Origin of the sequence: Micromonospora sp. CPCC 206060, assembly GCF_036906895.1 — a bacterium.
Classification (GTDB): domain Bacteria; phylum Actinomycetota; class Actinomycetes; order Mycobacteriales; family Micromonosporaceae; genus Micromonospora.
In genome coordinates this window covers 1-57,671 of record NZ_JBAKHU010000036.1, presented here as the reverse complement: position 1 = coordinate 57,671, position 57,671 = coordinate 1, and the positions used below count along the sequence as shown (strand labels likewise).

Sequence of the window (57,671 nt, the reverse complement as noted above, 5' to 3'; positions counted from 1 at the left end):
CGCCCGGGCCGACTGCCGGGTCGTCATCACCACCGACGCCCTGCGTACCCTGCTGCCGCCCGGCGTGACCGCGCTGACCGCACCGGCTGACCCGGTCGGTTCTGTCGACCCGGTCGACCTGGTTCCGGCCGACGCCGCCGGTCTGGCCTACGTCATCTACACCTCCGGCTCGACGGGCGAACCCAAGGGGGTCGAGGTCGGACACCACAGCCTCGCCCTGCTGCTGCGGTGGTACCGGGACTTCTTCCAGCTCGGCCCGGGCGGCCGGACGTCGATGCTCTGCAACCTGGGCTTCGACGGTCTCGTGGTGGATGTCTGGGGTGCGCTCTACGCCGGTGCCGCCGTGGCGATACCCGAGCAGTCCGTGGTCACCAGCCCGGAACGGATCGCCGGTTTCCTGGCCGACTACGGGGTCACCCACACCAACATGCCCACCCCGATGCTGGAACGGTTCCTCGGTGCCGGCCAGCGCCCCGGCCGGGTACGCACCGTGGAAACCGGCGGGGATCTGCTCCGTACCTGGCCCGGGCCGGACTTCCCGGCTCCGGTGTTCAACACCTACGGCCCGACCGAGGGCACGGTCCAGGTGACCGCCGGCGGGGATCTGCGTACCGTCGTCGACCGGGAACGGCTGCCCACCCTGGGCCGTCCGCTACCGGACGCCGAGGTGTACCTGGTCGGCCCGGACGGCAGCGTCGTCACCACCCCGGGCGACGAGGGTGAGGTGGTCATCGGTGGTCCGATGCTGGCCCTGGGGTACCGGGGCGACGCCGAGCTGACCGCCCGGGTGTTCCGCGCCGACGGCCCAGGCGGCGGGCGGGTCTACCACACCGGGGACATCTGCCGCTGGACCGAGGACGGCGAGCTGGAGTTCCTCGGCCGCCGCGACCAGCAGATCAAGATCCGGGGGTACCGGGTGGAACTGGGCGAGATAGAACAGCGCATCCTGCGGTACCCCGGGGTCCGGATGGTGGCGGTGGTGCCCGCCGGGGACGGTCGCCTCGCCGCCTGGGCCGAGGGTGACGGGGACCCGGCGGCGATCCTCGCCGATCTCGGCACGGTCCTGCCCGACTACATGGTGCCGGAGCGACTGGTCTTCGTGTCCGGGCTACCGGTGACCAGCAACGGCAAGGTCGACCGCCGGAAGCTGGCGGTGACCACGGCGACCGCGACCACCGCCGGTTGAGACGGGGACCGGATGGACACCGGCACCGGAGCACGGGGGCGCCTGGCCCGTACCGTCGAGGCACTGGGTCTGCCGCACGACCGGCAGGCCCTCCGGTACGGGGTGGGCGCGCTGATCAACGCCGTCGGCACCGGGCTGTTCTACCCGTTCTCCCTGCTCTACTTCCACGACCGGCTCGACATGCCGCTCGGGTTGATCGGCATCGCCCTGAGCATCGCGACAGCGGCCAGCCTGATCGGGGTGGCCGGAGCCGGGCGGTTGGTGGACCGGCTCGGTGCCCGGCCGGTCCTGGTGGCGGCCTCGGTGCTGCGTGGCGGCGCGTACCTCGGTTTCGTCTTCGTCGCGTCGCTCCCCGCCTTCGTGGTCTGCGCCCTCATCGACGCGCTCTGCATGCGGGTCGGCCAGCTCGCCGAACAGGCCGCGATCGCCGAGACGGCGGAGCCCCGCGAGCAGAGCCGTTGGTACGCGCTCTCCCGCACCACGCTCAACGCCGGCATCGGTGGCGGCGCCCTGCTCGCCGGTCTCCTGGTCAGCACCACCGACACCTACCTCCCCCTGCTCATCGGCAACGCGGTCAGCTTCTTCGTGGCCGCGGTCCTCTACGCCGGCCTCCGGTCGCGGACGGTGGTCGGGACCGAGCCACCCGGGCGGCTCACCGGATCGGCTCTCCGGGACCGGCTCTTCCTGCTGGTCGCCGGCGCGAACGCGGTGCTCTGGCTCTGTGCGCTGATGGTCGACATCGGTCTGCCGGTCTTCCTGGTCGAGTTCGCCGATGCCCCGGCCTGGCTGGTCGGCCTAGTCTTCGGCCTGAACACCGCTCTGGTCATCCTGATCGAGCTACCGCTCACCAAGCGCACCAACCACCGGCCCCGGCTGACCGTGGTGGCCTGGGGCGCGTTGTGCCATCTGGTGGCGTTCGCCCTGCTGCTCCCGCTGCTCGCGGTGGAGACCACGCTGCTGGTGACCCTACTGGTGGTCGGTATCGTGGCGTTGACCCTCGGTGAGGTGCTGACCGCGGTGGCCGCCACCGTGGCCATAACCGCCCTGGCACCCGCCGCCCGCCGGGGCGGCTACCTCGCCGTCAGCCACCTGATGATGGGGTTGGCCAGTGCCGGCGCACCGATGCTGATCACCGGCACCCTGGCGGTGTCCCCGCTGCTGACCTGGATCGTGGCGGGCGTGCTCTCGGCGCTGGTGGCGGCGGCGATGTTCGCCGTCTCCCGCCGGGTCCAGCACCGTATCGACACAGCCGGTCCCGGGCCGGCCCAGCCGGCAGACGGGCCGACGCAGCCGGCAGACGGGCCGGGCGCCGCCCCCGCCGTCCCTGACGACGCCCCGGCCCAGGCGGCTCCACGATGACCGGACCGTTGCGGGTGACCACGCTGGACCCGCTCCCGGACCGGGCGGACTGGGACAGGCTGCGGGACGGGGGCAGCTACTACTCCGCCCTTCCCTGGTTACGGTGCAGTTCCCGGATGACCGGTGGCCCGGTGGGCGCGGTAGAGGTCCGGGAGGGTGACCGGGTGGTGGCCGTCGCCCCGTACTGGATCACGACCGGGCGGGAGAATCCGTGGCGTACCCCGACGAAGGTGCTGGCACCGGTCGCCCTGTCCGGCGACCGGTTCCTGATCGCCGGCACCAGCACCGGATACGTGAGCGAGGTGCCGGCCGTCGACGCGGAGTACCGACGCCGGGCCGTCCCGCTGATCATCGACGCGCTGCAAAAGCAGGCCGCTGACCACGGAGTGGACGGCTGCCTGGCGCTCTACGCCCGGACGGAGCTGGTTGAGGAGTACCGCCGGATCCTGCCCGACCGGACACCGGTGCTGCTGGACGCCGAGGCGGTCCAGCCGGTACCGGCCACCTTCGACGCGTACCCGGCCGGGGTGTCCGCTGCGCGGCGTCGCCGGGTCCGGGCCGAGTGGCGGCGGTTCGAGCAGGCCGGGTACGCACTCGGCGTGGAACGGCTCGCGGACTGCCGGGACGAGTTCGTCCCGCTGTACCGGCAGTTGGAACGCCGGCACGGCACCGAACTGGATACCGACGAGCTGCACCGGGTCCTCAGCGAGATGGCGCGGACCTGCGGGGACGCGGATCGGGTCTTCACCGCGCGCCGTGCCGGGCGACTGGTCGCGGCCTGTCTCTGCTATGTCGACGGGCGACAACTGATCGCCCGGATGTTCGCTGTCGACTACTCCGCCACCGCAGACGCGTTCGAGTACTTCGGTGTCACGTACTACCTTCCCATGCGGTACGCCATCGCCCACGGCTACCGGTGGCTGAGCCTCGGCACCGGCACCTTCGGCCCGAAGCTCGCCCGTGGCGCGGTGCTGCATCCGCTCTGGGCGGTGGACCTCAGCCCCACTCCGCTCTGGGCCGGCGGCGCGGCGTCCGCCGAGAACCTGCGCCGGCTCGACGACTACGACGTACGCCCGACGCAGTGGGCGGATCCGCCCCGGTGGCAGTCCTGACCGAAGTCGGGACTCGTCGTGGGAGCTTCCCGACCACGGTCACGGGGTCCACCGCACCGCCCAGCCCAGGTCGGTCCGCGCGGGTGGGGCGAGCAGGCGGTCCGGGCCGAAGAGCAGCGCCGCCGCGACCACCTGGCCCAACGCCGTCCGCTCGTGCGCCCGGAGCCGGGCCAGGTGCTCGCCGGTCAGTTCGGGATGGGAGATCCCGTGTACGACGGCACCGGGCAGGACCAGGCCGGCGAGGTACCGTACCCGTGGCTCGTGGTAGTCCGAGGTGACCAGGACCGTCGAGCGGATCCGGTGCCGGGTGGTCACCTCCCGGAGCAGGAGCAGATCCTCATAGGTGTGCCGGCTGTCCAGACAGGCCAGCACCGGCACCCCGAGCAGGTCACGACGGGCAAGATGGTCCCGGCAGTACACCCAGTGCGGTTGTCCGGTCGGGTTGAAGTGCCGGCCGGTGCCTCCGGTCAGCACCAGCGCGGCGCCGGTCCGCCCGGCGAGGACGGCCGCGTGGGTCGTCCGGCCGGCAGCCATGACACTCAGGTTGCCCCGGACATCGTTGGGTGCCCCGAGCACTGCCACCACGTCGGGTCCGGCCGGTACCCCGGGCTGCCCGGGAGGGGTCCCCTGGTGGAGTGCGGCCGTGGCGACCGGGTTCAGATCGGCCCAGGCTCCCCCGATGATCCGTACCCGGCCGGACATCACCGCCTGGCTGCCGGTGAGCAGTCCGCCCCGGACCTCCTCGACCGTGGCCGTGTCCAGTTCCAACGTCAGCCCGCCCGCCGCCGGATCGTCGGCGTCCAGCGCTACCTGTGCAGCCGGGTCCAGGGTGGCCGGTCCAGCGTCCGCGCGCACCAGGAAGCGCTGCGACCGACCCGCAGCCGGGTCGACCACGGTCACCCGGACGACGGGTGCCGACTCCACCGCAGTACCTACCGACCCGTCGAGCACATCACTCACCCCTGCAGTACTCACCCCTGAAGTCATACACGCCAACCAGCCGCCCAACCCGTCGATCATGGAGTTATGGTGGGAGATTTTTGGTGATTCAACCCTTACGTGGGGCACCACAACTCCATGATCGGCCCGCGCAGGTCAGGGGTGAAGCAGGGCGGCGACCGTCTGCACGACATGACCGGGCCGGCGGTAGAGATCCCGGTCGGTGAAGTACCGGACCGCCCACCCCTGCGCGGCCAGCCAGTTCATCCGCGTCCGGTCGTGTCGCAGCCGGTCCCGGTCGAGATGGCTGACGCCGTCGTACTCGATGCCGACCCGGCGTTTCCGGTAACCCAGGTCCAGGCGGTACAACGGGATCCCGGCCTCGTCCGGCACCCAGATCTGTGGCTCTGGCACCGGCAGTCCGCCATCGATGAGGACCAGTCGCAGTTGGCTCTCCTGGCGGCACTCCGGCCTCGGATCCGCGATCCGCACCAACTGCCGTGCCTGGCAGACCCCGCGCAACCGGGCGTGCCGGAACGTCTCGGCGGTCAACTCCGCCGGACGGCAGGCGCCGACCCGCAGCGCGAGATCCAGCATTGGCAGGGCCGCCATCCGGGGCAGTAGCCGGGCAAGGTCGACGGCACAGCGCGCCGCCGGGGCGCACGGCACCCCGGCCAGCAGCACCGGGTCGTGCACCGGGAGCACGGACTCGTGCCACGGATCTGCGGCACCACCGTACCGGCCGGCGTGATCACGTGGATCTGGTCGCTCGGGCCCGCATCGAATCCGTGCAGCTCGGCACCGGTGTGGAATCCGGCGACGGTGCCCTCGGGCAACCGCAGGAACATTGCTCTGAGCAGGTCGACGTCGTCGGCCACCGGCCCGTAGACACCCCGGGTCACCCGGTGGAGCTTCCGGGACAGGGTGCTGCGCCGGACCGCCTCCCGGGACCGTCCTCGGGCCAACAGGTCGGCGTAGCGGTACAGATCGTCGGTCATGCCGATCGACGATCGTCACCACGGCGGCTGCCCGCGACACCGTCCGCTCAGCCTGTGGAAATCCGGTCGCCCTGTGGACAAAGCCCTGATCAACCTGGCTTCTGGTATGCCGCAGCCACCCCGCTCGCGTTGATCATGGAGTTGTGGTGCCCCGCATAAGGTTCATAACGCCAGCAATCCCCCACCACAAGTCCATGATCGACGGGGGGTCCGTGTCATTGTTCGCGGATCCCCCACGGTGCGCCGTACGCGGTCAGCAGATCGAGGAAGGGACGCGGCGGCAGCGCCTCCGGGCCGAGCACCCCGACGCCGGACCAGACCCCGGTGGCGAGCAGTTCCAGGGCCACGATCGGGTTGACCGCGGTCTGCCAGACCACCGCCTGGTGGCCGTACTCGCGCATCGACCACTCGTTGTCGACCACGTGGTAGAGGTACACCTCGCGGGGCCGGCCGTCGGTGCCGGTTCCGGTGACGAGCGTGCCGGCGCAGGTCTTGCCGCGCATCCGGTCGCCGAGGGTGGCCGGGTCGGGCAGGGCGGCGGCGACCACGTCACGCGGGGAGACGGTGACGCCCCGGACCTGTACCGAGTCGACCGCGTCGAGGCCGAGTTTGTGCAGGGTCTTGAGCACCTCGATGAACTCGTCGCCGAGGCCGTACTTGAAGGTGACCCGCTTCGCCGGAACCCAGCGCGGGATGAGCAGCACCTCCTCGTGTTCCACGTTGACGCACTCGACCGGGCCGATGCCCGCCGGGAAGTCGAAGACCTCCGGCTCGCTGAACGGTTCGGTGGTGTACCAGCCCCGGTCGGCCTCCCAGATCACCGGCGGGTTCAGGCACTCCTCGATGGTGGTCCAGATGGAGAACGAGGGTGCGAAGTCGTACCCGTCGACGGTCAGGTTGGCGCCGTCGCGTACCCCGATCTCGTCGATCGACGAGAAGAGTTCGTCGGCGGCGTACCGGGCGAAGATGTCGGAGAGTCCCGGTTCGACGCCGATGCCGACCAGGGCGAGCCGGCCGGCCCCGGTCCAGGCGGCGGCGGCGGCGAACTGCTCGTCGCCGAGCTTGACGCCGGTCTCGGAGTAGGGCCGGGTCGGGTGCGGGCGGGACAGCGACATGGCCATGTCGAGGTAGTCGGCCCCGGCGGCCAGCGCACCGTCGAAGATCGGCATGACGAACCGGGGATCGACCGCGTTGAGCACATGGGTGATCCGGTGGGCGCGGCAGAGGGCGGTGACCGCGTCGGCGGCGGAGGCGTCGAGTTGTGCGGGGATGAAGCGGTCGCCGTGGCCGGCCACCGCACGGCGGGCGCGGTCGAGGTCGTAGTCGGCGACCACCATGGTGTCGAAGAAGGCGCGGCGGGCGGCGATGGCGACAGCGGCCGAGCCGACCCCGCCCGCGCCGACGAGCAGGATGCGCATCAGGAATCAAACCCCAAACCGAGACGGTCGAGCGTACGGAGCCAGATGTTGCGCTGCCCGGCGTGCGCGTCGGCGCGGGCCAGGGACCAACGGGTCAGGTTGATGCCGGCGGCCCGGATCGGCTCCGGCGGGAACGGCAGCGGTGTCGACCGGACCAGGTCGAGTCCGGTCAGCGGGGTGGGTTCGCCGGTGAGCAGGTCGAGCATCACCCGGGCGGCGAACCGGGTGGTGCCGACGCCGAGCCCGGTGAAGCCCGCCGCGTAGGCCAGCCGCCCGTCGTGGGCGGTGCCGAAGAACGGGCAGAACCGGGTGCAGGTGTCGACCACCCCACCCCAACGGTGGGTGAATCGTACGTCGGTGAGCTGCGGGAACGTGGTGAAGAAATGTTCGGCGAGGGCGGTGAAGGTGGCCTGCCGCTGCTCCAGTGCCGGGGTCATCCGGTTGCCGAAGTGGTAGACCGCGTCGTACCCGCCGAAGAGGATCCGGCCGTCGGTGGTGATCCGGTAGTAGTGGAACTGGTTGCCGGTGTCGGCGAGCCCCTGCCGGTGGTGCCAGCCGATCTCCGCCCGCTGGGCGGCGGTCAGCGGCTCGGTCATCAGCGCGTAGTCGTAGACCGGTACGACGAAGTGCCGCAGCCGGCGCAGCAGGGGCGGGAAGGCATTGGTGGCGAGGACGACCCGGCGGGCGTCGATAGTCCCCGGGGCGCCGTCCCGACCGCCGGTGGTGGCCGCCCGCAGGCCGGGGCCGTGCCGGTGCAGGCCGGTGACCCGGGTGTGTTCGTGGACGCGTACCCCGAGCTGCTGGGCGGCCCGGCGTAGGCCCCAGGCCAGCCGGGCCGGGTCGAGCATCGCCACCCGGTCCCGGTCCCACATGCCGGCCAGGTAGGTCGGCGAGTTGACCTCGGCGCGCACCTGGTCGGTGTCGAGCAGGGTCACGTCGTGGCCGTACTCGCGGGCCAGGGCGGCGTCGGCGACCAGCCCGTCGACCTGGTACGGCTCGACCGCCACGGCCAGCTCACCGGTGCGTTCGAAGTCGCAGTCGATGCCGTACCGGTCGATGGTGTCCGCGATGGCGGTGAGGTTGTCCCGGCCGAGTCGTTCCAGTTCGGCGATCTCCCCGGGGAACCGGTCGACCCCGTTGGCCAGGCCGTGGGTGAGGGAGGCGGCGCAGAATCCGCCGTTGCGTCCGGAGGCGGCCCAGCCGCAGGTGCCCGCCTCGACCAGCAGGACGTCCCGGTGCGGGTCGTCCTGTTTGGCGAGCAGGGCGGCCCAGAGGCCGGTGTAGCCGCCACCGATGATCAGCAGGTCGGTGGAGGTGGTGCCGGTGAGCGGGGGCAGCGGGTCGGGACGCTCGGGGCGGTCGAGCCAGTACGGGCGGGGTGCGGCGTCGGCGAGTGCGCGGTGGGCGGCCCGGCGGGGATCCGGTCGGGCCGCCCCGGCATGGTCGGATTGGCTCATGGCCGGCCGCCCCGCGGTCGGCGGACCGGGTCGCCCGACGGCCGGCGGACCGAACCGCCCAGCGGTCGGCGGCGGCGGACCGAGCTGGCCAGCACCAGCAGCAGGGCGATCACGAACATCGCCGTGCCGATCACGTTGACCTGGGGCGGGATGCCCCGCTGGTTGGCTCCCCAGACGTACATCGGGAAGGTGACCGTGGTCCCGGAGTTGAAGTTGGTGATGATGAAGTCGTCGAAGGAGAGGGAGAAGGCCAGCAGCGCGGCGGCGACGATGCCGGGGAGCACCAACGGGAGGGTGACCAGCCGGAACGTCTGCCACGGGGTGGCGTAGAGGTCCATCGCGGCCTCCTCCAGGCGCCGGTCCATGCCGGCGAGCCGGGCCTTGACGGTGACCACCACGAACGACACGCAGAACATCACGTGCGCGATGACGATGGTCCAGAAGCCCTGCGGTACCCCGGCGGCGACGAAGAGGGCGAGCAGCGAGGTGCCCATCACCAGTTCGGGGGTGGCCATCGGCAGGAAGATCAGCAGGTTGATCGCGGAGCGGCCCCGGAACCGGTGCCGGACCAGGGCGAACGCCATCAGCGTACCGAGGACGGTGGCGACCACGGTGGCGATGAAACCGATTTGGGCGCTGCGCACCACCGCGTCGCACATGTCGGCGGTGGCGCACGGGTTGCGCCAGTTGTCCAGGGTGAACTCGTTGAAGTCGTAGGACAGCCGGCTGGACGGGCGGTTGAACGACAGCGCGGCCACCACGGCGATCGGCAGGAAAAGGTAGCCGAGGACGAGCAGCGCGACCACCATCACCCAGTGCCGGGCGAGCCAGCGCCACACACCGCGTGTCATCAGCGCCACCTTCCGTTCGCGACTGCGGGGCTCCGCTCCGCTGCACTCCTCGCGCTCACCTAGAGGACCTCCTCGGTGCCGGCCCGGCGCAGGTAGACGAAGACCACCGCGAGTACCGCCGCCATCAGCAGGAAGGACAGCGCCGCGCCCTGCGGGTAGTCCAGGCGGACCAGGAACGCCGAGTCGATGACGTTGCCGATCATGTACTCGTTGGGGGTGCCGAGCAGTTCGGCGTTGATGTAGTCGCCGCTGGCCGGGATGAAGAAGAGCAGCGTGCCGGCGATCAGGCCGGGCATGGACAGCGGCAGGGTGATCCGGCGGAACGCGCTGACCGGGCTGGCGTAGAGGTCGCTGGCGGCCTCCAGCAGCCGGTAGTCCAGCCGTTCCAGGCTGGCGTAGAGCGGCAGCACCAGGAACGGCAGGAAGTTGTAGGTCAGGCCGAGCACCACCGCGACCGGGGTGGCGAGCAGCCGGCCGTCGGCGTCGAGCAGGTGCACGTCCCGCAGCAGCCCGACCAGCCAGCCGTTGTCCGACAGGATGGTCTTCCAGGCCAGGGTGCGCACCAGGAAACTGGTGAACATCGGCGCGATCACGCAGACCAGCAGCAGGTTCTTCCACCGGCCGGCCTTCTGCGCGATGGCGTACGCCAGCGGGTAGCCCATCAGCACCGCGAGCACGGTGGCGATGCCGGCGTAGAGGAACGAGCGGGAGAACTGCGGCCAGTACGCCTGCAACGCGGCCGGGTAGTTGTCCACCGCCCAGGTCATCGCGTACCCGGTGGCGAGCGAGCCGGCCGGGTCGTAGAGGCTCGTCGCGGCGAGCTGCACCAACGGCAGTCCGAAGAAGACCAGCAGCCAGGCCGCGCCGGGCAGCAGGAGCAGGTACGGCAGCAGCGGGTACCGGCCCCGCCGGGGCGGGGCGGGCGGTGCCGGGTTCGCCGGTACCCGGGCGAGCAGGGTCACGTCGGTGCTCCGACCGCAGCGGGCTCGTCGACCAGTCCGGTGGTGCGGTCCGACTCGCCGGGTTCGCGGGGCAGCAGGAAGGCGTGCTCCGCCCGCCAGTGCGCGACGACCTGGGTGCCCACCGGCAGCGGGGTCGAGCCGCCGCTGTTGGCCGCGAAGACGGTCAGTTCGGTGCCCCAGTCGGTACGGATCAGGTACTGGGTGCTGACCCCGGTGTAGGAGGCGTCGGTGACGATCCCGGTGAGGTGCTGGCTGCCGGCGGGTACCGCCTCGACCGAGGCGACCAGGTGCAGTTTCTCGGGGCGTACCCCGAGGTGGACCGGACCCCGGACGGCCCGGGCCCGGTCGGCGGGCACGGTGAACCGGGCGCCGTGCACCTGGACCGGGACGTCACCGGCGCTGGTACCGGCGGCGTCGCCGGCCAGCAGGTTGGACTGGCCGAGGAAGTTGGCCACGAAGGCGGTGGCCGGAAAGTCGTACAGCTCGGCCGGGGCACCGAGCTGCTCGATCCGGCCCGCGTTCATCACCGCCACGGTGTCGGCCATCGTCATGGCCTCCTCCTGGTCGTGCGTGACGTGCACGAAGGTGATGCCGACCTCGGTCTGGATGCGCTTGAGTTCGATCTGCATCTGCCGGCGCAGTTTCAGGTCGAGCGCGCCGAGCGGTTCGTCGAGCAGCAGCACCTGCGGGTGGTTGATCAGGGCCCGGGCCAGCGCGACCCGCTGCTGCTGACCGCCGGAGAGCTGGGCCGGTCGGCGCGGGCCGTACCCGTCGAGCTGCACCAGGGCGAGCATCTGCTCGACCTGGCCGGCGACGTTGCGCAGGCCCCGCCGCCGCAGCCCGAACGCGACGTTCTCGGCGATGTCCAGGTGCGGGAAGAGGGCGTAGCTCTGGAAGACCGTGTTGACCGGCCGCCGGTACGGGCGCAGCCGGGTGATGTCCCGCTCCCCGAGGAACACCTGCCCGCTGGTCGGCTCCTCCAGCCCGGCGATCATGCGCAGAGTGGTGGTCTTGCCGCAGCCGGACGCACCGAGCAGGGCGAAGAACGTCCCCTGCGGCACGGTCAGGCTCAGTTCGTCGACCGCGGTGAAGATGCCGAACCGTTTGGTGACGTCGACCAGTCGCAGGTCGCCGACGGGCTCCTTCTGCGCCATCCGGGTCACGCTCCGATTATCTGCTGGAACTTCGACTCGTACGACCGCTCCTGCTCCTCGGTGAGCGCCATGAACACCTTGGACTTCGACAGCATCGCCTCGTCGGGGAAGATCAGCGGGTTGCCGGCCAGCTCGGGGTCGATCTTCTCCATCTCCGCCTTGGCACCCTGCACCGGGCAGATGTAGTTGACGTACGCGGCGAGCTGCGCGGCCACCTTCGGGTCGAAGTAGTAGTTCATCAGCGCCTCGGCGTGGGCCTTGTGGGTGGCCTTGTTCGGCACCAGCATGTTGTCGGAGTAGAGCATCACGCCGGATTCGGGAGTGACGAACTGGATCTTGTCGTCCTCGGCGGAGAGCTGGATGACGTCACCGGACCAGGCGACGCAGGCGGCGATGTCGCCCTTGGCGAGTTCCGGGGCGTAGTCGTTGCCGGTGAACCGGCGGATCTGGCCCGAGTCGACGGCCCGCTTCAGCTTGGCCAGGGCGTCGTCGAACTGGGCCGCGGTGAAGTTCGACGGGTCGTGCCCGTTCGACTGGAGCAGCAGGCCCATCGTGTCGCGCATCTCACTGAGCGCGGTCACCTTGCCCTTGAGGTCGGGGCGGGTGAGCAGTTCGTCGACGGTACGGATCTCCTTGGTGGCCTTGCCGTTGTAGGCGAGGCCGGCGAGGCCGGACTGCCACGGGATGGCGATCCGGTTCTCCGGGTCGAACGACCGGTTGCGCAGCGACGGCAGCAGGTTGGCCTGCACGTTTGGGATCTTGGCCGGGTCGAGCTTCTGCGCCCAGCCGAGGCGGACCATGCGGGCGGCCATCCAGTCGGTGAGCACCATGATGTCCCGGCCGGTCGCCTGGCAGCCGGCGAGCTGGTTCTGCACCTTGCCGAAGAACTCGTTGTTGTCGTTGATGTCCTCGGTGTAGGTGACCTTGATGCCGGTGCTGCTCTGGAAGGCGTCCAGGGTCGGCCGCTTCGATTCGTCGTTCTCGTCGACGTCCATGTACTGCGGCCAGTTGGAGAAGTTGAGCACCTTCTCCGTGCCGGACAGGTCGTCGCTCACGCAACCGGCCTCGGTCTGCTGCGCGCCCTTGGTGCCGCAACCGGCGAGCACGCCGCCGCCGGCCAGCAGGGCGGCCGAGCTGAGCGCGCCGGAGAGGAGGCCGCGCCGGGAGAGGGGGTGCGACGGCCGGAGGGGAGTACGCATGTGACGGCTCCTCGGGGTCAGCGCCAACGACCGGTGGCGGCGGCGTCGGTGGCGCGGTTGGGGGGCGACGTCGGCGGCACGGATCGACTGAGCCCTGCCTCCGACGGGAGGTCATCGCGATTAGACGACCGATCCTGACATGGCCTGCCCGGCCTTACAAGGGATTCCGTTGCGGAGATAGCCCTGCGCGACGAAATGCGCCAGACTGCCCCCGGGCGCGCATCGGCCCTGGTGGTGACCGGGTCGGCGACGGCGGGCCTTACCCTCAGCATCGACGAACCGGACATGGGGAGCGGACGATGACCAACCGGCAGCAGGAGACCGTCACCAACGGGCGGCGCGTCACCGTCCGCGAAGGTGCCAACCACGCCTTGCTCGACGATGTGGCGAAGCAGATCATCGAGCAGCTCCAGCAGGACGGACGGCGGCCGTACGCCAGCATCGGCAAGGCGGTCGGTCTCTCCGAGGCGGCGGTCCGGCAGCGGGTACAGCGACTGCTCGACGCCGGGGTGATGCAGATCGTCGCGGTGACCGATCCGTTGCAGCTCGGCTTCCCCCGGCAGGCGATGATCGGCCTACGCACCGACGGCGACCTGGAGGCGGTCGCCGACCGCCTGGCGGAACTACCCGAGGTCGACTACGTGGTGATCACGGCCGGCTCGTTCGACCTGCTCACCGAGGTGGTCTGCCGCAACGACGACCACCTGCTGGAGATCCTGCAACGGCTGCGCGGCGTGCCGGGGGTGCTCTCCACGGAGGCGTTCGTCTATCTCAAACTGCGCAAGCAGACGTACACCTGGGGCACCGCGTAACGACCGGTGCCGGCCCGGGCGGCCCCGGACCGGCGTCCGGCAGGACGTCAGAGGGTGAGGACCCGGGTCGGGACGGTCCGCCAGTACACCAGCGGGCCCTGACCGAGCGAGCCGCTGACGTTGTCACCCCAGCACCAGACGGTCGAGTCGGAGCGCACGGCGCAGGTGTGGCCCTGACCAGCACCCAGATCCGCCCAGGTCTGGTCACCGACGACCGGAACCGGGCTGTAGCGGATAGCGGTGGTGCCGTCACCAACCGAACCGGCGAGGTTCGAACCCCAGCACCAGACGGAGGCGTCGGTACGCCGGGCGCAGGTGTGCGCGTAGCCCGGGTCGACGGTCGCCCAGGAACCACCACCGGCCACCGCGGTCGGGCTCCACCGTGCCTCGTAGGTCCCGTCACCCAGCGCCCCGTTGTTGTGGCCCCAGCACCAGAGCGTGCTGTCGGTGCGGACGGCGCAGGTGTGCGCATAGGCCGCCGCCACCTTCGTCCAGCCGAGACCCGCGCCGATCTGCACCGGGGTCAGGCGTTGCTCACCGGTGCCGTCACCGGTCCTCCCCCCGGTACCCCAGCACCAGAGGGTGCCGTCGGTACGCCGCGCACAGGTGTGGCCGCCACCCCCCGTCACCTCGGCCCACGAGGCACCTGCACCGATCTGCACCGGCGTCGGGTGATTGGTCAGCGTGCCGTCCCCGAGCTGCCCGTACCGGTTGTCACCCCAGCACCACAACGACGCATCGCTGCGGATCGCACACGTGTGCATGCTGCCGACCCCCACACCCGTCCACGAGCCGGTTCCCACCCGTACCGGGAACGACCGGCCGGTCTGGGTACCGTCGCCCAGCTGACCCGCCCAGTTGTAGCCCCAGCACCACAGGCTGCCGTCGGTACGGATCCCGCAGGTGTGCCCGCCCTCGCCGGCATGCACACTGCGCCACCGCACACCAGGTTCCACCTGCACCGGGACATACTGCGCATCAATGACCGTATCCCCGATCCCCAACTGTCCATACTGGTTGTCACCCCAGCACCACAGGCTGCCGTCGACCCGGATCACGCAGTTGTAGTGCGATCCGGCGACCAACTGCCGGTACCCGGCGGCCACGCCGGCCCCGCCGCCGGCCACCTCGCCGGCCACCGGTGCGGCCACCGGTGCGGCCAGCCCCACGCCGCCGCCGGCCACCGCTGCGGCCAGCCCCAACCCACCGCCAGCCACCGGTGCGGCCAGCCCGACGCCGCCGCCCACGACCATCACCAGGGTCGCCGCCAGCAACCACCTCAAGCGACGACCCAGCCACCGGCCGCTCCTCGCTGCCATACCTCCCCCTCACCCTTCAATTGAAAGTAGTCAATTATCGACAGACGTCGACACCTTGAGCAACGAAACGATCACCCAGGGCGCCGGACGGGTCGCGACCGGCATCGACCGGCCATCGTCGGGCGCCACGCCACCGGACAGGGGTTGCGGATTCCGTCGCCCAGCTCACAGGTAGCCACCGATTTCGCGGCCATGATTGCCTTTTGGTGCGGTTAACCCTTGCGCGTCTCGGATCAGATGTGCGATAACCGTGGGCAGAGCGGCCGGTGCACACCCCTCGTTGACCGGCCCGTGACCGATGGGGCTGACATGGCCAACGCCACCGACCACCTCTGGATGCACTTCACCCGGATGGCCAGCTACGCCGCCGGCGAGGTGCCGACCATCGTCCGCGGTGAGGGTGCCTACGTGTGGGACGCCCAGGGCCGCCGCTACCTCGACGGGCTGGCCGGACTCTTCGTGGTCAACGCCGGCCACGGCCGCACCGAGCTGGCCGAGGCAGCCGCCAAGCAGGCCGGCGAACTGGCCTACTTCCCGCTCTGGTCGTACGCCCACCCCACCGCCGTGGAGTTGGCCGAGCGGATCGCCACGCTGACCCCCGGCGACCTGAACCGGGTCTTCTTCACCACCGGTGGTTCGGAGGCGGTGGAGGCGGCCTGGAAACTGGCCCGCGCCTACTTCAAGCGGGTCGGCAAGCCGTTGAAGCACAAGGTGGTCAGCCGGTACATCGCGTACCACGGCACCTCGATGGGCGCGCTGTCGATCACCGGCCTGCCCGGCATCAAGACCGACTTCGAACCGCTCGTTCCCGGCGCGATCAAGGTGCCGAACACCAATTTCTACCGGGCCCCCGAGCACGGTGACTCCCCAGAGGCGTTCGGCCGGTGGGCGGCCGACGAGATCGGTCGGGCCATCGAGCGGGAGGGCCCGGACACGGTCGCCGCGGTCTTCCTGGAGCCGGTACAGAACTCCGGCGGTTGCTTCCCGCCCCCGCCGGGCTACTTCGAGCGGGTCCGCGAGATCTGCGACGCGTACGACGTGCTGCTCGTCTCCGACGAGGTGATCTGCTCCTGGGGCCGGCTCGGCGAGTACTTCGGCGCCCAGCGCTACGGGTACCAGCCGGACATCATCACCACCGCCAAGGGCATCACCTCCGGGTACGCCCCGCTCGGCGCGATGATCGCCAGTGACCGGTTGATGGAGCCGTTCCTCACCGAGACCGGCATGTTCGCCCACGGGGTGACCTTCGGCGGGCACCCGGTCTCCTGCGCGGTGGCCCTGGCGAACCTGGAGGTCTTCGCCCGGGAGGACCTGATCGGGCACGTCCGCGCCAACGAGGACACCTTCCGATCGACCCTGGAGAAGCTGCACGACCTGCCGATCGTCGGCGATGTCCGGGGCGACGGCTACTTCTACGGCATCGAGTTGGTCAAGGACAAGACGACCCGGGAGACCTTCAACGAGGCGGAGTCGGAGCGGCTGCTGCGCGGTTTCCTGTCCACCGCGTTGTTCCAGGCCGGTCTCTACTGCCGGGCCGACGACCGGGGCGACCCGGTGGTGCAGCTCGCCCCGCCGCTGATCGCCGAGCAGCAGCAGTTCGACGAGATGGAGCAGATCCTGCGCGCCGTACTGACCGAGGCATGGCAGCGGCTCTGAACGGCCCGGCCCCGGACGGTGCCACCGACGACGGGCCGGGAACACCGGTCCCCGGCGGCACCGGGGCGTCGGCCGTCGCCGGGGACCGGTCGCCGGGCCGGTACCGGCGGCTCTCCCACTGGCTGTCCACAGTCGACGACGATCTGACACCCCGGCCGGCGTTGCCCGGTGACCGGCTCGCCGACGTGGTGATCGTCGGTGCCGGTTACACCGGGCTCTGGACCGCCTACTACCTCGCCGTGGCCGAGCCGTCGCTGCGGATCGTCGTACTGGAGAAGGAGATCGCCGGGTTCGGCGCCTCCGGTCGCAACGGCGGCTGGTGCTCGGCACTGCTGCCGACCTCGGTGCCGGCCCTGGCCCGGCGGCACGGTCGGGACGCGGCGGTCGCCATGCAGCGCGCCATGCACACCACCGTCGCCGAGGTGGGCCGGGTGGTCGCCGCCGAGGGCATCGACTGCGACTGGGCCGCCGGTGGGACGGTGGTGCTGGCCCGCAGCGCCGCCCAGCTACACCGGGCCCGGGCGGCGGTCGCCGAGGCCCGGATGTACGGCTTCGGCCCGGAGGACCTCACCCTGCTGGGCGCCGCCGAGGCGGCCCGGCACTGTGCGGCCACCGGGGTGCTCGGCGGTACGTACACCCCGCACTGTGCGGCGGTGCACCCGGCCAAACTCGTCCGGGGGCTCGCCGCAGCGGTGGCGCGGCGCGGCGTCACGATCCACGAGCAGACCCCGGTGAGCACCATCCGTGCCGGCGCCGCGGTGACCCGCACCGGCACCGTCCGGGCCCCGGTGGTGGTCCGGGCCACCGAGGGGTACACGCCGACGCTGCCCGGCCAGCACCGGGCGCTGGTACCGGTCTACTCGCTGATGCTGGCGACCGAGCCGCTGCCCGAGGCGACCTGGGACCGGATCGGCCTGGCCGAGCGGCAGACGTTCAGCGACCACCGCCACGTGATCATCTACGGTCAACGGACCCGGGACGGACGGCTCGCCTTCGGCGGTCGGGGCGCCCCCTACCACTTCGGCTCCCGGGTGCACCCGTCGTACGACCGGGAGCCCCGGGTCTTCGCCGCGCTGTCCCGCGCCCTGACCGACCTGTTCCCGGTGCTCGGTCCTGAGTTGCCGGTCAGCCACACCTGGGGCGGACCGCTGGGCGTACCCCGGGACTGGTCCGCCTCGGTGGGCCTGGACCGGAGCACCGGCCTGGCCTGGGCGGGCGGCTACGTGGGGGACGGTGTCGACACGTCCACCTCGCCGGTCGCACCCTCGCCGACCTGATCCTGGGTACCCCGGGCGAACTGACCGCGCTGCCCTGGGTCGGCCACCGCTCGCCCCGTTGGGAGCCGGAACCGTTGCGTTGGCTCGGGGTGAACGCCGGGCTGCGGGTGATGACCTCGGCGGACGCGGTGGAGCAGCGTACCGGCCGACCCGCGCGACGCGCGGCGTTCCTCGGTCGCCTACTCGGCCACTGACCCGCACCTCAGCCCGGCCCGCGCGCAACTGCGCGCTGCCGCCCGCGCCACCCCGGGTGGGACGGGTCAGCCCGGGTGGGCAGGGTCAGTGGTTGGGCGGGATGACCCGGAGATGACCACGGCGCCCGGTCTGCTGGCCGGACGACAGGTGCGACTCGTCGTCCGACGGGGGCCGGGGCGCCGGGCGGGCCGCCTCCCGGACCGCCTCGGCGAGCGCCACCAGGTCGTCGGTGGTGGGCGGCGGCGGCTCGAACTCCCCCTCGTGCCGGACGACGTCCCAGCCGCGTGGTGCGGTCAGGCTACGGGCGTGCGGCTCGCAGAGGTCGTAGGTGTGTGGCTCGGCGAAGGCCGCCAACGGGCCGACCACCGCGGTCGACTCGTTATAGACATAGGTCAGCGTGGCGACCGCTTGCCGGGGGCAGCCGTTTCGGGAGCAGCGCCGCGTTGACCTCACGGGCGCAGGGTATCTCCATTACCGGCTCCGCCGCACCGCTTGGCGGTGCGACACGCCCGTAGCCGTGATCACAATTCGGCCGACCCGATCGCCGTGGATCGGCGTACCGAAGGGCGGGCCGACCCGGAGCCTGCCGTCCGGCGTGGCCCGACCGGGGAAAAGCGCAGGCCGAGCGGGTGGGGATACCCTGGGCCTCTTGACATCCTCCCCCGACTAGAGGCGGGGGATGCCCTGGGTCGCCCCAGGGGTTTCCTGCTTCGTCACCGACTGCCCCGTCCGGGAGGAGTCCCGTTGAGGTCTTACACCGGCTCCACAGGCCGTCACCGCCAGCCCGGCGGCCAGAATGTTGCGTGCCGCGTTGACGTCCCGGTCGTGGACGGCACCGCACCGGCACGTCCACGTCCGCACGCTCAACGGCATGCTCTCTGCTATGGCTCCGCAGGTCGCGCACATCTTGGAGGACGGGTACCAGCGGTCGATCACGACCAGGTTCCGGCCGTACCAGGCGCACTTGTACGTCAGCAGATCGCGGAACTGTCGCCAGGCCGCATCGGAGATGGCCCTGGCGAGGCAGTGGTTTCTGACCATGTTGCGGACGGTCAGGTCCTCGATCACGAGCGTTTGGGTCTCACGCACGAGTCGAGTGGTCAGCTTGTGCAGCAGGTCCCGCCGCCGGTCGGCGATGCGGGCATGGATCCGGGCGACGGTCACCCGGGCCTTGGCCCGGTTCGCCGAACCCTTCTCCTTACGAGCCAGCTCCCGCTGGGCGCGGGCGAGGCGGGCGCGATCGGCGCGAACGTGGCGGGGGTTGGTGATCTTCTCCCCGGTGGACAGGGTGAGCAGCGAGTCCAGGCCGGCGTCGATACCGACCGCGGTCCTGCTGGCTGGTGCGGGGGTGATGGTGTCGGCGCAGAGCAGGGACACGAACCAGCGCCCGGCGCTGTCGCGGGACACGGTCACCGTGGACGGGGTCACCCCGTCGGGAAGCGGCCTGGACCAGACGATGTCCAACGGCTCGGCCATCTTCGCCAGCACGAGTTGGCCGCTGCGGTAGCGGAACGCGCTGGAGGTGAACTCCGCCGACGCCCGCGACCGTTTCCTGCTCTTGAAACGCGGGTAGCGGGCACGCTTGTCCCAGAACGCGACGAACGCGGTCTGGAGGTGTCGCAGTGTCTGCTGCAACGGCACCGACGACACCTCGTTGAGGAACGCCAGTTCCTCGGTCTTCTTCCATGCGGTCAGCAGCGCGCTGGTGGCGTGGTAGGTGATCCGTTCCTGCCGCTGCTGCCACGCCTCGATACGAGCGTGCAGGGCCAGGTTGTAGACCTTGCGGACACACCCGAACGTCCGGTTCAGCAGGCCGGCCTGCTCCGGGATCGGGTAGAAGCGGTATTTGTAGGCCCGCTTCACCGCCCTGGTCACCGTGCACAGGCTAGCGAGCCGACCGGTGACGCCTGCGGTGACACGCGGGCAGACGCCGATCCGCCCAGACGGCGGATCGGTCATCCCTGCTCTGCTCCGCAGGAGTTCCGTTTCCTCCCCGGCCTGAAGGCCGGAGTATCCACGGAAGGAATCCGTTGATGACAAGTCCGGAACACCGCCGACCGGCACCGGGGCGCCGTGGGCATCGGGACCGGCACGGCCGCGGTCTGCGCGGTCGGCTGGTTCCGGCCACCGTGCCGCTGGCCCGCACCAAGGCGGAGGTCTTCGACGACCTGGTGCTGGACACGGTGGAGACCCTGGAGCGACGGTTCGCCAAGGAACTGGCCGGGGTCGAGTTCGCCGTGGAGGACGTGCCGCCGGACCTCAACGTCTACGACTCCGATGTACTGGAGGACGGCGAGGTGCCGCTCGCCCGGCTGCTGCCGGGGCGCCCGGGCCGGCAGGAGGTGCCGCCCCGAATCGTGCTGTACCGCCGCCCCCTGGAGTTCCGGGCCATGGACCGCGAGGATCTGGCCGACCTCGTCCACGACGTGATCATCGAGCAGGTGGCCAATCTGCTCGGGGTCGATCCCGACGAACTGGCCTGACATTCCGGCAGACCGGCTCCCGGTATTCCGGCGCGCTCGCCCGTCATGTGGCTACGGCCGGTGGGCGGACCGGAACCGTCAGGAGACGGGAACGCCGTCGACCGACCGGAAACACCGTCGGTAGAGCCGGAAACGGGACCGGGCGGCCCCCACCGCCCTACCCGTGCCCCCGTACGCCACCCGCCCTGTCGGATCACCCCAGCCCGGTCAGGTCTCCTTGATCGGCCCGGTCAGTTCTCGGTGGCCGCCCCGTCAAGGTATCCGAGGTCCCGTCAGGCGACGACCCGCCGCTTCAGCTTGCGCCGCTCCCGCTCCGAGAGCCCACCCCAGATTCCGAACCGTTCGTCGTGACCGAGCGCGTACTCCAGACACTCGGCCTTGACCTCGCAGCGCGAGCAGATCCGCTTCGCCTCGCGGGTCGAGCCGCCCTTCTCGGGGAAGAACGCCTCGGGGTCGGTCTGCGAGCAGAGCGCCCGCTCCTGCCACTCCGGGGCGTTTCCGAGCAGGTCGGCCACCTCAAGTCGGCCGTCCATCAGATGCCTCCTTATCGCGCAGCGGCGTCCGCGCCGCTGCAACCCCCCACGCGGAAGGCGCGTTTTGTCCGTCCGGTGACAATTTGATGTGCTCCGGGCGAACGACCCCATTGAAATTACACGCGTGTAATGCGTGCGTCGTCAAGCCGAACCTGGTAAACGGAGTCACCCTTCCGACGCGCCCGGACGGCCCTTCTGAACCACCCGGCCCCGCAACCTGCCCTATCGATTCAGACCCCACCTGGGTAACGCCCGACCGGCGAGTCGCCTCGGAATTCGGCGTGGCGCGGGTTATGGAAAGACCCCGCACCCGGCACCGGACCTCGCACCATCAAGATCAGAAACCCCGGCCCGGACAGGTTAACCCGATCCCCCGTACCTCGCCCAACGAGCAGACGAACGTCCCTGGCCGGCCACCCGGTTGGACCGCACCGCCACCAACCGGCGACCACGGTCGGGCGGTACGACAGCGGACCCGACTCCGTCGGGTACCCGACAGTGCCGGATCGGCGCGGGTGCCATCAGGCGGGACGGGCCGACCGTCCGCTGTGGAAGCTCCGGGAGAAGGGTCAGCCGACCCGGCGGTAGGCGGTGGTCCGCTGCCGGGCCGGCCGCCCGGCCGCCACCGCGATCCGGCGCAACTGCTCCTCGGTACGCGCCGAACCGTTCGCCGAACCGGCCATCCGCGAGATGGTCTCCTCCATCAGCGTGCCGCCCAGATCGTTGCAGCCACCCTGGAGCATCACCACGGTCCCCTCGTCACCCAGCTTGACCCAGGAGCACTGGATGTTGGCGATCCGGCCGTGCAGCAGCAGCCGGGCCATCGCGTGCACCACCCGGTTCTCCCGCCAGGTCGGACCGGGTCGGGCGATGCCGGCGAGATAGATCGGCGCATTCGTGTGGACGAACGGCAGTGCCACGAACTCGGTGAACCCGCCCGTGGCGTCCTGCACCCCGGCGAGCACCCGGAAATGCGCCAACCACTGTCCCGGATGGTCGACATGGCCGTACATCATCGTCGAGCTGGACCGGATGCCCAGGTCGTGTGCCGTGCTGACCACCTCGACCCAGGCGGCGGTGGGCAGTTTGCCCTTGGTCAGCACCCAGCGCACCTCGTCGTCGAGGATCTCGGCGGCGGTACCGGGAATGGTGTCCAGACCGGCGTCCCGCAACTCGGTCAGCCATTCCCGGACCCCGACACCCGCCTTCGCCGCCGCCGTGACGATCTCCATCGGGGAGAACGCGTGCACGTGCAGCTCCGGCACCCGTCGTTTGATCGCCCGGACCAGCTCCGGATAGACCGACACCGGCAACTTCGGATCGATGCCGCCCTGCATGCAGACCTCGGTCGCACCGGTCCGCCAGGCCTCCTCGGCCCGGTCGGCGACCTGCTCCACCGAGAGCCGGTACGCGTCCGCGTCCCGTTCCCGCTGCGCGAAGGCACAGAACCGGCAGCCGACGTAGCAGACGTTGGAGAAGTTGATGTTGCGGTTGACGACGTACGTCACGTCGTCGCCGACCGTGTCCCGGCGGACGTCGTCGGCCAGCCGGCAGAGTTCCTCCAGCTCGGCGCCGTCCGCGGCGAAGAGCGCCAGCGCCGCCGCCTGGTGCCGGGGATCGAGCAACGCGGCCGGGTCGTCGGCCGCCAGCCGTAACCCGGCACGCAGCTCGGGATCGGCGGAGCCACCCCCGCCGGCCGGGGCGCTGAACCGGGCAGCGGCCGGGCGGTCGATCCGATCGGCCACTGTCGCCCAGTCGCCGTACACGCTGTCGAAGTCGCCCCGCCGGTCGGCGCTACGCCCGTCGGTGTCGATGGTGACGTGCAGGTCCGTCCGGCCACCCGGTACGAACCCGTCCTCCGGTTCCTGCCAGCGCCGGCCCACCGGCCGGGCCGACTCGACCGCCAGCCCGGTGCCCGGGTCGGCGAGCGCCGCGACGTGCCCGGCCAGGCGCGGATCGAGCCACGGCTCACCCCGCTGCACGTACGTCGGGTAGATGGTCAACCGCTCGCGCAGGGTGAAACCGGCTGCGGCGGTACGCCGGGCCAGCTCGTCGAGGTGCGGCCAGGGACGCTCCGGGTTGACATGGTCGGGGGTGACCGGGGAGACCCCGCCCCAGTCGTCGATCCCGGCCCGCAGCAGGAGGTCGAACTCCCCCTCGATGAGGTTCGGCGGCGCCTGGATCCGCACCCCCGGGCCGAGCAGTACCCGGGCCACCGCCACCGTCGCAGCAAGATCGTGCAGCTCGGCGTCGGGCATGCCGCGCATGGCGGTGTCCGGCTTGGCCCGGAAGTTCTGCACGATGACTTCCTGGAGGTGGCCGTACTCCCGGTGCGCCCGACGGATCGCGAAGATCGAATCGACCCGCTCGGCGTACGTCTCACCGATGCCGATCAGGATGCCGGTCGTGAAGGGCACCCCCACCCGGCCGGCGTCGTCGAGTACCCGTAACCGGACCGCCGGCTCCTTGTCCGGGGAACCGTGGTGCGGACCGCCCGGCTCCGACCACAACCGGGTGGCCGTGGTCTCCAGCATCATCCCCATGCTCGGGGCGACCGGCTTGAGCCGTTGCAGCTCCGACCAGCTGAGCACCCCCGGGTTGAGGTGCGGCAGCAGACCGGTCTCCTCCAGCACCGCGACGGCGCAGGCCCGTAGATAGTCCACGGTGGACCCGTAGCCCCGCTCGTCGAGCCAGTTGCGGGCCGCCGGCCAACGCTCCTCCGGCCGGTCACCGAGGGTGAACAGCGCCTCCTTGCAGCCCTGGGCGGCACCGGTGCGGGCAATCGCCAACACCTCGTCGGTGTCGAGGAAGGCGGCCGGCAGCCGGTGCGGCACCGTGGCGAAGGTGCAGTAGTGGCACCGGTCCCGGCAGAGCCGGGTCAACGGGATGAAGACCTTCTTGGAGAAGGTCACCACGCCGGGGCGGCCGGCGTCCCGCAGCCCGTGGTCCCGGATCGCCCCGGCGACCTTGCACAGCTCGTCGAGATCGGCGCCCCGGGCACCGAGCAGCGCCGCGGCCTCGCCGGTGTCCAGGGCCCGACCGTCCGCGGCTCGGCGCAGTGCGCGCCGTACCGCTGCGGCTGTCGGCCCGGATTCGCTGCTCTCGACCATTCCAGCAGTGTAAGGACCGGGACGGAGCGGCCAGCGGGGCTCCACGTGCCGGGGCCGGGCAACCGGTCATCCGCCGCTTCGACGCCGAATGCTCGCAGGGTGTTAAGAAGGGCCCCTTCCTATACCGAAAACGTTAAGAAGGGGCCCTTCCTTACCCCCCAGCTAGTCCTTCGGGGGGTTGATGACCTGGGTACGGTCGCCGCCGTCCTCGGCGGGCCGGGGCACCACCTGGGTACGGTCGCCGCCGTCCTCGGCGGGCCGGGGCACCACCTGGGTACGGTCGCCGCCGTCCTCGGCGGGCCGGGGCACCACCTGGGTACGGTCGCCGCCGTCCTCGGCGGGCCGGGGCACCACCTGGGTACGGTCGCCGCCGTCCTCGGCGGGGCGGGGCACCACCTGGGTCGGCTCGGCCGGCGCCGAACCGGTGCCGGGGGGCGGCCCGAACGGTGGCGCCGGGGTGAACGAGCCGGCCGGGGGCGCGGACTGCGGCGCCGCGCCGGGTGCGGGCGGGGCCGACTGCGGAGCGGGTACGCCGTACGGGGACTGACCCGGGGCGGGCTGGCCGTACGGGGGCTGGCCGTAGCCGGCCGGCGGCGGGTACCCGGGTTGGCCGCCCGGGTAGCCGGGCTGCTGCTGCTGCGGGTAGCCCGGCGGGGGGTAGCCCTGCGGGTAACCCTGCTGGGGGTAGCCGGGCTGCGGGTGGCCGTACACACCGGGCTGGGGCTTCGGCTTGGGCACGTAGTAGAGCGTCCGCCAGATCCGGTAGACCACGAACGCCGCGACCGCGAAGAGCGCCAGGTAGGCGACCCGGGTCAGCATGCTGAGCAGGGCGTCGCCCACCGCTGCCTCGGCGAGCCGGCCGACGGTGGCGACCAGGAAGGTGATGACACCGAAGAATGCGCCGACCGCGTACTCGACGAGCGCGACCAGGGTGATCTGCTTCGCCCGGGGACTGGGCGGCGACACGTGCGTGACGAGCAGCACCGCCAGCAGCGGCAGCACGATCGCCTCGATGCCGACGAAGGAGTAGAACTGGGCACTGGCCCGGCCGGTCCAGCTGCTGTAGTCCGACAGCGGCACGAGCAGCCGGAGCAGGCCGACGAAGAGCAGCAGGGCGTTCGCCCCGACGAGCACCAGGGCCGTGAGGTCACGCAGTGGTCTGGTGATCTCGCTGGCCTGCGGCGTTTCCGGTGGTGTGGGCTCGGGCTGGCTGGTCAAAGAACTCCCCCTGGGGCGAAGGCGGACAGTTGCGACGTGAGCCTAGTCTCCCGGGCCACGAACGCATCCGTCGTGCCGTATACGCGAGGATGGTCGGATGCGCATCGTGGTACTGGCCGGCGGTATCGGCGGCGCCCGGTTCCTGCTCGGCGTCCGGGCGTACGCCCGCGAGGTCGGCGCGGACGTCACCGCCGTGGTGAACGTCGGCGACGATCTGCTCCTGCACGGCCTACGGGTCTGCCCCGACCTGGACAGCGTGATGTACACCCTCGGCGGGGGCGCCGACCCGGAACGCGGCTGGGGCCGGGCCGGGGAGACCTGGACGGTCAAGGAGGAGCTGGCCGCGTACGGCGCCGAGCCCACCTGGTTCGGGCTCGGTGACCGGGACGTCGCCACGCATCTGGTACGCAGCACGATGCTCAACGCCGGCTATCCGCTCTCCGCGGTGACCGAGGCCCTGGCCACCCGCTGGCAGCCCGGCGTGCACCTGCTCCCGGCGACCGACGACCGGCTGGAGACCCACGCGGTGGTCGAGGTCGACGGCGCCCAACGGGCGATCCACTTCCAGGAGTGGTGGATACGCCACCGGGCCGGGCTGCCCACCCACCGGTTCGTCTTCGTCGGCGCCGACGCGGCGAAACCGGCACCCGGGGTGCTCGACGCGCTCGGCTCGGCAGACCTGGTACTGATCGCCCCGAGCAACCCGGTGGTGAGCGTGGCGCCGATCCTGGCGGTGCCGGGGCTGCGGGAGGCGGTGACCGGTACGCCGGCCCCGGTGGTCGGGGTCTCACCGGTGATCGGTGGCGCCCCGGTGCGCGGCATGGCGGACCGCTGCCTCGCGGTGGTGGGCGTGGAGTGCAGCGCGGCCGGCGTGGGCGGGCTGTACGGCGGGCGGTCCGCCGGTGGCCTGCTCGACGGCTGGCTGGTCGACACCACCGACGCCGGGGCCGTGGTCGCGGACGTGACGGTACGGGCGGTACCGCTGTGGATGACGGACCCCGACGCCACCGTGGCGATGGTCCGGGCCGCCGTCGAGGTGGCCGGGTCGACCGGGCGACGGTCGTGACGGGGAGGATGGCATGAGGTTGGAGATCCTGCCGGTGTCCGGCATCGGTGACGTGTCCCCCGGTGACGATCTGGCCGGGCTGATCGGCACGGCCGCACCGTGGCTGCGCGACGGCGACGTGCTGGTGGTCACCAGCAAGATCGTCTCGAAGGCGGAGGGACAGCTCGTCGAGATCCCGGTGGACGGGCCGGAGCGGCTGGCCGCCCGGGAGGAGGTCCTGGCCGCCGAGACCGCGCGACCGGTGGCGGCCCGGGGCGCGACCCGGATCGTGCAGACCCACCACGGCTTCGTGATGGCCGCCGCCGGGATCGACGCGTCGAACGTGAACCGGTCCCGGCTGGTGCTGCTCCCCAAGGACCCGGATGCCTCCGCCCGCTCGCTGCGGGCCGCCCTCGGCGAACGGTACGGAGTGGACGTGGCGGTGATCGTCTCGGACACCATGGGCCGCCCGTGGCGCAACGGGCTGACCGACGTGGCACTCGGGGTCGCCGGGATGGCGCCGATCCGGGATCACCGGGGCGAGGTCGACCCGTACGGCAACGAACTGCACATCACCCAGATGGCGGTGGTGGACGAGCTGGCCGGGGCCGGTGAGCTGGTCAAGGGCAAGTGCGACCAGGTTCCGGTGGCGGTGGTCCGTGGTTACCTCACCGTGCCGGACGAGGAGGACGGGCCGGGCGCGGTCGCCCTGGTGCGGGATCCCGCCCAGGACCTCTTCGCGCTCGGGACAGCCGAGGCGCGGTCCGCCGGCCTGCTGGCCGCCGCGACGCTGGGCGACACGATCGGCCCGGACCCCGCCGATCCGGCCGCAGTCGGCCGGGCGATCGCCGCGGTGCGCGACGCCGTCCGGCCGGACACCGAATTCACCCTGGTCACCGGCGATCGGGTACCCGCCGAACTGGCCGAATCGATCCCCGACTGGCCCACCGGGGCGACCGGTGGGGTGCTCTGCCGGTCCACCGCACCGGCCGGCGACCCGTTCGCCGGGATCCGCCTCGGCACCGACGTGCACCGGCTCAGGGCGGCGCTGGCCGCGCAGGGCGTACCGTCGGTGCTGCTGCCACCGCCGCCCGGCACGGCGGCGGACGCGGTCGTCGCGGTCTGACCCTCCGCCGGCAGCGGCACCGGCGCTGGCGCTGGCCGCCGAGGGTGGTCAACGGTTGAGCATCGCCCGGCCCAGCGGCGTCAGGGTGTGCAGCACGGTGTTCCGTTCCCGTTGGCTGACCAGCAGTCCGGCGTTGCGCAGCACGGTGGTGTGCTGGCTGGCGGCGGCCGGCGAGATCCGCAGCCGGCGGGCCAGCTCGCCGGTGGTGCAGCCGGCGTCGGTGACCTCCAGCACCGCCGCTCTGGTCCGGCCGAGCAGGGCGGCGAGCGCCCGCCGGTCGGGCGTGGCGCGACCGTCGGCGGTGCCCGGGCCGGTCAGCCCACCCAACCGGTCCACCGGATAGACCAGGACCGGGGGCAGCGCCTCGTCGAACAGCGCGACCGGGGTACGGCCGCAGAAGAACGACGGCACCAGCAGCAGTCCCCGGCCGCCCAGGTGCAGTTCCCGCTGCCTCGGGTAGTCGCGCACCTCCAGTACCCCGGACTCCCAGCGCAGCTGTGGCCGCAGGCTGGCGAGCAGCCCTTCGGCACCACCGTCGAGCAGGGCCCGGGCCCGCCGGTTGCGGTCGGCCTCGACGGCGGCCCGGATGTGCGACCGGTACGGGCCGATGGCGATCGACTCGTACCGGCGCATCGAGTCGACGAGCTGGTCCAACGTCTCCCCGTCACCCCGGGCCAGGGCACCCGCCCACGACGGCAGAGCGGTCTCGCCGGCCAGCACGGTGAGGTCACGGTGCAGAGCGGAGACCGGGGTGGCGCGGACCGCCTCCAGTCCGGCGTCGAGGCCGTGCAGTCCCTCGATGGGGGTGAGAAAGTCCGGGAAGTAGCCCCGGGGCCGGTTCAGCGCGAAGAGCAGCCGGAGCTGGTCGAGGCCGACCTCGCGGCGGAGCCGTTGCGAGACGGTACGCTGCCAGCCGGCCATCAGGGGGTAGCGGCCCCGGCCCTGGAGCAGGTGCAGGCTGAGGGCCAGCTCCCAGAGCGGATCCGGGGCGGGGGCCACCCGGGTCCGGGCGATGTCGTCGCCGGAGAAGAGGATTTTCAGCATGGAGCGCTCCCGTGGCGACCGGCAGCGGGGATACCGGCCACTCGTCTGCACTTTACCCGGCGGCAACAGCTCGATTTTTAAGCCGAGACTGAAATACCTCGACGGCCGACAGGGCCGGCGGGCATTCTCGTCATGCCCGAATCGGGCCGGACGCCTGTACGAAACGGGTCCGGCACGCGGCACCGGGATCAGGGAGGATACCGGCGCCCGGGCGGCCACCACGAGGGTCCGCGGCCAGTGTTCCGCGGGGGTCGCCGCCCGGCGTCGGCCCCGGTCAGCGCCGAGCGGTCGTGCTCACCGGGTCCGGCCACACCGGGAAGACGTGCCGGTCCTGCGGTCAGGCGGTCAGGCGGCCCAGAGGGCGATCCGGTGCGCCTCGTCAGTGACGTAGAACCACCGCCCCTGTGACCCGGCCAGACCCTCCACGTGGTGCCAGGGCGCGAGGTCGGCAACCAGCTCGCCGGTGACCAGGTGGACGTCCGGGTCGGCCGGCAACCGGAACCGGACGTGCCGGGAGGTGACCGCCCCGCCGGCCGGATGGTCGTCGAGGAGTACGGAGCCCTTGCTCAGGGCGTCGATCGAGCCGATCACCGCGTCGTACCCGCCGGCACCGTCGGGCGCCAGGGCCCGGAAGCCGGCCAGTTCGCCCGGCGGCGTCACCCCGGTCAGGGCGTACGCGCGCCGCACCGTCGGCCACGTCCGGTCGTCGAACATCCCGGGCAGGCCGGCCACCTCCACCAGGATCGGCTCGCCCTCCCCGGTAACCGGGAACCGCAGCCCGAGCAGCACGGTGCCGGTCGGGGTGAACGCCGCCGCCTCCACGTTCAGCGGCAGGTCACCCTCGGCGAGCCGGCTCACCCAACGCTTCTCCCGGGCGGTTCCCCGGGCCACGGTCTCCACGATGAACCTGCTACGGACCCGGTCGCCGGGCGGCAGTGCGGTCAGCGCGGCGGTGGCCAGCGCGTCGTTGACCGCCCGGTGCAGCCGGAACTGGTTGCGGACCACCTGGACCGGCAGCACCGGGCCGATCGCGTCGTCCTCCCGGAAGCGGGCGACGAACGCCCGCCGGGGGCGCAACGGCCCCGCCTTGGAGCCGAAGTGCGAGCCCACCACATAGACCCAGCCGTCCGCGTAGGCCAGCGCCTCCCCGTCCTCGGTGCGCCCGTTCTCCGGGCCCGCGTCGGCGACCACGTGCTCCGCCACCCAGCTTCCGTCGGTCCGTTCCAGCAGCAGGGCGAGGCAGGACTCGACCGGCCCCTCGTCGAGTACCGTCCAGAATCCGCGCCGGGCGTCCCGAGCGGCGAGCAGTGCTTCCGAACGCACCGGCAGGAGGTCACTGGCCTCGTTGCCGGCCACCAGGAACTCGACCAGTCGGGGTGTCATGCGGCAGAGCGTACGGAGCGGCACCAAATAGAGTGGGCCGGGTGTCCGAAGTCCCACGCTCCGAATCCCCGCAGCTCACCGCCCCGCACACCGGTATCCCGACCGGCGGAGCCCCGCAGTCCGACCCGGGGCACACCGCCGCCCTGCACGCCGACGTCACCGCGCTGCTGACCGGTTGGACACCGACCGGCCCGGCCGCCGCCGACGCCCGGGACCGCACCCTGGCGCTGCTGGCCGCCGGGCCGGTCGCGGTCACCCGGGCCCACCGCCCCGGTCACGTCACCGCCAGCGCGCTGGTCCTCGACCCGGGCGGCGACCGGGTACTGCTCTGCCTGCACGGCAAGTTCCACCGCTGGGTACAGCTCGGCGGGCACTGCGAGCCGGGGGACCGCACGCTGGCCGGTGCCGCTCTGCGCGAGGCGACCGAGGAGTCCGGCATCGAGGGTCTGCGGATCGACCCGGTACCGATCGACGTGGACATCCATCCGGTCGCCTGCCAGGGCGACTCGCTGCACTACGACGTCCGGTTCGCGGTGCTGGCCCCGGCCGGGGCGGTGGAGCGGGTCAGCGCCGAGTCGACGGCCCTCGGCTGGTTCCCGCCGGACGAGCTGCCCGAACCGCTGGCTGGCGGCACCCGGCAGCTCGTCGCCCCGGCCCTGGCCGCGCTCAGACGTAGCCCTCTTCGCCGCGTTCCTTGAGCTCGTCGACGAGCTGCTTGACGTCCTGGGCGCGGTCGCGCGGGCAGACCAGCACCGCGTCCGGGGTGTCCACCACGATCAGGTCGTGTACGCCGACGGTGGCCACCAGCCGCCCCGACTGCGGCACCACCACCAGGCCGCTGCTGTCCCGCAGCAGCACCCCCGGCTTCTCCCCGTCGTCACCGGCACCCAGCACCACGTTGCCGGCAGGGTCGGCCGGGAGCACCTCACCGAGGGTGTGGAAGTCGCCCACGTCGTTCCAGCCGAAGTCGCCGGGGACGGTGGCCACCCGGCCGGCCGCCGCCGCGCCCTCCATCACCGCGTAGTCCACCGAGATCTTCGGCAGGGTCGGCCAGACCGTACCGAGCACGTCGTCCTGCTCCGGTCGCCCCCAGGCTGCGGCGATGGCGGTCACCCCGGCGTGCAGCGCAGGCTGCTGCCGGGCCAGCTCGGCGAGGAAGACGTCCACCCGCCAGACGAACATGCTGGCGTTCCAGAGGTGCCGCCCCGAGCGGAGGTACGTCTCGGCGACCTCGGCGGCCGGCTTCTCCTTGAACTCGGTCACCGGCCGCATCGACCCGTCACCGGCCGGATCGCCGCACTCCAGGTACCCGTAGCCCGTCTCGGCCCGGGTCGGGGTGATGCCGACCGTCATCAGCAGGCCCTGCTCAGCGCCTCGGACCGCCTCCCGGACGGTCTCCGCCCACCGGGCCGGGTCACCGATCAGGTGGTCGGCCGCGAACGAACCCATCACCGCGTCCGGCTCACGCAGGGCGATCACCGCAGCGGCCAGCGCGATGGCCGCGCAGGAGTCCCGGGGCGAGGGCTCCACCAGGATGTTCTCCTCCGGCAGACCGGTGAGCTGACGGGCGACCGCCGCGACGTGCGCGGCCCCGGTCACCACCAGTGTGTGGTCCGGCGTGGTCAGTGGCGCCAGCCGGTCGACCGTCGCCTGGAGCAACGACCGGGCGGTGCCGGTCAACGGGTGGAGGAACTTGGGATGACCGGCACGGGACAGCGGCCACAACCGGGTGCCGCTGCCACCCGCCGGAATCACGGCGAAGAGCATCAGCACATCATGCCCGAACCGGCACGGGACGGACCGTGGTTGCGCGGCCGGCCCGCCGGTCAGTCGACGGACCGACGGTCGCGGGCCCGGGTCCACGCGGCCAGGTGCACCTCGGCGCTGGACTCCCAGGTGAACTCCTTGGCCCGGTCGAAGCCGGCCTTGGCCAGGGCCAACCGGCGCGGCTCGTCGTCGAGGAGCGCGGCCAGGTCGGCGGCGATCTGGTCCGGGTCCTCGCTGGTGTAGGCGACGGCGTCGCCGCCCACCTCGGGCAGGGAGAGCCGGGGCGTGGTGAGCACCGGGGCGGCGCAGGCCATCGCCTCCAGGATCGGCAGGCCGAACCCCTCACCGTAGGAGGGGTAGGCGGCGATCAGCGCACCACCGAGGAACCCGGGCAGGTCGGCGTAGCGCAGGTAGCCGGGGCGGAGCAGCCGCAGGTGGGCGGGGACCTCGGCCACCGCCTTGTCGATGTCGTCGTCGTGCCCCTGCCCACCGGCGACCACCAGGGCAGGCGGGTTGGGCCGGTCGGCCACCGCCCGGGCCCAGCCGCGGATCAGGTTGGGCACGTTCTTGCGCGGCTCCTTGGCACCGAGGAAGGCGAGGTAGCTGCCGTCGCCGAGGCCGAGTCGGGCGCGTACCCGGGCCTTCTCCTCCTCGGTGGGCGCGTGGAACGCCGCCTGGTCGACGCCGTGGTAGGCGACGTCGATCCGGGTCGGATCGGCATCGAGCAGCCGGATCAGCTCGTCCCGCGTGGCCTTGCTCGGCACGATCACCCGGTCGGCGCGGCGCAGCGAGGTCTTGATGGCGCTGCGGAAGAAGGTGCGGCGGGACTTGTCGTAGTGCTCCGGCTCGGTGAAGAAGGTCGCGTCGTGCACCGTCACCGTGACCGGGCAGCCGGCCCGCAGCGGGCAGGTGTAGAAGGGCGAGTGCAGCACGTCCACCGCGAGCTGCTGGGCGAGCATCGGCAGGCCGGTCTGTTCCCAGGCGAGCCGGGCCGGCCGGTGCGCCACCGCCGCCGGGGCGGCGACCACCTCGGCCGCCGGCAGCATCCGCGCGTACCGCTCGGCATCGGTCCGGAGACTGACCACGGCCAGGTCCAGCTCCGAGCCGATGATCCTGCCCAGCGCACCGAGCAGGCCATCGACGTATCTACCGACGCCACCGCGATCGGCGGGGACACTCGTGGCGTCGATGAGCACGCGGGGCGGGCGGCCGGCGGTCACGGGGCAACTCCTCAAATGGCTGGAACTGTGGGGAACAACACTCCGGGCAAGCCTACGCCGAGCCGGGGCGGCAGCGGTGACTGCGACCCGACCGTACGCCGCTTTTCCGCTGTCATCGAGCCGGCCCGGCGGGGCGTATCGTTCCCGCGATGGCCGAGAACATTGCCCGGGTGTTCGCCGACGCGGTCGCGACGGACCCGACCCGACCCCTGCTGACCTGGTACGACGATGCCACCGGCGAGCGGACCGAGCTGTCCGGGGCGACCTGCGCCAACTGGGTCGCCAAGACCGCAAACCTGCTCGTCGACGACGCAGCCGTCGCGCCCGGTGATCCGGTCGGCGTGTTGCTGCCGCCGCACTGGCAGACCGCGGCGGTCCTCCTCGGCTGCTGGTCGGTCGGGGCGGCGGTGGTCCAGGGGCCGACGGTGGTCCAGGGGCCGACGGCGCCCGTCGAGGTGCTCTTCACCGGGGTGGACCGGGTGGGCGAGGCGGCCGACTGGCCGGCCGGCGAGCGGTACGTGCTCGGTCTGGCCCCGCTCGGGCTGCCGCTGCGCGAGGTACCGGCCGGCTTCGTCGACTACATCGCCGAGGTACGTGGGCAGGGCGACCACTTCGGGGCGTACCCGGGCGGCGGGCCGCAGGACGCGGAGCTGCTGGCCCGGGCGGCCCGGCGGGGCGCGGAGCTGGGGATCGGCGCCGGGGACCGGGTGCTCGTCGACGCGGACCGGCACCCCGACCCGGTGGACTGGCTGCTCGCGCCGCTGGTCGTCGGGGCGAGCGTGGTGCTCTGCGGGCGGCCTGACCCGGCCCGGCTGGCGGACCGGGTCACCACCGAAAAGGTCACCGTCTCGCTGACCTGACCGCCCCCCACCCACCTAGCCGTCGATCATGGACTTGTGGTGGGGATCTGATCTGGTTATGCCGCTTTTGCGGGGCACCACAACTCCATGATCGACCGTGGCGGGGGGCGGGGCCGTGACGCGGGGGGCGGGGGCGTGACGGGGGCGGGGCGGGTTGGGCGGGGCGGATCAGTGCACGGCGCGGCCATCGGCGAACCGGGCGAAGGCGGCCAGCGACTCCGGGTTGGCCAGGGCGCCGGTCGCCGCCGCCGACTCCACCGGGGTGCCGGTGAGGATTTTCTTCACCGGTACCTCCAGCTTCTTGGCCGACAGGGTGCGCGGCACCGCCCGCACCTGGTGGATGTCGTCCGGCACGTGCCGGGGCGACAGGGCGGTCCGCAGCTCCCGGCAGATCTTCTTCCGCAGTGCGTCGTCCAGTTCCAGCCCTTCGGCGAGCACCACGAAGAGCAGCAGCTCACCGGCACCGCCCTCGTTGTCCTCCAGGTGGACGACCACCGAGTCGACCACCTCGTCCAGCCCTTCGACCACGGAGTAGAACTCGGCGGTGCCGAGGCGTACCCCGCCCCGGTTGAGGGTGGCGTCGGAGCGGCCGGTGATGACGCAACCGCCCCGGGAGTTGACGGTGATCCAGTCGCCGTGCCGCCACACGCCCGGGTAGACGTCGAAGTACGCCTCCCGGTAGCGGCGGCCGTCCGGGTCGTTCCAGAACCCGACCGGCATGCTCGGCATCGGCTCGGTGATCACCAGCTCGCCAAGCTGGTCGATGACCGGAGTGCCGTCCGCCGAGCGGGCCTCCACCTTCGCCCCCAGCGCCCGGCAGGCGATCTCGCCGGCGTGCACCGGCAGCAGCGGTACGCCGCCGACGAACCCGGTGCAGACGTCGGTCCCGCCGGAGAGCGACTGGAGCTGAAGATGGTCACCGACCGCCTCGTAGACCCAGGTGAAGCCCTCGGCCGGCAGCGGCGCACCGGTCGAGCCGACCCCGCGCAGCGCACTGAGGTCGGCGATCTCCCTCGGCCGCAGCTCGGCCTTGCGGCAGGCCAGCAGGAACGGCGCCGAGGTACCGAAGTAGGTGGTGCCGGTCTCGGCGGCCAGCCGCCAGAGCGCCCCCAGGTCCGGGTGGCCCGGGTTGCCGTCGAACAGCACGATCGCCGCGCCCACCGCCGGGCCGGAGACCAGGAAGTTCCACATCATCCAGCCGGTGGTGGTGAACCAGAAGAACCGGTCGCCGGGGCCGAGGTCGTGGTGCAGGGCGAGCATCTTCAGGTGTTCCAGCAGGATGCCCCCGTGCCCGTGCACGATCGGCTTGGGCAACCCTGTGGTACCGGAGGAGTAGAGCACGTAGAGCGGATGGTCGAAGGGAACCGGATTGAAGGTGAGCGGCTCGTCGGTGTCGGCGGCCAGCTCGGCCCAGCCGAGCGCCCCGTCGGCCGGCGGGGCGGCCGGGTTCAGGTAGCCCAGCTGCACGGTGTGCGTCAGTGAGGGCAGGGCCGCCCGGATCGCCGCCACCTCGGACCGCCGGTCCACCGCCTTTTCGCCGTACCGGTAGCCGTCCACCGCGACCAGTACCGTCGGCTCGATCTGCTGCCAGCGGTCGGTGACGCTGCGGGTGCCGAACTCCGGCGCGCAGGAGGAGAAGATCGCGCCGAGACTGGCCGTGGCCAGCAGCAGAACGAAGGTCTCCGGGATGTTCGGTGCGTACGCGGCGACCCGGTCCCCGGGACCGACACCGAGCCGACGCAGCCCGGCCGCCACCCGACGGACCTGCTCACGCAGCTCGGCGGCGGTAAGGGTGACCGGCCCCCGGGTCTGGCTGTGGGCGATCACCACCGGGTCGTCGTCGGCCAGACCGGGCATCCGCAGCACGTGCTCGGCGTAGTTGAGGGTGGCACCGGGGAACCAGCGGGCGCCCGGCATCGCCCGGTCGGCCAGGGTCGCGGTCGGCGGGGTGTGCGCGATGACCGCGAAGTAGTCCCAGACCGAGCGCCAGAAGGCGTCCAGGTCGGTCACCGACCACTGCCAGAGGCTGTCGTAGTCGGCGAAGTCCAGCCCCCGCTCCGCACGTAGCCAACGCAGATAGTCACCGATCCGGGACATTTCGCATACGTCTGCCGGCGGCGCCCAGAGCACGTCACCCACTGTCATACCCCTCCCCCGGCCGGCACGACGCTGCGCATGGGCCGTGGCGCCATCTTGCCCTACCCCGCAGCGTCATTCTCCGCGCCTGTCACCAGCAACGATGCGTGGCCGACCCACATGCCATGGTCGGTCCGGATGTGGGCGGGCCGGGCGGTCCGGCCGATCGTCGGGCCGGCCACCGGCCGTCGGCCCGCCGACCGTCACCGGCAGCCACCAGTCCAGAGCCCGTCACCGGCAGCCACCGGCCCAGGGACCGTCACCGGCAGCCACCGCCCCAGGGACCGTCACCGGCAGCCACCGGACCGGGTCCGGAGGGACCACGGGTCCGGTAGCCACCGGCGTCGGGGACCGTCAGTGGTGGCCCGCCTCACCGGCCGGCAGCGGCTCGACCCGGTCGGCCAGGTGCTGGCGGACCGAGTGGACGACGGCCGCCGCCCAGACCGCGAGGATCAGCGCGTAACAGCTGTAGCGGACCACGGTGGACGCGTCGATCCAGTCGCTGGCCAGCAGGGTCCGGGAGTTGGTGATGACGATGATCCCGCCGACGGCCGAGCCGAGGACCCGGGGCGGCACCTTCCGGACCAGCCAGGCGGCGATAGGTGCGGCCACCATGCCACCGACCAGCAGGGCACCGACCAGGACCAGGTCGATCTTCTGGGAGCCGAGCGCGACCAGGAAGCCGAGGCTGGCGGCGATGGCCACCAGGAACTCGCTGGTGTCGATCGAACCGATCACCTTGCGCGGCTCCATCCGCCCGCTGGCCAGGATCGCCGGGGTGCCGATCGGCCCCCAGCCACCACCGCCGGTGGCGTCGACGAAGCCGGCGACCAGCCCGAGCGGACCGAGGAACCGCTTGCGCAGCGGCTTGCCGAGGTTTCCCCGGGGCAGCCCGAAGGTGGTGAACCGGGCCAGCAGGTAGATGCCCAGGCTGAGCAGGATCAGCGACATGACGGGGGCCGCGAAGGCGGTGCTCAGGTTGGTGAGGAAGGTCGCCCCGGCGAACGCCCCGATCGCACCTGGCACACCGACCTTGACCACGACCTGCCAGTCGACGTTACCGAATCGCCAATGTGCGGCACCGGAGACCAGTGTCGTACCGATTTCCGCGAGATGAACACTGGCTGACGCCACTGCCGCGTTGGTGTTGATAGCGAGCAGAAGTGTGGTGGATGTCACTCCGTACGCCATCCCCAGACTGCCGTCGACCAATTGAGCACCGAGACCAACCAGAGCAAGCAGAAGAATTTTGGACATTGTTCACCGCCAGTCGAGTAGGAGAGGCATCGACGGCACCAGCCACGCGAACCGTTGCCATCCAGCAATTACGTCCGCGTCGGACATTGGTACAGGTCAGCTGCGATTAACCGATCGCCGACCCGGCTCGCAGGGCACTAAATCCACCAACTCCCGCTTGACGTCCGACAGCGGTCGGCCAGGTCGGACGGGCCGGGGCGGGATCAGTGCAGCGCCGCCAAAGGATGATCATTTCGTACGCCGGCATCCGGTGAACGGATGTGTCCGACGCACCTCAGCACCAGGTCAGAGCCGATCCGACCTGCCGGTTCACGTACGCGGCACCGCGCCGATCGACATACCGGCCCCCACACAACCCTCCCTGCATTCCCTAGAGATTTGATAGGACTAATGCTTTTGCATCGATGAAGGTCATCGATGTACGGCATCGTTCGCGCAGGACACGCCGGCAGGCAAGAGGGTGTCCACATGATGGGATGGCGATCCACCAACTCCGGTACTACGCAGCACTGCCCAGCTCCCTGCTGTCGCCAAGTTGTTAACAATATGACTTGTTACAAGCACGTCATCAGGCGCTCCAATGCCATCGAAAACCACTGGAACGGACACGCCCCCGATGATCGACAGGCGCTTCACCGGCGCAAACTTCACGTCACTGATCGACTTGATGAGATTTAACGGAGTCGTAACTCAGCAAAGCTAACTTAATACGCGCTGCTCAATTGATCGCGGCAAATTACATTCGGCCGTCAGTCGACCCTGACCTCGACCAGCCCGTCGCAACGCGAGACCACCGCGATACGAAGTGGGAGCCCGATGAGACCTGCACCGAACACGCGCGACCTTGTCCTGGCCATCAGCCCCTGCGGCCTCCTGGAGCCCGGTCCCCGCATCGCGGCCGCCGCTCGGCGAGGCGGCGGGCTGGGCATCCTGGATCTGGCCGCAGGAGACGACTGGGCCCTCAGTGCGCTGACCCAGGCTGTCTCCTGGACCCGGGAACCGGTCGGGGTACGTGTCCCCGCCGGTTGCCGGGCCACCCCGGATCAGGTCGACCAGGCTGCCAGCGGCCGGGTCGACCTGGTGGTCCTGCCGGCCGATTCCCCCTGGGACCTCACCGGGGCCGTGACCCGGTACCGGGTACTGGCCGAGGTGACCAGCCTGGACGAGGCGCGGACGGCCACCGCCGCCGGGGTGCACGGCCTGATCGCCCGGGGCATGGAGGCCGGTGGACGGGTCAGCGACCTCAGCTCCTTCGTCCTGCTCCAGCAACTGGTCGCGGACGACGGCCTGGACCTGCCCGTCTGGGTGGCCGGCGGGATCGGCCCGCACACCGCCGGGGCCTGCCTGATCGGTGGTGCCGCCGGGGTGGTCCTGGACAACCAGCTCGCCCTCATGCCCGAATCCGAACTGCCCGACGACGTGCTGTCCCTGTTCCGGCACCTGGACGGCAGCGAGACCGTCCTGGTCGACGGGGAGCGGGGCACCCGGCGCGGCGGCCGGCACGACAGTACGTCCGCACTGCTGCCGATCGGTCAGGACGGCTGGCTCGCGGCGGTGTTCGCCGAGCGCTGGACCGACACCGCCGCAGCGGTACGGGGCATCCGGGACGCCATGCTGGCCGCCGCCGCCGACCGGGACGCCGGCCTCGCGCTCGCCCCCGGTGGCCCGCTCGCCACCACCCTCGGCATCCAGATGCCGGTGGCCCAGGGGCCGATGACCCGGGTCAGCGACGTGGCCGGCTTCGCCGCCGCCGTCGCCGCCGACGGCGGCCTGCCGTTCATCGCCCTCGCCCTGGCCAGCGCGGAACAGTCCCGCCGGATGCTGGAGGAGACCGCCGGCCAGCTCGGCGACCAGCCGTGGGGCGTCGGGGTGCTCGGCTTCGCGCCCGAGGAACTGCGCGCGGCGCAGCTGGACGTGATCCGGGAGATCCGCCCCCGGTACGCGATCATCGCCGGTGGTCGACCGCCGCAGGCGAAGGCCCTGGAGGAGCAGGGCATCAGCACGTTCCTGCACGTCCCGTCGCCCGGCCTGCTGCGGCAGTTCCTGCGGGCCGGCGCCCGGAAGTTCATCTTCGAGGGCGCGGAATGCGGTGGCCACGTCGGACCCCGGGCCAGCTTCCCGCTCTGGGAGGCCCAACTGCTGGTCCTCGACGAGTTCCTCACCGGCCAGCCGGACGAGGCCGCCCGGGTGCAGGTCTTCTTCGCCGGTGGTGTGCACGACGCCCGCTCCGCCGCGATGGTGGCGGCGACGGCCGGGGCGCTGACCCGCCGGGGCGTCCAGATCGGCGTGCTGATGGGCACCGCCTACCTCTTCACCGCCGAGGCCGTCACGCACGGCGCGGTGCAGCCGCTGTTCCAGCAGGCGGCGGTCGAGGCCACCAGCACCTCCCTGCTGGAGACCGCGCCCGGCCACGCGACCCGTTGCCTGCACACCCCGTTCGTCGACGACTTCCACCGGCTGCGGGTCGAGTTGGAGACCGCCGGGGTGGAGAGCCGCGAGGTCTGGGAACAGCTGGAGCTGCTCAACGTCGGCCGGCTCCGGCTGGCCAGTAAGGGGCTGCGGCGCGACGGCGACAACCTCGTCCAGGTGGACGAGGCCACCCAGGCGGCCGAGGGGCTCTTCATGGCCGGTCAGGTGGCCGCCCTGCGGGATCGCACCACCACGGTGGCGGAGCTGCACGCGCAGGTCAGCACCGGTGCACAGGAGCTGCACGCGACGCGTACCGCCGGGTTGACCGTCGAGCTGTTCGACCCGGTCGAGCCGGTCGAGGAGGCGCCCGCGCCGCTGGACATCGCGATCGTCGGGATGGCCTGCATGCTGCCGGGCTCACCCGACCTGGCCAGCTTCTGGCAGACCGTACTCAGCGGTGCGGACGCGGTCACCGAGGTGCCACCCCAGCGCTGGGACGTCGAGCACTACTACGCCCCGGAGGTGGGGCCGGGCCAGACCGGCCGGATCAGTGTCTCCAAGTGGGGCGGCTTCATCGACCCGGTCCCGTTCGACGCGATCCGCTACGGCATCCCGCCGGCCGCGTTGAGCAGCATCGACCCCACCCAGCTGCTGGCCCTGGAGGTCTCCCACCGGGCCCTGGTCGACGCCGGGTACGCCTACGACACCCCCGGTGCGGACCACTCCCGGACCGGTGTCATCTTCGGCGCCGAGGCGGGTAGCGACATGGGCCACGCGCAGACCCTGCGCACCATGCTCCCCGCCTACCTCGGTGAGGTACCCGAGGAGCTGGAGGACCAACTCCCCACCGTCAACGAGGACAGCTTCCCCGGGGTCCTGGCCAACGTCATCGCCGGTCGGGTGGCCAACCGGCTCGACCTGGGCGGGCCGAACTTCACCGTGGACGCCGCCTGCGCCTCGTCGCTGGCCGCGATGGACGCGGCCTGCAAGGAGCTGGCCTCCGGGGACAGCGACCTGATGATCTGCGGCGGTGCCGACCTGCACAACGGCATCAACGACTACCTGATGTTCACCTCCGCGCACGCCCTCTCCCCCACCGGGCGGTGCCGCACCTTCGACAGCACCGGCGACGGCATCGCCCTCGGCGAGGGCGTGGCATGTGTCGTCCTGAAGCGGCTCGCCGACGCCGAACGCGACGGCGACCGGATCTACGCGGTGGTCAAGGGGCTCGGCGGGGCCAGCGACGGGCGGGCCCTCGGGCTCACCGCGCCCCGGCCGGACGGCCAGCGCCGGGCCCTGGACCGGGCCTACCGGCACACCGGCATCTCCCCCCGCCAGGTGGGGCTGGTCGAGGCGCACGGTACCGGCACGGTGGTGGGTGACCGGACGGAGCTGGAGACCCTGACCAGGCTCTTCGTCGAGTCCGGTGCCGAGCCCGGGAGCTGCGCGCTCGGCTCGGTCAAGTCGCAGATCGGGCACACCAAGTGCGCCGCCGGTCTGGCCGGTGTGATCAAGACGGCCCTCGCGTTGTACACCGGGGTCAAGCCGCCCACGATCCACCTGGCGAACCCCAACCCGGCCTGGAGCCCCGAGCGGAGCCCGTTCGCCTTCTACACCGAGGCCCGTCCGTGGACCGCGCCGCCGCAGGAGCGGATCGCCGGGGTGAGCGCGTTCGGTTTTGGCGGCACCAACTTCCACGTGGTGCTCAGCGCGTACGCCGACGTGCCCGAGCCCCGGCACAGCCGGCAGACCTGGCCGGCGGAGCTGTTCTGCTTCCGGGGCATCGACACCGAGGCCGCCCACCAGGCGATCCGGAAGCTCGCCGACGAGCTGCGGACGGGACGGACCGGGTCGCTGGCCGAGCTGGCCGCCACCGTCGCCGCGCAGTCCGCCGGCCGGTCCGGACCGGTCCGGGTGGCGGTCGTTGCCCGTGACCTCGACGAGCTGGCCACCCTGTTGGACCGGGCGCTGACCGGCGGGCACGACCCCGGCAAGGGTCTGGTCCAGCCGGCCGATCCGGCCCAGGCCCCGGCCGGCCAGCTCGCCTTCCTCTTCCCCGGCCAGGGCAGCCAACGCCCCGGGGCGCTCGCCGAGCTGTTCGTGGCCTTCCCCGAGCTGCGGCGGTACCTGGCCCTGGACCGGGACGTGGCGGAGCTGATGTTCCCGCCCGCCGCCTTCGACCAGCAGAACCGCCGCGCGCAGGAGGACCGGGTCCGGGACACCCGGATCGCCCAGCCCGCCCTGGGCATCGGCGGACTCGCGGTCGACCACCTGTTGCGCCGGGTCGGCGTACGCCCCGACACCACCGCCGGGCACAGCTACGGCGAGCTGGTCGGCCTCTGCGTCGCCGGGGCCTTCGACCCGACCACGCTGCTGGACCTCAGCCGGAAGCGGGCCGCCTCGATCCTCGACGCCTGCGGCGACGACCCCGGCACCATGGCCGCGGTCACCGCCACCGCCGACCAGGTGGGCCGGGTACTCGCCGAGGCCGGGCTGTCCAGCGAGGTGGTCCTGGCCAACCAGAACGCCCCCACCCAGGTGGTCATCTCCGGCCCGACCGCCGCCGTGCAGGCGGCCGTGGCGGCGCTCAAGACGGCCGGGCTCTCCGCCCGGGGTCTCTCGGTGGCCTGCGCCTTCCACAGTCCGGTCGTCTCCGGCGGCGTCGACCGGTTCGCCGAGGTCCTGGCGTCCCGGCCGGTCCGTCAGCCGGAACTGCCGGTCTGGTCGAACCTGACGGCCGGCGCCTACACCGGGGGCGCCGACCAGGTCCGCCGCCAACTCGCCGAGCAGATCGGCGCCCCGGTGCGGTTCGTAGAACAGATCGAGGCGATGTACGCCAGTGGGGTCCGGATCTTCGTGGAGACCGGCCCCGGACAGGTGCTCACCAAGCTGGTCCGGTCGGTGCTCGGCGAACGGCCGCACCTGGCGGTGGCCACGGAACGGAGCACCACCGAGGGACTGCGCAGCTTCCTGCTCGCCCTCGCCGAGTTGGCCTGTGCCGGCGTGCCGGTGCAGACCGGCTGGTTGTTCCACGACCGGGTTTCCCCCAGCACCCCCGCCACCGGGTCGGACCACCGTCCGATCTGGACGGTCGACGGTCAACTCGTCCGCGACCGGGACGGTAACTGCCTGCCCGGAGGCATGACCCCTCCGCGACGGATCAAGGAGTTGTCGATGACAGCATCGAACGGGGCCGCCTCGAACGGCGGCCACGACAGCCGGGGCGAGCTGCTCGGCGAGTTCCTCCGCACCACCCGGGAGATGATCGCCTCCCAGCGGGACGTCATGCTCGCCTACTTCGCCGAGGGGCCGGCCGGCCGGCTGGTCTGGCAGCCCGCCGAGGCGTACCCGCCGTTCGCCCTGCCGGCCGGGTCCGCCACGGTCGCGCCGCAGGCCGCACTGGCCGCGCCGACCGTGCTGCCGCCGGCTCCGGTGAGCCCCGCACCGGCCGGACCGGTACCCGTGGCGCCGGTCCCGACGAACGGCGGTCCGGTGGTTCCGGCCAACGGTGGCGCACCGGCGGCAGCGGCTTCGGCCAACGGTGGTGCGGCGGTGCTGACCGCCCCGGCCGCCCCGGCTGCCCCGGTCGCCCCCGCCGGTACGCCCGCCCCGGTCATCCAAGCCGCCATCCTCGCCGTCATCAGCGAACGCACCGGCTACCCCACCGACCTCATCGAACTCGACCTCGACCTCGAAGCCGACCTCAGCATCGACAGCATCAAACGCGCCGAAGTCGCCGGAGAAGTCGCCCTCCGACTCCAACTCCCCATCGAAGGCGACGAAGCCGAACTCGAAGACCTCGTCAAAGCCCGCACCGTCCGCACCATGGTCAACTGGCTCGACATCCGCATCAACACCGGCACCCCGGCGGCAGCGGCCCCGGCCAATGGCGGTACGGCGGTGCTGACCGCCCCGGTCGCCCCCGCCGGTACGCCCGCCCCGGTCATCCAGGCCGCCATCCTCGCCGTCATCAGCGAACGCACCGGCTACCCCACCGACCTCATCGAACTCGACCTCGACCTCGAAGCCGACCTCAGCATCGACAGCATCAAACGCGCCGAAGTCGCCGGAGAAGTCGCCCTCCGACTCCAACTCCCCATCGAAGGCGACGAAGCCGAACTCGAAGACCTCGTCAAAGCCCGCACCGTCCGCACCATGGTCAACTGGCTCGACAACCGGATCAACAACACCGGAGCCGACGGGTCCACCGCCGACGCGGGTACCGCCCCGGCGGCGGTGACCGCCCCGGCCGAGACCCGGGCCGGGATCGCCCCGAAGCGGCTGCTCCCCACCGAACTGCCGGTGAGCGGGGCGGAGACCGCCCCAGCCGGGACGCTGAACGGCACCCGGTTCCTGCTGACCGGTGGTGGACCGGTGCTGGCGCAGCTCGCCGAGCTGCTCGGCGAGCACGGCGCGGCCGGTGCGACCGGCACGATCGGCGCCAGGTCGACCGAGCAGCTCGCCGGGGTCGACGGGGTGATCATGCTCGACGGCCTGGCCGGGGGCACCAAGCCGCTGCTGCCGGGCGCGTTCCCCTTCCTCAAGCAGGCGCTGGCCGGTACGCCGCGCTGGTTGATCGCGGCGGTACCCGCGACCGGCGGGGACCGGGTCGACGGCCTGCGTGGGCTGTTCCGGACCATTGCCCGGGAGTACCCGGAGCTGACCGTCCGGCTGGTCGAGGTGGACGCGGCGGCCGGGCCGGAGCAGGTCGCCCGGCAACTCGTCGACGAACTGCTGACCGGTGGCAGTACCCCGATCGTCGCCCGCCGGGGCGACGACCGGTACCTGCTCGACCTGACCCCGGTCGAGCTGGGCGCGCTGGCCGCCGGCGGTGCCGGACCGGCCGGTGACGGGGTGGCCGAGGCCGACGCCCTCGGGCTGTCCCGGGAGTCGGTGGTGGTGCTGGTCGGCGGGGCCCGGGGGATCACGCCCTGGTTCGCCCGTACCCTCGCCTCGGCCAGCCGGTGCCGGATCGAGCTGGTCGGCCGGACGCCGCTGCCAGAGGGTCCGGAGGAGTCGGACCTGGCCGCCGCCACCGACAAGTCGGCGCTGATCGCGGCGCTGGCCAAGCGGGGCATGCGCTCGCCGGCCAAGATCGAGCGGACCGCGTCGGCGATCCTCGCCGGCCGGGAGGTCGCCGCCACCCTCGCCGAGCTGTCCGAACTCGGCAGCGAGGTGCGCTACCACAGTCTGGACGTCCGGGACACCGAGGCGACCCGGAAGCTGCTCAACGACATCCACCGCACGTACGGCCGGATCGACGGCCTGGTCTATGCGGCCGGGATCATCGAGGACAAGCTGATCGCGGAGAAGGACCCGAAGTCCTTCGCCCGGGTCTTCGACACCAAGGTCGACGGCGCCCGCGCCATGCTGGACGCCCTGGACGAACTGCCCGGCGACCCGCGCTTCGTGGTCCTGTTCGGCAGCATCGCCGCCGCCTACGGCAACCGAGGTCAGGGCGACTACGCGGCGGCCAACGACGCACTCGACTCGATGGGTACCCGCTGGGCGACCCGTACCGGCAACCGCTGCCTGACCGTCCACTGGGGGCCGTGGGCTCCCGCTCCCGGGCACGCCGGGATGGTCACCCCCGAGCTGAGCAAGGAGTACGCCCGCCGGGGCATCGAGCTGATCGACCCCGAGGAGGGTGCGCTCAGCCTGCTCCGCGAGCTGGCCTGGGGCGAGCCGACGGTCACCTCCGTGGTCTACACCGCGTCGGGCTGGTGAACCGATGAGTGCGAGCACCGACAACCGGGAGCTGATAGCCATCGTCGGCATGGCGGCGCTGATGCCCGGCGCCGCCGACCTGGAGAGCTACTGGCGCAACCTGGTCGACGGCCGGGACGCGATCACGGACGTACCGACGAACCGGTGGGACGAGGAGTTCTACGACCCGGAGCTGGCCCACCGACCGGACCGGCTGTACTGCCGGCGGGGCGGCTTCGTGGACGAGCACGCCACCTTCGAACCGCTGAAGTTCGGCATCATGCCGTCGTCGATCGCGGAGATCGAGCCGGACCAGCTCATCGCGTTGGAGGTGGCCGCCAAGGCCATCGACGACGCGGGTGGGCCGGACCGGCTCCCCGCCGGCGACCGGGTCGGCGTGATCATCGGTCGGGGCGGCATCCTCAGCCCCGCCCAGGCCCGGTACGCCCAGCGGGTCCGGATGTCCAGCCAGGTCATCCAGATCCTGCGGGACCTGATGCCGGACCTGACCCCGGAGCAGCTGGACCTGGTCCGGCAGAAGTTCGACGAGCGGCTCGGCCCGCACCAGCCGGAGGGCACCATCGGCCTGGTACCCAACCTGGCCGCCTCCCGGGTGGCCAACCGGCTCAACCTGCGCGGCCCGGCGTACACCATCGACGCCGCCTGCGCGTCCTCGCTGATCGCGGTGGACCAGGGCATCACCGAGCTGGTCAACGGCCGGCTGGACGCGGTACTGGCCGGTGGGGTGCACCACGTGCACGACATCAGCTTCTGGTCGGTGTTCAGCCAGCTCCGGGCGTTGTCCCGGCAGGGGGAGATCCGGCCCTTCGACAGCACCGCCGATGGCCTGCTGATCGGTGAGGGCACCGGGATCGTGGTGCTGAAGCGGTTCCGCGACGCGGTCCGCGACGGCGACCGGGTGTACGCGGTGATCCGGGGCAGCGGGGTGTCCAGCGACGGCCGCTCGGCGAGCATGTTCAACCCGGCGGTCTCCGGTCAGGTGCTGGCGATCGAGCGGGCCTGGGCGATGGCCGGGCTGGACCCGACCGCGCCGGACGCGCTCGGCATGCTGGAGGCGCACGGCACGGGTACCCCGACCGGTGACGCCGCCGAGCTGACCACGGTGGGCCAGGTGTTCGGCCCGTACACCGGTGGGGAACGGCCGGTCATCGGCTCGGTGAAGTCGATGATCGGGCACACCATGCCGGCCGCCGGCATCGCCGGCCTGATCAAGGCGGTCCTCGCCGTGCACCGGGGGGTGCTGCTGCCCACCCTGCACTGCGACAACCCGCGCAAGGAGCTGGCGGGTACCCGGTTCGCGCCGATCGCCACGGCCCGGCCGTGGGAGAGCGACGGTCCGCGCCGGGCCGGGGTGAACGCCTTCGGGTTCGGCGGCATCAACGCCCACGTGATCGTCGAGCAGGTACCGGAGCCGGTCGGCGGTCGCCGGTCGGGCGGCACCACCCCGGCCGCCACGGCCGCGGTGATCGCCGAGCCGGACGAGGTGCTCTGGCTCGCCGCCCCGGACCAGGCCGCGTTGGCCGCCCTGCTGGACCGGGACGACCAGGCGGTACGCGCACTCGGCACCGGGCTGGCCCGGGGTGACCGGGCCGTGGGCCCGGCGGACCGGTGCCGGCTGGGCATCGTCAGCCCGACCGACAAGCTGCTGGCGGTGGCCCGCCGGATCGTGGCCAAGGGTCAGCCGTGGCGGGGCGGCCGGGACATCTGGTTCAGCCCGGACCCGCTGCTGGCCGGCGGCGGCAAGCTCGCGTTCGTCTTTCCCGGTCTGGAGGCGGAGTTCTCCCCGCGTACCGCCGACATCGCCGCCCACTTCGGGCTGCCGGACCGGGAGTGGTCCGCCGCCGACCTGGGCCGGCACGGTGCCGGGCTGATCGAGGTGGGCAAGCTCCTCGACCAGGCGCTACGCCGGGTCCGGATCAACCCGGACGCGGTCGGTGGGCACAGCATCGGCGAGTGGACGGCGGCGGCGACCAGCGGCCAGATCAGCACCGCCGCGATGGACGAGTTCCTGGAGATGTTCAACGCGGACAGCGTCGAGATCTCCGGGTACCTCTTCGCCGCCGTCGGGGCCGGCGCCGACCAGGTCACCCCGTTGCTGCCGGACTTCCCGGGCGTGGTGCTCTCGCACGACAACGCCCCGGCCCAGTCGGTGGTCAACGGTCCGGAGGACCAGGTCGACCGGCTCATCGAGGCGCTGCGGGAGCGCAACATCCTCTGCCAGAAGCTGCCGTTCCGCTCGGCGTTCCACACCCCGGCGTTCGCCGAGGGGCTGACCTCGATCGGCGCCGCGCTTGGCCGCTGGGCGGTGCACCCGACCAGCGTGCCGGTCTGGTCGGCCACCCTGGCGGCTCCGTTCCCGGCCGACGAGGCGAAGGTGAACGAGCTGTTCGTCCGGCACATGATGGAGCCGGTCTGGTTCCGGCAGACCGTCGCGGCGATGTACCAGCAGGGCTTCCGGGTCTTCCTCCAGGTCGGTGCCGGTCAGCTCGCCTCGCTGATCAGTGACAACCTGCGCGGGCAGGAGCATCTGGCGATGCCGGTCAACGTGGCGCACCGCGACGGGCTCAACCAGTTGCGTCGGGTGGCCACCGCGCTGTGGGTGGAGGGCGGTGACCCGGACCTGCGGGCCCTCGACGTCACCCCGCCGGCGCCGAAGAAGACCGTCGGTAGCGGCCGGAAGGGTCCGGTCGTCCGGCTCGACCTGGGTGGTCCGCTGGTCCGGCTCGGTGACGGTGCGGCCGGTCTGCTCGGTACGGCGCGCGCGACGGGCGGTGCCGGCACCGGTGGCCTGGTGGGTACCGGCACCGGATCCGGCCTGCCCGGCAACGGATCCGGCCTGCCCGGCAACGGCACCGGAGCGACGGCGCCGGGCGCCGGGCACGCAGTGGCGGAGCAGTCGGGTGATCCGGCTGCCGCACTCGCCGCCCTGCACCGGCTGGCCGGGCACTCCAGTGCCGCCGCCGAACTCGCCGGCCTGCTCAAGGACGCGGCACAGGGCGCGGTGACGGTACTGTCCGCCGCCGGGTCGCCCGCACCGGTCCGGGAACGCCCCGCACCGCCGGCGCCGCCGGTCGTACCCCCGAGCCGTCCGGTGACCGCGCAACCGGTACCGGCCGGAGCAGCACCGGCGACGGCGGCGGCACCGGCAACCGCACCGGCACCGGCCGTCCAGCCCGGCGTCAACCAGGTGATCCACAAGAGCACCCTGCAGGTCTCCACGCAGACCATGCCGTACCTGCTCGACCACTGCTTCTTCGTGCAGCCGGACGACTGGCCGGACCCGGAGGACCGCTGGCCGGTGGTACCGGCCACCACCCTCGTCCAGCACATGATCGACGCGGCGGAGCAGGCGGTACCCGGGATGCGGGCGATCGCTGTCCGGGATGCGCGGTTCAACCGCTGGCTGATCGCCGAGCCGGGCCAGGACGTGGAGATCACCGTGAAGTCCGCCGGGGACAACGTGGTCAGCGTGATCCTCGGCGCGTACGCCCGATCCACAGTGGAGCTTGCGGCCAACTACCCGTCCCGGACCCCGCAGGTCTGGCGGCACGATCCGGCGACCGAGACGCCGCCGACGCTGGGCGCCGCGGAGATGTACACCGAGCGGTTGATGTTCCACGGCCCGCAGTTCCAGGGCGTGACCGCCGTGCACGCGCTAGGCGAGATGCACGTCCGGGGCGTGGTGACCGCGCCGGTCCCACCGGGGGCGTTGCTGGACAACGCGCTCCAGCTGATCGGGAACTGGCTGATCACCACCCAGCCCTTCCGGACCGTGGCACTGCCGGTGGGACTCGGGCACATCCGGTTCTTCGGTCCGCCCCCGCCGCCCGGTCGGGCGTTCGAGTGCGTCGCCCGGGTCCGGGAGATCACCGACGCCCAACTCGTCGCCGACACGCAGCTCGTCCACGAGGGCCGGGTCTGGGCCCAGATCGACGGCGCGGTGGACCGGCGGTTCGACAGCCACCCCCAGGCCCGCCCGGCGGAACGGTTCCCGGAGCGGCACCCGATGTCGCTGCAGCAGCCGGAGGGCTGGACGATGGCCTTCGACTGCTGGACCGACCTGGTCACCCGGGGGATGGCGGCCCGGGGCATCCTCGGCACCGCCCAGTACGCGGAGTTCGAACGCCAGCCCACCGTGACGCGCAAACAGTGGATGCTCGGCCGGATCGCGGTGAAGGACGCCGTCCGGTTCCGGTTGTGGGAGAACGGCGCCACCGACGTCTACCCGATCGAGCTGACCGTCCGCAACGAACCGGACGGCCGGCCCCGGGTGGATGTCCGGCCCGGCCCCGGCCGGCTGGACTGCCTGGTCTCGCTCGCCCACAGCGGGGAGATCGGGGTGGCGCTCGCGGTGCCCCGGCCCCCGGACGGGACGCCGGACCGGCCCGGTCCCGGCATCGACGTGGCGGAGATCCCCGCCCCGGGTACCGACCCCGCCCCGCTCGCGCTGACCGAAGCGGAGTCCGCCCTGCTGGCCGGTCTGGCCGCCGACGACGCGCAGCGGGCCGAGTGGATCACCCGGTTCCGGGCCGCCAAGGAGGCGGTCGGCAAGGCCGAGTGCAGCCCGCTCGGCCGTACCTCCGAGGTGTACCCGGTGGTGGCGGCGACCGCCGACCGCATCACCGTCACCGTCGCCGACCGGGTCTACACGGTCGGCCACCGGGAGGTCCGCAACCCGGACGACCTGCCGCCCCGGCGCTACGTCGTGGCCTGGACCTGGGGCCCCGATCCGGCCACCGGACCCACCCGGAGCAGCCAGTGAACCGCCCCGAACCCCTCATCAGCCTAAGGAGAACGCCATGAGTACGGCCCAGGCCACCATCCTCGCCGACCTCACCGAGATGATCCACGCCGTACTGGGCGAGTTCGCGGCCGACACCGAGATCACCATGGACACCACCTTCCGCGACGAGCTGGGCATGGAGAGCATCGACGTGGTCGCACTCGCCGGCCGCCTCCAGTCGCGGTACGGCAACAGCGTGAACTTCGCCCACTTCGTGGCGAAGCTCGACCTGGAGAACGTCCGCGAGCTGCGGGTGGGTCAGCTCGTCGAGCACATCGAGCGTTCCCTGGCGGAACCCGATGCCCAGCCGGCCGGGGTGGTGGGCCAGTGACCATGGTCCGCGCGAACGGGATCTCGGTCCACGTGCAGCGGCTGGATCCCCCGCCGGGGGTCGACGCGGCGACGGTGGCCGACCCGGACGGCGTCGACACGGCGGCCGGGGCCACCCCGGACGGCGGTGCCCCCACCGTCGTCCTGATCCACGGGGTGGCCTCGGACAGCCTGGCCAGCTGGTACTTCACGCTGGCCGAGCCACTGTCCCGGGTTGGCCTGCGGGTGGTCATGTACGACCTGCGGGGACACGGCCGGACCGACCGCCCCGGGTCCGGGTACGCCCTGGACGACTTCGTCGACGACCTGACCGCGCTGCTGACCGAGCTGGACGTGACCGGACCGCTCTACCTGGTCGGCAACTCGTTCGGCGGGACCGTCGCCTTCGGCTACGCGGCCCGCCACCCGGGCCGGGTGGCCGGGATCACGGCGCTGGAGTCCGCGCCGCCGATCCCGGCCTGGATGACCCGGGTGGCCCGTCGGCTGGGCCGGGCCGCCGGTTTCCTCCCCCGTGCGGGTGCGCTCGCCGAGATCGCCGCCCGGCACGGGGAGGGCGCGATCCGGCGGGCCCGGGACACCGGTGACCTGCTGTCCAGCACCACGGTGGCCCGGGAACTGCCGGCCAGCCGGTTGCCCACCACCGAGGAGCTGGCGGCCATCACCGTCCCGGTCCTCTGCGTCTACGGCGGCCGGTCCGCCGTGGTGGAGCTGGTTCCCGCCGTACGGGAGCTGTTCCCGCAGGCGCGCACCGTCGTACTGCCCGACCAGAAGCACTCGGTCCTGATCGACCAGCCGGATGTGATCCGCCAGCTCGTCCTCACCTGGCTCGGTGCGGACTGCGGCCTCCGGCTCGCCCATCCCGCCCCCACCCCGTGACAGCCAACCCCGCAGGAGGTCTCCCGATGGACACCCCGATCGAAGGCCGATCGATCATCATCAGCAACGGCCGGTGCGGTTCCACCCTGCTCTCCGACCTGATCGCCGACGAGCCGGACACCCTGTCGGCGCAGGAGTTCTTCATGTCGGTGGCGCCCTGGGTACGCAGCGCCGACGTGATCACCGGGCCGGAGTACTGGGGGATCCTGAGCAGCCCGAAGGCCGAGCTGTCCACGCTGTTCCGGATCGGACTGCCGCCCAAGGAGCTGCGCTACCCGAAGACCGGCCGGTGGGCGAACCGGATGACGGCCCTGCCCCGGATCCTCGCCATCACCCTGTCCAAGGTCTCGGCGGACCCGGACCAGCTCTTCGACCAGCTCGCCGAGCAGGTTCCCGACTTCCCCACCCAGAGCGTCAGTGAGCACCACCGGATGTTCCTGGACCTGTTGGCCACGCTGACCGGCCGGCGCCGCTGGGTGGAGCGGTCCGGCGGGTCCAGCCACGTCGCGCCGTACCTACTGCGGTCCTTCCCGGACTGCAAGGTGGTGTACCTGACCCGCAACTGGGACGACACCGCGCAGTCGATGAGCCGGCACCCGTCGTTCCAGCTGATCCAGTTGCGGGTGGAGTTCCTCGGCCGGTGCGGGCTCGACCCGTTCCGGATCACCCCCGAAGACACGGTGCCGGACGACCTGGCCCGGTACCTGCCGGACCGGCTCACCGCCGACCTGCTGCGGGAACGCGGCCAGGACATCCGCCGTTACCTGGCGCTCTGCGCGTTCATGACCAGCCAGGCCGACCAGGCGCTCACCGACATCCCGCCGCATCACCTGATGCGGATCAGCTACGAGGACCTGGTCGCCGACCCGGTGGACCGGCTCACCGACCTCGGCCGGTTCCTGGAGTTCGGCGACCCGGCCGGGTGGGCGCAGCAGGTCGCCGGGCGGGTGAAGGCCCCGACCCGGACCCGCGAGGCCGCCCCGGCCTGACGGTCCCCGGGCCTACCCGACCGACGGTTCCAGGGTCGGTCCCGGGGTCGGCCCCACCAACGGCCCCGGGCCGAACCGGGTACCGACCGCGGCACACCGCAGCACCGCCTGCCCGACGGTGGCGTGCCGCACCCGTACCGCCGTGCCGGTCGGGGTGAGTCCGCTCCCCCGGCCGGCGTCTGCGGTCCGGCCCCAGCCCCGGGCCGCCCCCGCGTCCCGGTTCCCGTACCTGCCAGGAAAGAAGGAGATAGGTGAAGTTACTCCGGATCCCCGCACGGCGACTGCTCTCCGCAGTGGCCGTCCTGGGCCTTGTACCCGCGTTGGCGGTCCCGGCTCCGGCGCAGTCCGCGCCGGTGGAGGAGACCTCGTCGGTCGACGCGGCGGCGCAGAAGTACGACCGGCGGCTGCTCGCCAAGGCCACGCCGGACGAGTGTTTCGCCGGGGTGGGGCTGCCCTACCCGGCCGGTCCGCCGTGCGAGGCGGGCCAGGCCAAGGTCAACCAGTCGTACCTGTGGGGGATGACCCGGGCCGACCAGCACCTGTGGTTCGGTACCGGCGCCAACATCAACTGCCTCACCAGTGGCCGGAACCTGCAGAGCACCGAGCCGAACCTCACCGAGGACTGGGTGTGCGAGTACGGCGAGAGCCAGATCGCCAAGCGGAACCCCTCGCTGCCGCCCACCCTCGGTGACCACCGGCCGCCTCGGATGTACCAGTACGACCTGCACACCGGGCAGTCCGTCGAGAAGACGGTCCTGGTGAAGAACGCCGGTCCCGAGCACGCGAACCGGCTCAGCTCCACCGCCGGGATCCGGGCGGCCGGTAACCACCAGGGGGTCGTGCTGCTGGCCGGGCCGGCGCTGGCGCAGAGCATCAACCTGTTCGCCTTCGATGCCGACACCGGGGCCTTCCTCGGTTCGACGAACCTGCCGCAGTACGGCAACATCCGGCACTTCGTGGTGGCCGACAACGTCCTCTACGCCGGGGTCGGCGTGGGGGCCAACGGCGGCGCCGGCGGTCACGTGCTGCGCTGGACCGGCGACAAGACCAACCCGTTCGGCTTCATCGAGGTGGCCGACCTGCCCGCCCAGGCCGCCGACCTGACCGTGCACCAGGGACGGATCTTCATTTCCACCTGGATCGGCAACGGGGACGACGGCCTGGCCGTCGACGGTCCGGTCGCCGGTGCGGGCGACGTGCTCGCCGGCATCTGGATGAGCCCGAAGCTGGCCGACGGCGAGCCCGGCCTGAACCCGGCCGACGCCAACGGCTGGCGCAAGGTCTGGGACGTCGGCCAGTACGAGCCGGACCCGGTGGTGGCCAGCACCTACGCCCTCGGCGGCCTCGCCTCCTACGGCGGTCAGCTCTACTGGGGCACCATGCACGTACCGCTGAAGGCCACCTACACCCACCTGCTCCGGTACCCGCCGGCCGATGAGGAATCGTCCCGCATTGCCATCCAGAACACCCAGCGGTCGATCAGCATCTTCCGGGGCTGGAACTTCGGTAACGACCGGCAGCAGGTCGATCTGCTCTACGGTGCGGCCGAGCTGCCGGCGTTCGACCCGGCGGCGAACGGGGGTGCCGGTGCCTGGGCGTTGCAGTCGACCAACAACACCCCGCTGTACGGCTCGGGTGGGCTCGGCAACCCGTACAACAACTACACCTGGAAGATGGTGGTGGCCGGCGGGCGGCTCTTCGTCGGCACGATGGACTGGAGCTACATCTCCAAGGACCTGGGCAGCCAGACGGCCCGGCAGCTCGGCCTCCCCGCGTCGGCGGCGGCCACGTTGAGTGCCGCGCCGACCCTGGCGGAGGAGGCGCGGACCAGCGAGACGCCGCCCGCGACCTTCGGTGGTGACCTGTTCGTCTTCAACTCGCCCTGGAGTCCCGCCGAGGTGGTCGACAACGCCGGGTTCGGCAACTACCTGAACTACGGGGTCCGGAACATCGTCACCGACGGGACGGACCTCTACCTCGGGATGGCCAACCCGATGAACCTGCGTACCGACCCGAACGACGACATCCCGGAGGGCGGCTGGGAGCTGATCCAGCTCCGCACCCGGCCCTGGTAGGCGGCGGTTGACCGGACCGGCGCCCGTGTCCCAGCCGGATGCGGGCGCCGGGCCGGTCCCGTCCGGACAGCACTTAACACACCGTCGCCGAACGCTTACCTTCCTCGAACATGGATGGCGCAAGCTACCCCTATGATGACAATTCACAGAATTCGCCAGGTCGGGCGGCGGTCCGCCGGCCGCCGCACACCGCTGGTGCTGGCGGTGGCACTTCTCATCGTCCTCAGCGGTTGCCGCGCCGATCGGACCGAACCGGGGCCGGAACAGCGCACCCCCCAGTCGACCGTCAGCGCAGACCGGCTGCCGACCGGCACCTCCGTACGGACCATCCAGGTGGACGGCCGGGAGCGCGGCTACCGGGTGTACCGGCCGGCGTCGGTCCCGCTCACCGGGCCGGTCCCCCTGGTGGTCATGCTGCACGGCGCCCTCGGCACCGGCGAACAGGCGGAGTCGTCGTACGGCTGGAACGCCGAGGCGGACCGGGGCGGTTTCCTGGTCGTCTACCCCGACGGGCTCAACCGGGCGTGGGCGGTGACGAAGGACTGCTGCGGGGCGCCGGCCCGGGAGAGGGTCGACGACACCGCCTTCATCACCCGCCTGGTCACCACCCTCTCGGCCGAACTGCCCGTCGACCCGGCCCGGGTCTACGTCACCGGGATCTCCAACGGTGGCCTGCTCGCCTACCGCCTGGTCTGCGAGACGGACCTGTTCGCCGCGGTCGGCGCGGTGGCCACCACGCTGGTCGGTGACTGCGCCGATCCGGCACCGGTCTCGGTGATCCACATCCACGGTACGGCGGACCAGACCATGCCCTACGGCGGCGGACCGGGTAAGCGGGACAACGGGGGCACCGGCCGCAACCCGGTACGGATCAACGGGCCGGCGACGACGGAGCTGGTGGCCCGGTGGCGGGCGGTCGACCGGTGCGGCGCACCCGAGGTCACCACCACCGCAGCGGTCACCACGACCCGCGCGGACTGCCCGGACGGGCGGTCCGTCGAGCTGCTCGCGGTGGCCGGCGCCGGTCACCAGTGGCCCGGCGGCGCCGCGCCGAACGAGCGGACGCAACGCCTGCTCAACCTCGATCCGCCCAGTACCGCGTTGAACGCCACCGCCACCATCTGGCGCTTCTTCAGCGCCCATCCCCGGACCACCGGCGGCTGACCCCGGCCACCGGCCCGGCCGCCACCCCAGCACAGGGAGCAGCACATGACCAGCAGAGGCACCCCGCCAACGGTCGAGGTCGACCAGCTCGTCAAGCGGTACCCGAAGAGCGAGGTCAACGCCGTCGACGGCCTCTCCTTCACCGTCGAGCCCGGCGAGATCTTCGGGCTCTTCGGACCCAACGGCGCCGGCAAGTCCACCACCATCGGCATCCTGACCACCCGGATCCGGGCCACCAGCGGCCGGGCCGTGATCGGTGGAGTCGACGTGGTCCGCGACCCGGTGGGAGCCCGGGCCCAGCTCGCCGTGGTACCCCAGCACAACAACCTCGACCGCTCGCTGACCCCCCGGCAGAACCTGCTCTACCACGCCGCGTACCACGGGGTGGGGCGGCGGGAACGCGAGAGCCGCGCCGACGACCTGCTGGAACGGTTCGGCCTGGCGGACCGGGCCGACAAGCGGATCGAGGCGTACTCGGGTGGGATGGCCCAGCGGCTGATGATCGCCCGGGCGCTGATCCACGAACCGGCGGTGCTCTTCCTCGACGAACCGACCAACGGCCTGGACCCGCAGACCCGGCTGCTGATCTGGAACCGGATCCACCAGATGCGGGACCGGGGCGTGTCGATCGTGCTCACCACCCACCAGATGAACGACGCGGCCGGGCTGGTCGACCGGGTCGGCGTGGTAGACCACGGCAAGCTGCTCACCCTGGACACCCCGACCAACCTGGTCCGCAGCCTCGCCGGCCGGTCGATCCTGGACCTGACCGTGGCACTCGGTCCGCAGGGCGACGTGGACGCCCTGCTCACCGCACTGCGGGAGGTTTCCGGGGTACGCAAGGCGGAGCAGTTGGCGGCACCGGCCCTGCCGGCCGGACGGCGACCGGGCGGGTTCGGTACGAACGGCCGGGCGATGGGGCCGGGTCGCGGTGGCCCTTCCGGCCCGGGTGGTGGACGGGGCCTCCCGCCCGGGCTCGGGGCCGGCCGGCTGGCCGCGCTCGGCCTGGGTGCGGCGGTCGGCACGTTGCCGTCGGCCCGCGCCCGCGCCGGTACCCGGATCCGGCTGCACCTGGCCACCGACCCCGCCGCCCTGCTCGGTCCGATCCTGACCCTGCTCGGTGACCGGTCGGCGAACCTGACCGACGTACGCGTCTCCGAGCCCAGCCTGGAGGACGTCTTCATCGAACTCACCGGAAGGGGGCTCCGGTGACCGTCGTTGACGCCGCCGCACCGGCCCGTACCGCCGTCGTCCGCCCCCGCCCCTCCGCAGCCCGGGTCTTCCTGGCCGTGCTGCGCCGGGACCTGCTGGTCACCGGCAAGGAGCTGTGGGTGATCCTGGTGCAGGTCGGGCTGACCCCGCTCTTCATGCTCTTCGTCTTCGACACGATCCTCGGCGCGCAGGGTGTGGTGGGTCGCTCCTTCGCCGACCTGTTCCTGCCCGGCATCATCGCCCTGGCCGCGTTCACCACCGCCCTGCAGAGCGTGGCCCTGCCGCTGGTGAAGGAGTTCGGCTTCACCATGGAGATCGAGGACCGGCTGATGGCCCCGATCCCCACCGGCCTGGTCGCGGTGGGCAAGCTGGTGATCGCGACGATCCGCGGTCTGCTCGCGGCGGTGCTGATCTACCCGCTCGGCGCGCTGGTGGTCGGTTCCGCGCCGTGGCGCCCGGAAGGGCTGCCCCAGGCCCTGGCGGTCGTCCTGCTCGGTGCCTGGATCGGTGGCGGCCTGGGCATCACGCTGGCCACCATCCTGCCGATCCAACGGATCAACATCACCCTGTCGTTGGTCGTCACCCCGATCATCTGGACCGGTTGCATCCACTACCCGTGGCCGCGACTGTCGACCATTCCGTGGTACCAGGTTGTTACGCTGTTCAATCCGATGACGTACGTTTCGGAGGGCGTGCGCGGGGCACTACTGCCGACCGTTCCGCACATTTCCGCCTGGGCATGTCTGGCGGTTCTCGCCACCGTCGCCGCAATTACCACGGCCACCGCCGTACGCGGTTTCACCCGCCGGGCAGTCCAGTAACCGGATGCAAGGAAGGGCCCCTTATTAACGCTTTCGGTAGAGGAAGGGCCCCTTCTTAACACTGCTTCGGCAGAACTGTGAGGACAACGAAGGGCCCCTCCCCGTCCGGGGAGGGGCCTTGCCGGATGGTCCGGCTTCGGTCAGATGGCTTCGACGATCATTCCTGCGCCGACGGTGCGGTTGGTTGCCTCGTCGATGACGATGAACCC

At 71.9% G+C, this 57,671-nt stretch carries 40 protein-coding genes (1 of these 40 running past the window's edge); 20 read left to right on the top strand and 20 right to left on the bottom strand.

The genetic code is table 11. From position 1 onward, the window contains the following. The 3 genes in view from V6U90_RS21350 to V6U90_RS21340 are tightly spaced (at most 12 nt apart) and all read left to right on the top strand, a layout consistent with a single transcriptional unit that may run on beyond the window. On the top strand, nt 1-1,186 hold the 3' portion of the coding sequence (locus V6U90_RS21350; protein WP_334439436.1) for an amino acid adenylation domain-containing protein. Its footprint begins 350 nt before the window's first position; the window shows 1,186 of its 1,536 coding nt (coding positions 351-1,536); its start codon lies off the left edge, out of view; its stop codon occupies nt 1,184-1,186. A 12-nt stretch (nt 1,187-1,198) separates the two neighbouring features. Then, nucleotides 1,199-2,545 (top strand): MFS transporter, encoded by a 1,347-nt coding sequence (locus tag V6U90_RS21345; RefSeq protein WP_334439434.1) that lies wholly within the window; start codon nt 1,199-1,201, stop codon nt 2,543-2,545. Then, a complete protein-coding gene (locus tag V6U90_RS21340) occupies nt 2,542-3,657 on the top strand; it encodes a GNAT family N-acetyltransferase (protein ID WP_334439431.1) in 1,116 nt (371 codons plus the stop codon). The genes V6U90_RS21345 and V6U90_RS21340 overlap by 4 nt, the downstream gene beginning before the upstream one ends. Nucleotides 3,658-3,696: 39 nt before the next feature. Here V6U90_RS21340 and V6U90_RS21335 read toward each other — a convergent pair whose 3' ends face one another. From V6U90_RS21335 to V6U90_RS21300, 8 genes are all read right to left on the bottom strand, one after another. Beyond that, complete coding sequence (locus tag V6U90_RS21335; protein ID WP_334439428.1) at nt 3,697-4,581, bottom strand: YdcF family protein; 885 nt, start codon at nt 4,579-4,581, stop codon at nt 3,697-3,699. 171 nt (nt 4,582-4,752) lie between these two features. Next, nucleotides 4,753-5,301: an endonuclease domain-containing protein gene (locus tag V6U90_RS21330; RefSeq protein WP_334439425.1), complete on the bottom strand. Its 549-nt coding sequence runs from the start codon at nt 5,299-5,301 to the stop codon at nt 4,753-4,755. Between the two features lie 508 nt (nt 5,302-5,809). Then, complete coding sequence (locus V6U90_RS21325; protein ID WP_334439422.1) at nt 5,810-7,012, bottom strand: saccharopine dehydrogenase family protein; 1,203 nt, start codon at nt 7,010-7,012, stop codon at nt 5,810-5,812. Beyond that, nucleotides 7,012-8,469 (bottom strand): NAD(P)/FAD-dependent oxidoreductase, encoded by a 1,458-nt coding sequence (locus V6U90_RS21320; protein WP_334439419.1) that lies wholly within the window; start codon nt 8,467-8,469, stop codon nt 7,012-7,014. Before V6U90_RS21320 ends, V6U90_RS21325 begins: the two co-directional genes overlap by 1 nt. Further along, the gene (locus tag V6U90_RS21315; protein WP_334439416.1) at nt 8,466-9,320 is read right to left on the bottom strand and encodes an ABC transporter permease; all 855 of its coding nucleotides are present in this window, start codon (nt 9,318-9,320) and stop codon (nt 8,466-8,468) included. Before V6U90_RS21315 ends, V6U90_RS21320 begins: the two co-directional genes overlap by 4 nt. A gap of 59 nt (nt 9,321-9,379) precedes the next feature. Further along, nucleotides 9,380-10,282, bottom strand: coding sequence for an ABC transporter permease (locus V6U90_RS21310; protein ID WP_334439413.1), 903 nt, complete (start codon nt 10,280-10,282; stop codon nt 9,380-9,382). After that, entirely contained in the window at nt 10,279-11,436 is a 1,158-nt protein-coding gene (locus V6U90_RS21305) for an ABC transporter ATP-binding protein (RefSeq protein WP_334439411.1), read from the bottom strand. Before V6U90_RS21305 ends, V6U90_RS21310 begins: the two co-directional genes overlap by 4 nt. A 5-nt stretch (nt 11,437-11,441) precedes the next feature. Continuing rightward, on the bottom strand, nt 11,442-12,635 hold the full coding sequence (locus tag V6U90_RS21300) for a polyamine ABC transporter substrate-binding protein (protein ID WP_334439408.1): 1,194 nt from the start codon (nt 12,633-12,635) through the stop codon (nt 11,442-11,444). 299 nt (nt 12,636-12,934) lie between these two features. On the opposite strand from V6U90_RS21300, the gene V6U90_RS21295 reads away from it, so the two are divergent. Continuing rightward, nucleotides 12,935-13,447 (top strand): Lrp/AsnC family transcriptional regulator, encoded by a 513-nt coding sequence (locus tag V6U90_RS21295; RefSeq protein WP_334439406.1) that lies wholly within the window; start codon nt 12,935-12,937, stop codon nt 13,445-13,447. A 47-nt stretch (nt 13,448-13,494) separates the two neighbouring features. Here V6U90_RS21295 and V6U90_RS21290 read toward each other — a convergent pair whose 3' ends face one another. Then, nucleotides 13,495-14,730 (bottom strand): RCC1 domain-containing protein, encoded by a 1,236-nt coding sequence (locus V6U90_RS21290; RefSeq protein WP_334439404.1) that lies wholly within the window; start codon nt 14,728-14,730, stop codon nt 13,495-13,497. Between the two features lie 345 nt (nt 14,731-15,075). Here V6U90_RS21290 and V6U90_RS21285 point away from each other — a divergent pair, with 345 nt between their 5' ends. Together V6U90_RS21285 and V6U90_RS21280 are read left to right on the top strand one after the other, a co-directional pair. Next, nucleotides 15,076-16,422, top strand: a complete 1,347-nt coding sequence (locus V6U90_RS21285; protein WP_334439401.1) for an aspartate aminotransferase family protein — start codon at nt 15,076-15,078, stop codon at nt 16,420-16,422. Then, on the top strand, nt 16,407-17,699 hold the full coding sequence (locus V6U90_RS21280; protein ID WP_442933636.1) for an NAD(P)/FAD-dependent oxidoreductase: 1,293 nt from the start codon (nt 16,407-16,409) through the stop codon (nt 17,697-17,699). The genes V6U90_RS21285 and V6U90_RS21280 overlap by 16 nt, the downstream gene beginning before the upstream one ends. 279 nt (nt 17,700-17,978) lie before the next feature. Here the strand turns inward: V6U90_RS21280 and V6U90_RS21275 are convergent, their stop codons facing one another. Together V6U90_RS21275 and V6U90_RS21270 are read right to left on the bottom strand one after the other, a co-directional pair. Beyond that, nucleotides 17,979-18,347 (bottom strand): DUF3499 domain-containing protein, encoded by a 369-nt coding sequence (locus V6U90_RS21275; RefSeq protein ID WP_334439399.1) that lies wholly within the window; start codon nt 18,345-18,347, stop codon nt 17,979-17,981. 213 nt (nt 18,348-18,560) lie between these two features. Continuing rightward, nucleotides 18,561-19,769, bottom strand: coding sequence for an RNA-guided endonuclease InsQ/TnpB family protein (locus tag V6U90_RS21270; RefSeq protein WP_334439396.1), 1,209 nt, complete (start codon nt 19,767-19,769; stop codon nt 18,561-18,563). 158 nt (nt 19,770-19,927) lie between these two features. Between V6U90_RS21270 and V6U90_RS21265 the strand changes: the two genes are divergently transcribed. Then, nucleotides 19,928-20,377, top strand: a complete 450-nt coding sequence (locus V6U90_RS21265) for a metallopeptidase family protein (protein ID WP_208817377.1) — start codon at nt 19,928-19,930, stop codon at nt 20,375-20,377. Between the two features lie 272 nt (nt 20,378-20,649). On the opposite strand, the gene V6U90_RS21260 is transcribed toward V6U90_RS21265, so the two are convergent. The 3 genes from V6U90_RS21260 to V6U90_RS21250 form a co-directional block, all read right to left on the bottom strand. After that, nucleotides 20,650-20,910, bottom strand: a complete 261-nt coding sequence (locus tag V6U90_RS21260; RefSeq protein ID WP_208817378.1) for a WhiB family transcriptional regulator — start codon at nt 20,908-20,910, stop codon at nt 20,650-20,652. A gap of 569 nt (nt 20,911-21,479) precedes the next feature. Continuing rightward, nucleotides 21,480-24,020, bottom strand: coding sequence for a bifunctional FO biosynthesis protein CofGH (locus V6U90_RS21255; protein WP_334439390.1), 2,541 nt, complete (start codon nt 24,018-24,020; stop codon nt 21,480-21,482). Between the two features lie 162 nt (nt 24,021-24,182). Continuing rightward, nucleotides 24,183-25,238: a hypothetical protein gene (locus V6U90_RS21250; protein ID WP_334439387.1), complete on the bottom strand. Its 1,056-nt coding sequence runs from the start codon at nt 25,236-25,238 to the stop codon at nt 24,183-24,185. A 97-nt stretch (nt 25,239-25,335) separates the two neighbouring features. Here V6U90_RS21250 and cofD point away from each other — a divergent pair, with 97 nt between their 5' ends. Beyond that, nucleotides 25,336-26,304: a 2-phospho-L-lactate transferase gene (cofD, locus tag V6U90_RS21245; protein ID WP_334439385.1), complete on the top strand. Its 969-nt coding sequence runs from the start codon at nt 25,336-25,338 to the stop codon at nt 26,302-26,304. A gap of 13 nt (nt 26,305-26,317) precedes the next feature. Next, nucleotides 26,318-27,409: a coenzyme F420-0:L-glutamate ligase gene (locus V6U90_RS21240; protein WP_334439382.1), complete on the top strand. Its 1,092-nt coding sequence runs from the start codon at nt 26,318-26,320 to the stop codon at nt 27,407-27,409. A gap of 48 nt (nt 27,410-27,457) precedes the next feature. Here V6U90_RS21240 and V6U90_RS21235 read toward each other — a convergent pair whose 3' ends face one another. Then, nucleotides 27,458-28,453, bottom strand: coding sequence for an ArsR/SmtB family transcription factor (locus V6U90_RS21235; protein ID WP_334439379.1), 996 nt, complete (start codon nt 28,451-28,453; stop codon nt 27,458-27,460). A 345-nt stretch (nt 28,454-28,798) separates the two neighbouring features. Next, entirely contained in the window at nt 28,799-29,836 is a 1,038-nt protein-coding gene (locus V6U90_RS21230) for a hypothetical protein (protein WP_334439376.1), read from the bottom strand. A 95-nt stretch (nt 29,837-29,931) separates the two neighbouring features. Between V6U90_RS21230 and V6U90_RS21225 the strand changes: the two genes are divergently transcribed. After that, nucleotides 29,932-30,534, top strand: coding sequence for an NUDIX hydrolase (locus V6U90_RS21225; protein WP_334439469.1), 603 nt, complete (start codon nt 29,932-29,934; stop codon nt 30,532-30,534). On the opposite strand, the gene V6U90_RS21220 is transcribed toward V6U90_RS21225, so the two are convergent. Next, a complete protein-coding gene (locus V6U90_RS21220; protein WP_334439372.1) occupies nt 30,503-31,603 on the bottom strand; it encodes a mannose-1-phosphate guanylyltransferase in 1,101 nt (366 codons plus the stop codon). The two genes, V6U90_RS21225 and V6U90_RS21220, sit on opposite strands and share 32 nt — an antisense overlap. A 59-nt stretch (nt 31,604-31,662) precedes the next feature. Continuing rightward, nucleotides 31,663-32,823, bottom strand: coding sequence for a glycosyltransferase family 4 protein (locus tag V6U90_RS21215; protein WP_334439370.1), 1,161 nt, complete (start codon nt 32,821-32,823; stop codon nt 31,663-31,665). Nucleotides 32,824-32,972: 149 nt separating this feature from the next. Between V6U90_RS21215 and V6U90_RS21210 the strand changes: the two genes are divergently transcribed. After that, nucleotides 32,973-33,683, top strand: coding sequence for a TIGR03089 family protein (locus tag V6U90_RS21210; protein ID WP_334439367.1), 711 nt, complete (start codon nt 32,973-32,975; stop codon nt 33,681-33,683). A gap of 168 nt (nt 33,684-33,851) precedes the next feature. On the opposite strand, the gene V6U90_RS21205 is transcribed toward V6U90_RS21210, so the two are convergent. Together V6U90_RS21205 and V6U90_RS21200 are read right to left on the bottom strand one after the other, a co-directional pair. Then, nucleotides 33,852-35,822, bottom strand: coding sequence for an acetoacetate--CoA ligase (locus tag V6U90_RS21205; protein WP_334439467.1), 1,971 nt, complete (start codon nt 35,820-35,822; stop codon nt 33,852-33,854). A 351-nt stretch (nt 35,823-36,173) separates the two neighbouring features. Further along, complete coding sequence (locus V6U90_RS21200; protein WP_334439364.1) at nt 36,174-37,076, bottom strand: sulfite exporter TauE/SafE family protein; 903 nt, start codon at nt 37,074-37,076, stop codon at nt 36,174-36,176. 816 nt (nt 37,077-37,892) lie between these two features. Between V6U90_RS21200 and V6U90_RS21195 the strand changes: the two genes are divergently transcribed. The 9 genes from V6U90_RS21195 (at nt 37,893) to V6U90_RS21155 (ending at nt 57,462) form a co-directional block, all read left to right on the top strand. Further along, nucleotides 37,893-45,212, top strand: a complete 7,320-nt coding sequence (locus V6U90_RS21195) for an SDR family NAD(P)-dependent oxidoreductase (protein ID WP_334439361.1) — start codon at nt 37,893-37,895, stop codon at nt 45,210-45,212. Nucleotides 45,213-45,216: 4 nt separating this feature from the next. Beyond that, nucleotides 45,217-49,974, top strand: coding sequence for a beta-ketoacyl synthase N-terminal-like domain-containing protein (locus V6U90_RS21190; protein WP_334439359.1), 4,758 nt, complete (start codon nt 45,217-45,219; stop codon nt 49,972-49,974). A 37-nt stretch (nt 49,975-50,011) separates the two neighbouring features. Further along, a complete protein-coding gene (locus V6U90_RS21185; RefSeq protein ID WP_334439356.1) occupies nt 50,012-50,326 on the top strand; it encodes an acyl carrier protein in 315 nt (104 codons plus the stop codon). Nucleotides 50,327-50,328: 2 nt separating this feature from the next. Further along, nucleotides 50,329-51,201 (top strand): alpha/beta fold hydrolase, encoded by an 873-nt coding sequence (locus V6U90_RS21180; RefSeq protein ID WP_334439464.1) that lies wholly within the window; start codon nt 50,329-50,331, stop codon nt 51,199-51,201. Nucleotides 51,202-51,227: 26 nt separating this feature from the next. Then, on the top strand, nt 51,228-52,190 hold the full coding sequence (locus tag V6U90_RS21175) for a sulfotransferase domain-containing protein (protein ID WP_334439353.1): 963 nt from the start codon (nt 51,228-51,230) through the stop codon (nt 52,188-52,190). Between the two features lie 251 nt (nt 52,191-52,441). Continuing rightward, nucleotides 52,442-54,265 carry a hypothetical protein gene (locus tag V6U90_RS21170; protein WP_334439350.1) on the top strand — a complete coding sequence of 608 codons (1,824 nt, stop codon included), beginning with the start codon at nt 52,442-52,444 and terminating at the stop codon, nt 54,263-54,265. A gap of 204 nt (nt 54,266-54,469) precedes the next feature. Continuing rightward, complete coding sequence (locus tag V6U90_RS21165; RefSeq protein ID WP_334439347.1) at nt 54,470-55,429, top strand: alpha/beta hydrolase family esterase; 960 nt, start codon at nt 54,470-54,472, stop codon at nt 55,427-55,429. Between the two features lie 45 nt (nt 55,430-55,474). After that, nucleotides 55,475-56,641: an ABC transporter ATP-binding protein gene (locus V6U90_RS21160; RefSeq protein WP_334439343.1), complete on the top strand. Its 1,167-nt coding sequence runs from the start codon at nt 55,475-55,477 to the stop codon at nt 56,639-56,641. Next, the gene (locus V6U90_RS21155; protein WP_334439340.1) at nt 56,638-57,462 is read left to right on the top strand and encodes an ABC transporter permease; all 825 of its coding nucleotides are present in this window, start codon (nt 56,638-56,640) and stop codon (nt 57,460-57,462) included. The genes V6U90_RS21160 and V6U90_RS21155 overlap by 4 nt, the downstream gene beginning before the upstream one ends. Nucleotides 57,463-57,671 lie beyond the last annotated feature (209 nt).

Excerpts from the sequence above, each read along its gene's own strand:
- V6U90_RS21345 (WP_334439434.1), top strand. The coding sequence starts at position 1,199 with ATGGACACCGGCACCGGAGCACGGGGGCGCCTGGCCCGTACCGTCGAG.
- V6U90_RS21340 (WP_334439431.1), top strand. The coding sequence starts at position 2,542 with ATGACCGGACCGTTGCGGGTGACCACGCTGGACCCGCTCCCGGACCGG.
- V6U90_RS21325 (WP_334439422.1), bottom strand. The coding sequence starts at position 7,012 with ATGCGCATCCTGCTCGTCGGCGCGGGCGGGGTCGGCTCGGCCGCTGTC.
- V6U90_RS21320 (WP_334439419.1), bottom strand. The coding sequence starts at position 8,469 with ATGAGCCAATCCGACCATGCCGGGGCGGCCCGACCGGATCCCCGCCGG.
- V6U90_RS21315 (WP_334439416.1), bottom strand. The coding sequence starts at position 9,320 with ATGACACGCGGTGTGTGGCGCTGGCTCGCCCGGCACTGGGTGATGGTG.
- V6U90_RS21305 (WP_334439411.1), bottom strand. The coding sequence starts at position 11,436 with ATGGCGCAGAAGGAGCCCGTCGGCGACCTGCGACTGGTCGACGTCACC.
- V6U90_RS21300 (WP_334439408.1), bottom strand. The coding sequence starts at position 12,635 with ATGCGTACTCCCCTCCGGCCGTCGCACCCCCTCTCCCGGCGCGGCCTC.
- V6U90_RS21295 (WP_334439406.1), top strand. The coding sequence starts at position 12,935 with ATGACCAACCGGCAGCAGGAGACCGTCACCAACGGGCGGCGCGTCACC.
- V6U90_RS21285 (WP_334439401.1), top strand. The coding sequence starts at position 15,076 with ATGGCCAACGCCACCGACCACCTCTGGATGCACTTCACCCGGATGGCC.
- V6U90_RS21280 (WP_442933636.1), top strand. The coding sequence starts at position 16,407 with ATGGCAGCGGCTCTGAACGGCCCGGCCCCGGACGGTGCCACCGACGAC.
- V6U90_RS21265 (WP_208817377.1), top strand. The coding sequence starts at position 19,928 with ATGACAAGTCCGGAACACCGCCGACCGGCACCGGGGCGCCGTGGGCAT.
- V6U90_RS21260 (WP_208817378.1), bottom strand. The coding sequence starts at position 20,910 with ATGGACGGCCGACTTGAGGTGGCCGACCTGCTCGGAAACGCCCCGGAG.
- V6U90_RS21255 (WP_334439390.1), bottom strand. The coding sequence starts at position 24,020 with ATGGTCGAGAGCAGCGAATCCGGGCCGACAGCCGCAGCGGTACGGCGC.
- cofD (WP_334439385.1), top strand. The coding sequence starts at position 25,336 with ATGCGCATCGTGGTACTGGCCGGCGGTATCGGCGGCGCCCGGTTCCTG.
- V6U90_RS21240 (WP_334439382.1), top strand. The coding sequence starts at position 26,318 with ATGAGGTTGGAGATCCTGCCGGTGTCCGGCATCGGTGACGTGTCCCCC.
- V6U90_RS21235 (WP_334439379.1), bottom strand. The coding sequence starts at position 28,453 with ATGCTGAAAATCCTCTTCTCCGGCGACGACATCGCCCGGACCCGGGTG.
- V6U90_RS21230 (WP_334439376.1), bottom strand. The coding sequence starts at position 29,836 with ATGACACCCCGACTGGTCGAGTTCCTGGTGGCCGGCAACGAGGCCAGT.
- V6U90_RS21220 (WP_334439372.1), bottom strand. The coding sequence starts at position 31,603 with ATGCTCTTCGCCGTGATTCCGGCGGGTGGCAGCGGCACCCGGTTGTGG.
- V6U90_RS21210 (WP_334439367.1), top strand. The coding sequence starts at position 32,973 with ATGGCCGAGAACATTGCCCGGGTGTTCGCCGACGCGGTCGCGACGGAC.
- V6U90_RS21200 (WP_334439364.1), bottom strand. The coding sequence starts at position 37,076 with ATGTCCAAAATTCTTCTGCTTGCTCTGGTTGGTCTCGGTGCTCAATTG.
- V6U90_RS21195 (WP_334439361.1), top strand. The coding sequence starts at position 37,893 with ATGAGACCTGCACCGAACACGCGCGACCTTGTCCTGGCCATCAGCCCC.
- V6U90_RS21190 (WP_334439359.1), top strand. The coding sequence starts at position 45,217 with ATGAGTGCGAGCACCGACAACCGGGAGCTGATAGCCATCGTCGGCATG.
- V6U90_RS21185 (WP_334439356.1), top strand. The coding sequence starts at position 50,012 with ATGAGTACGGCCCAGGCCACCATCCTCGCCGACCTCACCGAGATGATC.
- V6U90_RS21180 (WP_334439464.1), top strand. The coding sequence starts at position 50,329 with ATGGTCCGCGCGAACGGGATCTCGGTCCACGTGCAGCGGCTGGATCCC.
- V6U90_RS21175 (WP_334439353.1), top strand. The coding sequence starts at position 51,228 with ATGGACACCCCGATCGAAGGCCGATCGATCATCATCAGCAACGGCCGG.
- V6U90_RS21160 (WP_334439343.1), top strand. The coding sequence starts at position 55,475 with ATGACCAGCAGAGGCACCCCGCCAACGGTCGAGGTCGACCAGCTCGTC.